The organism is Caballeronia sp. LZ033 (genome assembly GCF_031451265.1).
Classification (GTDB): domain Bacteria; phylum Pseudomonadota; class Gammaproteobacteria; order Burkholderiales; family Burkholderiaceae; genus Caballeronia.
This window is the reverse complement of the sequence record NZ_JARUXQ010000002.1, coordinates 271982-328811: the sequence shown is the minus strand read 5'-3', so window position 1 is coordinate 328811 and position 56830 is coordinate 271982. Positions and strand designations below refer to the sequence as shown.

The window sequence follows — 56830 nt, the reverse complement described above, 5'->3', positions numbered from 1 at the left end:
ATGCCGAGCGCATCGAACTCGTCCTGAGTGAGCGCGGCCAGCGGGAAATCGCTGGCGGTGGCGCGCGGCGGCGTCGCGGCGCAATGCGCGACGAGCCGCGCGACTTCGGCATCGAAGGCTTGCTTCAGCGCTTCCACTTGAGCCTGCGGCAGCACCGCCGGATCGTAGCGCCAGCCGAACGACAGACAGCCATCGACGATCATGCCGTTCAGATCCAGCGGATACACCAGCGCTTCGTCATCGGGTTGCGGATCGCCGGCGTTTTCCGTCGCGAAGCTGAAGGCGCCATCGGCGGCGAGGTTCTGGTCGAACTGGCCGAGATAGTTGAAGCTCACGCCCGGCACGGGCAGGTCCGCGAGCGCGGCGGCGTGGTCGCCGTAGGCGTGCAGCCAGCCCCACGACGCGCCGCCGTCCGGCAGCGTGCGCAGGCGTTCCTTCGTCGCGATGAGCGTGGCCGCATCGTCGGGATGCGCGCGCAGCCAGACCGGATAGCGCGTCGTGAACCAGCCGACCGTGCGGCTCAGGTCCACATCGTCACGCGCGGCGGCATCGCGGCCATGGCCTTCCAGCGCGATCAACGCGCCCGTGCCGCCGAACACCGTCGTCATCGCGCGTGTCAGCGCAGCCAGCAACAGCTCGTCGATACCCAGCCGGTACGCGCGCGGCGCGGCGCGGCGCAAGGCATCGGTGGCGGCGGCGTCGAGGCGCCAGTCGAGCACGCGGCTCGTGGCTGTCGTGCCCTGCGCGGGCGCGAGCGTCCGCCGGGCGTCGCGCATCACGTCGAGCCAGGCGGGCCAGGCCGCTTGCAGCTTCGCGTCGGTGATCGACTCGCGCTGGGTGACGACCCATGCGCTCCACGGCGTCGCCGCTTCCACCGCCGGTTCGCGGTTCGCACGCGCGGCGTCGTAGGCCGTCTCGATGTCGCGCAGCAGGATGCGCCACGACACGCCATCCACGACGAGGTGATGGATCACCAGCAGCAGTCGGCCGCTGTCCGGTGTCCGGAAATACGTGGCCTGCAACACGCGGCCCGCCTGCGGGTCCAGTTGCCGCTGCGCGTGCTGCGCCTGCTCGGTCAGCGCGGCGCGCCAGTCGGACGCGTGATCGCGCAGGTCGTGTTGCTTCAGCAGATGGGCCGGCACTGTCGCGCTCACTTGCTGACGCCAGCCATCGGCATGTGGTTCGAAACGCAGCCGCAATGCGTCGTGACGCGCCACCACCGCTTGCAGCGCGCGTTCGAGCGCGGCCGTGTCGAGTTCGCCGCGCACGTGCAGCAGCACCGACTGGTTCCAGTGCCGTTCGCCCTGCGGATGACGCTCGAAGAACCACGACTGGATCGGCGTGAGCGGCAACGGTTCGACGATCTCCTCCGCCACCGAGTGACTCTCCAGCGGCTGCATCACGGCGGCGAGACGCGCGACGGTCGGATGTTCGAAGACCTGTCGCGGCGTCACCAGCCAGCCCTGCGCGCGCGCCCGCGCGATCAGTTGCAGGCTCAGGATCGAATCGCCGCCGACCGCGAAGAAATCGTCGTCCACGCCGAGATCGTCGCGGCCCAGCACCGCCGCCCACAGCGCGAGCACGATGCGCTCCGCCTCGTTGCGCGGCGCGATGCGCTCGCCCTGCGCGACCAGCGCAACCGGCGGCAGCGCGGCCCGGTCCACCTTGCCGTTCTGCATGACCGGGAGCGCGTCGAGCACGGCGATCGCGGACGGCACCATCGCGGCCGGCAGTTCCTGCGCCAGCGCGCGTCGCAGTGCGGCGTCGTCGAGTTGCTGCTTGCCCACCACGTACGCGACCAGATGCGGCGCACCGGAATCCGTGACCAGCACGACGACCGCACTCGCCACGCCCGGCTGACGGCGCAACGCGGCCTCGATCTCGCCCGGCTCGATACGGATGCCGCGCAGCTTGATCTGCTGATCCAGCCGTCCCAGAAAATCGATCGCGCCATCCGCGCGCATCCGGCACAGATCGCCGGTGCGGTACAGGCGCGCGCCCGGTTCGGACGGATCGGGCACGAAACGCTCGGCCGTCAGCGCGGGCCGGTCGAGATAGCCGCGCGCGAGCGTATGTCCGCCGATGCACAACTCGCCCAGCGCGCCGACCGGCGCTTCGTTGCCATCGCGGTCCAGCACGCGCGCCGTGCGCGATGCGTAAGGCACGCCGATCGACACCACCGCCTGCGTCACGTCGCTGGCCGTGGTCGCGCGGAACATGCAGGCGACGGTGGTTTCGGTCGGGCCGTACAGATTCGCCAGCCCGATGTGTCCGAGCGGCCCGCTGCGCCATTGCGCGAGCGCGTCGCCCGGCAGGCCTTCGCCGCCGACCGTGATCTGCCGCAGCGCCGCGAGCGCCTCGGACGCCGGCGGCGAGCGCAGCCATTGCTGCCAGTACGCCGTGGGCAGGCGCGAGAACGTGACGCGCGCGTCGATCAAATGACGGCTCGTCGTATCGATGTCCCACGCCTGCTGGCCGCGCATTTCCACCTTGCCGCCGCGCAGCAGCGCGGGCAGCAGCTCGTGGAGCGCGACATCGAAGTTGATGGTCGACGATTGCAGCACCGTATCGTCCGCACTGATGGCGTGCGCCGCCATGAAGTCGTCGAGGTGCGACGCAAACGCGCCGTGGCTGATGGCGACGCCCTTCGGCCGTCCCGTCGAGCCGGACGTGTAGATCACGTAGGCGAGTTGCTCCGGATGCGGCGCGATGGCGTTGAAAACCGGCGCGCTCGAAGCGTCAGACGGACGCACGCCCACGTCGAGCGCCACGCGCCCCGCGAACAGCGCGCCGCATTGCGCGAGCGCGACGGCATCGGTCAGCACGATGCGCACGCCTGCATCGTCCATCATCATCGCGAGACGGTCGGCGGGATACGCGGGATCGAGCGGCACGAAGGCGCCCGGCGAACGCAAGGTGCCAAGCAGCGCCGCGACCATCGCGACGGAACGCGTCATGCAGATGCCCACGCGTTCGTCGGCGCGCAGGCCTGCGTCGGCCAGCCGCCGTGCGATGTCCGCCGCCCACGCGTCCAGTTCGCCATAGGTCACGCGCTCGCCTTCGCAATGCACCGCGAGCGCATCCGGCACGCGCGCGACGCTTTGAGCAAAGCGCGCCGACACCGGCTCGAAGGCCTTCTTCGGCGGCAACGCGTTCTGTCCGCGCGTCAGTTCGAACGCACCAAGCGGCCGCGCCGCATCCTCCGCGATCTGTTCGAGCAGACCCACGTAGTGATCGAGCATCTGGCCGATCAGCGCCGGATCGAACAGGTCTTCCGCGTAGACCAGCGCCACTTCCAGACCCTGCGCCCGCTCGCGGGCTTCCAGCACGAGATCGAAGCGTGCGGTATCGGTGGCGATGTCGTGCGTCGCGACGTCGAGGCCCGGCAGGCGCAGGCTGTCGCGCTCCGTGCCGAGGTAGTTGAACATCGCCTGGAACAGCGGCGTGTGGCCGAAGCTGCGCTGCGGCTGCAAGGCTTCGACGAGCTTCGTGAACGGCAGGTCCGCGTGCGCCTGCGCTTCGAGCACGCGATCGCGCACGCGTTCGAGCAGCTGCGCGAAGCTCGCGACGCCCGCGAACTCGGTACGCACGACCAGCGTGTTGACGAAGAAGCCGATCATGTCCGCCACTTCGGGCCGGTCGCGCCCGGCCACCGGCACGCCGACGCGAATATCCGTCTGGCCGCTGTAGCGCGCGAGCAGCAGGTCGTAGGCGGCGAGCAGCGTCATGAAGAGCGTGGCGTCGGCGGTCAGGGAGACGCGTCCGAGCGCTTTTTGCAACGCCGGCGGCACCATCCGCGCGAGCCGCGCGCCCGCACCGCTGCGCATGCCGGCGCGCGTGTGCGCGTGCGGCAGGTCGAGCACCGGATGATCGTTGCCGAGACGCGCGCGCCAGTAATCGAGCTGGCGCGCGAGCGTGTCTTCGTCGAACCATTCACGCTGCCATTGCGCGTAGTCGCCGTATTGGATGCTTGCCTTGTCGGGTTTTTGATGCGGCGTGCCTTCGAGCGCAGTGGCATAGGCCGAGGCCAGTTCGCTCACGAACACTTCCGTCGACAAACCATCCGCCACGATGTGATGCAGCGCGAAGTGCAGAACCTGATCGTCCGGCGCGAGCCTGAACAAACTCGCGCGCAGCAGCGGGCCGCTTTCGAGATCGAACGGCAGCGCCGAACGGCGGGCCAGTTCGGCGTCCAAAGATGCGTTGACGGCAAGGTCCAGCGCTTCCCAGCCGTATTCGCCCGAGCCCGTCTGCTGGAACGGCACGCCGCCCGTCTCGCCAAAGCGCTGGCGCAGGATTTCATGCGCGTCCATCACGCGGTCGAGCGCACGGCGCAGCGCGGTTTCGTCGAGCCTGCCGCGCAGCCGCACCGCGCCCGTCACGTTGTAGGCCGCGCTCGACGGCTCCAGACGCCACAGGAACCACAGACGCTCCTGTGCATGCGACAGCGCGAAGCAGCGCTCGTTGTCGGGGAAACGCGAGATCGGCAGACGTGCGGCGTCGAAACCGCCGGCCTTCAGCCGCTCGCGGAACGCCGCGCGCTTGTCCGCAGGCAACGCGGCATAGGCCGCCGATATCGACAGCATTTCCTTCGACACTTCGCGGGCAATCTCAGTCATGAATAATGTGGGATCCGAAGATGAATGGCCGCGCATGCAGGGCGCCGCCGATGCGACGCCGCGGCACGGCAGCTCAGGCGCTCATCGCGACCAGCACGCGGCGCGGGCCGGCAAACGGCGCGCGGCCGTGCGACATCAGCAGGTTGTCGAGCACGAGCGCATCGCCGGCCTGCCAGGGGAAGGCGAGCATCGTGTCGTGATAGACGGCGCGGATTTCGTCGAGCATGGCGGCGTCGATCGGCGTGCCGTCACCGAAGAAGGTATTGCGCGGCAGACGGTCTTCATCGACGACGTCGAGCAAGGCCTCGCGCACCGGCTCCGGCAAGTTGGACACGTGGAACAGATGCGCCTGGTTGAACCAGACGCTTTCGCCCGTCAGCGGATGACGCAGCTCCGACTGGCAGACCTGGCGCGTGCGCAGCGCTTCGCCGTCATCGAGCCATTCGAAGTCGATGCGATGCGCGCCGCAATAGCGCTCCACCTCCGCGCGGTCCTCGGTGCCGAACACCTGTTCCCACGGCAGATCGAGGCCGTTGCCATAGTTGCGCACGTACATCACGCCGTGCTCGGCGAAGCGCTCGCGCAATGCCGGCGACAGGCGCGCATGCACGAGGCGGCTGTCGGCGACCGGCGTCGCGCCGCCCGACTGCGCGGCGACGGTGCAGTAGAACCAGATCGAGCCGGGCCACTTGAGCGTGTAGGACTGTTCGTTATGCTGGTCGATCCATTGATCGGCGGGATATTCCGTCGACGAGTACACGTCCTTCTCGATCCGGCTGCGCGGCGTCGAGCCGAACTCGTAGGAAAGCAAAGGTTTGCCAAAACTCGCGGCAAACGCGTTGAATTGGGCAGCGTCGAGCGGCGTGAAGCCGCGCAGCAGCGCGCCGCCGTACTGCAGCTTCGCCGCGTCCACGCGCGCGCGCAGCGCGGCCGGATCGGGCGCGGCGGACTCGTCATGCGCGGGACGGATCTCCAGCACACGCGTGCCGTTTTCCTCGATCACGCGCTCGCTGAACGCCGTTTCGATATGACTGGTCATCGCATCCATGCTTCACCTCTTTCGCGCGGCTCGCCGTCCAACGGGCGCGCCCCCGCCTGCGCAAGCGCAGCGGCGACGCATTCCAGCACCGCATCCAATGCTTCATCGAGATAGAAATGGCCGCCCTCGAAGGCGCGCCGCGCGAACGCGCCGCGCGTCTCGTCCCGCCAGCGCAGCACGTCCTGTTCACGCACCGTGGCGGGGTCGTCGCGGCCGGTGAAGACGGTGAGCCGGCAGTTGAGCGGCTCGCGGGCCTTGCCGCCTGCTATGAAAGTTCCGCACAGGTGAAAGTCGGCGCGCAGCGTGGGCAACAGGAACGCGATCAGGTCACGGTCCGCGAGAAAGGCCTCCGGCGTGCCGCCGAGCGCGCGCAGCTTGTCGATCATCCGGTCCACGCCGCACTCGAGCCAGTCCGTTTCGAGCACGCGGCAAGCCGGACCCACCGACGCCGACGCCCCCAGCCACACCGCCTCGCCCAGGCCGCGCCCGCGCAGCGCATGCAACAGCTCCAGTCCGACGAGCGCGCCCATGCTGTGTCCGAACACGGCGAACGGCAACGCGGGATTGCGCGCCGCGCGCCAGTCCGCGCACAGGCCGTCGATCAACGCGGGCCACTGCGTGTGCGCGGGCTGATCGCGGCGCGCGCCGTGCCCCGGCAACTCCAGCGGCACGACCTGGACCTCCGCCGGCAGCCGCTGCGACCAGCGCCGGTACAACGCAGCCGTCCCGCCCGCATGCGCGAGACAGAACAGTTGCACGCGCGGCATGACGCCGGGTGCGGCGGCAAACGCCATGCGTCAGGCGGCCGGATCGGCCTGTGCCGTTGTCGCGCGGGCGGCATCCGCCTCCATCGCGCGGCGCAGGCTCAAGGGGCGCATGTCGGTCCAGACTTCATCGATATAGGCGAGGCACTCGGCCTTCTTGCCCGACTTGCCGGCCTGTCGCCAGCCCGCGGGAATCGCCTTGTAGTCCGGCCAGATGGAATACTGCTCTTCGTCGTTGATGACCACATGAAAATTCGTGTCTTCGTCGCCCCAGCTCATCGATCGCTCCAATGGATCCGCAGCCGAGCGGCTGCCATGCGTGACGGACACAACGAAACTCACTTTTGCGATCAGAAAGATCGCCGGACAATGCAGCGATGACGGGGACGGCGACACTGGACAGCCAGCATTCGCGACGCTCGGCGCATCTAGGCCCGCATCGTCATAAATGAGAATCATTGCTGTTTAGAAGCGCTACTCTGAGCGTTGCGGCGGTCTTTGTCAAGCTGACGCGCGGTTCGTCAAAACGCGCGATTGCCTTGTAAGCGGTCCGTAAAACGTCGGAAGTGAAGGCAAATCTTCACCTTCACCAAATGCGAATCGTTTGCGTTTAGTGTCGAGTTCGGCCATCATGACGGCGGTCCAAACCAGCCCGTACTCGCGATGAATTCGCCTATTCCGAACGCTGCTCTCACCGCAGAACATTCCGATCGCGCGCAGGCCGTGCTTGCTTCGCTGCTGTCGCGCCAGTCGCACTGGCCGCTCGCCGAGCCGGGCCCGGACGATGCCGAGCTCGCACAAATCTTCGATGCCGCATTGCGCGCGCCGGACCATGCGCGCCTGCGTCCGTGGCGCTTCGTGCTGGTGCGGGGCGACGCGCGCGGCGCGCTCGGCGACGTGCTGGTGGACCTCGCCTGCGCCCGCATGCCGGAGGAGCCGCGCTCGGCGCATGCGCACCGGCGGCAGAAGGCGTTTGCGGCGCCGGTGGTGATCGCGCTGGGCGCGGCCATCGACGCAAGCTCGCACGTGCCGGAAATCGAGCAGCTGATGTCGGTCGGCGCGGCGACGATGAACCTGCTGAACGCCATTCACGCGCTCGGCTACGGCGGCTTCTGGGCCACCGGCGACGATACCTACGAACCCGCGATGCACGCGGCGCTGGGCTTCGGCGCGTCGGAACGCTTGCTGGGCTTCCTGTTCGTCGGCACGCCGAAGCGCTCGTCCGAACGGCCGCCGGCGCGTCCCGAACGCGCGGAATTCGTGCGTGAACTGACCGTGCCCGCCGCCGCGTCCTGACACGCTCGAAGTCCTGCAGCGGCAGCTCCTTAAAAGAATCAGTGCCGTGCGGCGTTGCGCCAGCAGAACGCACGCCGCCGGCTCGAAACTGCATCGATGAGACACGCCATCAAAGCCTCCCCACGGGCCCTTGCTCTGCTCGCCGTCGCGCTGCTCGTGCTGCTCACGTTGTGGGCGCTGCTGTTCAGGACGGTCGAGCACGTCGATACCGTCGCGATCTCGCGCGGCGACATCCAGTTGAGCGTCACCGCGCTCGGCACCTTGCAGCCGCACAGTTACGTCGATATCGGCGCGCAGGCTTCCGGCGAAATCCGCCGCATCACGGTGCAGCCGGGCGATACCGTGAAGAAAGGCCAACTGCTGGTCGAGATCGATCCAAGCGTGCAGCAGGCCCGCTACGACGTCGATGCCTCCGCGCTCAAGAGCCTGCGCGCGCGCCTCGAAGGCGAGCAGGCGAAACTTGCGTTCGCGCAGCATCAGTACGAACGCCAGCGCCGCATGATGTCGGAAGGCTCGACGCGCGAGGAAGACCTGCAAAGCGCGCTGTCGGCGTGGCAGAGCGGCCGCTCGACGGTGGCCGACCTGACGGCGGAAATCGACGGCGCGCGCGCCACCTTGCAGGGCGACGAAGCCCAGCTCGGCTACACGAAGATCTACGCGCCGATGTCCGGCACCATCGTCACGCTCGATGCGCGCGAAGGCCAGACGCTCAACGCCACGTACCAGACGCCGATCATCCTGCGCATCGCCGATCTCTCGACGATGACAGTCTGGACGCAAGTCTCCGAAGCCGATGTGCTGAAGGTGAAGCCCGGCATGCCGGTCTGGTTCACGACGCTCGGCGCCGACACGCGCTGGAACGGCACGGTGCGCCAGGTGCTGCCCGCGCCGCCCAACACGGCCCCGCCGAGCGGCGGCGACCAGCAGGCCGCGCCGAACGCCAACGCGATCAACACCGGCAAGGTCGTGTCCTACACGGTGTTGTTCGACGTGAAGAACCAGGACAACCAGTTGCTGCCGCAGATGAGCGCGCAAGTGTTTTTCGTCGCGCAGGAAGCGCATGACGTGCCGCTCGCGCCCTTGTCCGCGCTCACCCCGGTGGCCGGTTCGAGCGACCGCTACCGCGCGCGGGTGCTGGCGGACGGCCGGGTCGTGACGCGTGACGTGCGCGTCGGAGTGCATGACCGGCTCAACGCGGAGATCCGCTCGGGCCTCGCGCCGGGCGAGCGTCTCGTCACCGGCATCCGGCGCGTGCGCGGCGCCGACGGGAAGTTCGAATGGTGACGCCGGCATCCTCGCCGCCGCATGACGCGCCGCTGATCGAACTGCGCGACGTCTGCAAGTCCTATGGCGGCGACGGCACCGAACCGCCGGTGCAGGTGCTGCGCGGTGTGTCGCTGTCGATTGCGGCGGGCGAGTTCGTTGCGATCGTCGGCGCGTCCGGTTCGGGCAAGTCCACGCTGATGCATATCCTCGGCTGCCTCGACCGGCCGTCGTCGGGGAGCTACCGCTTCGCCGGGCGCGATGTCGCGACGCTGTCCGCCGACGAACTCGCCTGGCTGCGCCGCGAGGCCTTCGGCTTCGTATTCCAGGGCTATCACCTGATCGCGACCGAATCCGCGCGCGAGAACGTGGAAGTGCCCGCCGTGTATTCGGGCGTGCGGCCGGAACAGCGCCGCGAGCGCGCCACCGGACTGCTCGCGCGGCTCGGGCTCGAACAGCGGCTCGATCATCGGCCGAACCAGTTGTCGGGCGGACAGCAGCAGCGCGTGTCGATTGGCCGCGCGCTGATGAACGGCGGCCACATCCTGCTCGCCGACGAACCCACCGGCGCGCTCGATTCGAAAAGCGGCACGGAAGTGATGGCGCTGCTCGCGGAACTGTCGGCGGCGGGACACACGATCATCCTCATCACGCATGACCGGCAAGTGGCCGCGCGGGCGCATCGGTCGATCGAGATACGCGACGGCTGCATCGTCGCCGATTCCCTAGACGCCACCGACAACCAGGCCGCGCCGAACCCCGCCGCGCTCGATGGCGCGTCGCTGCTGCGCTCGATGTCGAGCGGTTCCGCGCACACCGCGTCGTTCCTCACCGACGCGCACGAAGCCATGCGCGCCGCGTGGCGCGTCGTGTGGATCAACCGCTTCCGCACGCTGCTGACCTTGCTCGGCATCATCATCGGCGTGGCGTCGGTGATCGTGATGCTGGCGATCGGCACCGGCACGGAGCGCGAAGTGATCGCGAAGATGGCGAGCTTCGGCACCAACCGCATGTACGTGACGCCCGACGGACCGTCCGCGCATGCGCCGGGCGGCACGCTGTCCGTCGCGGACGTCGATCTCGTCTCGCACGTGCCGAACGTCGAATATGCGATGCCCTTCCTCACCGGCGGCGTCACGCTGCGCTACGGCAATGCGGACACGCGCACGTCGCTGTGGGCGGTCGGTCCCGAAGGCTCGCGCGTGCTGAACTGGAAGCCGGCGCGCGGCGTGTTCTTCAACGCGGAAGACGAGCGCCGGCTCGCGACGGTCGCGCTGCTCGGCAAGCGTCTGCGCGAGAAGCTGTTCGGCCCGGCCGATCCGGTCGGCAAGTACGTGCTGGTGAACAACACGCCGTTTCTCGTGATCGGCGAACTGGAAGAGAAAGGCGCGACCTCGGGCGACGCCGATGACGACGACGTGCTCCTCATCCCCTTCTCGACCGGCAGCCGCCGCGTGCTCGGCACGACGCATCTGTCGTGGATCTCGGTGCTGGTCGATCACATCGCGCAGTCGGAGCAGACCGCCACCGACATCGGGCGGGTGCTCGAAGGAGCGCATCATCTGCGCGACTTCCACGTCTACAACCGCGCGGCGTCGGTGAAGGCGCAGTCGGAGACACAGGACACGCTCACGCTGATGCTCGGGCTGATCGCGGGCATCTCATTGCTGGTGGGCGGCATCGGCGTGATGAACATCATGCTGATGACCGTGAAGGAACGCACGCGCGAGATCGGCATCCGCATTGCGACGGGCGCGCGGCAACGCGACATCCTGCGCCAGTTCCTCACCGAAGCGACGCTGGTCTCGGGCATCGGCGGCGCGCTCGGCGTGCTGGCGGGCGTGCTGATCGGCGCGGGCTTGATTGCGGCGAGCGTGCCGGCCATCTTTTCCGTGCGCGCGATCATCGGCGCGTTCGCGTGTGCGCTGCTCACCGGCCTCGTGTTCGGCTTCATGCCCGCGCGCAAGGCCGCGCGGCTCGATCCGGTCGTGGCGCTGGCCAGCGAATGAGGACGCCATGAGACGCTTCCTCTCCTTCGCATCCGTCACTGCCTGCGTGCTGCTGGCCGGCTGCCTGAGCCGGCCGCCCATCCCGCCCGCCGATGTCGCGACGCCCGCGACGTACCGCTATGCCATCGCAGGCGGACCGGAAGACGCCGTCACCGCCGACTGGTGGCGACGCTTCGACAACAACGAACTCGACCGCCTCGTCACGCAGGCGACGGCGCAAAACTTCGATCTGGCCGCCGCCGTCGCGCGGGTGAAACAGGCGCGCGCCAACGCGACCATCGCGGGCGCGGCGCTGCTGCCCGCGGTGAGCGGTTTCGCCGATGCCAGCCGCCAGGGCGGCTTCATGGTGAACAACCAGCTGCCGAGCGGGAGTGCGTTCGACCTGGGGGTGTCGGCGACATACGAGCTGGATTTCTGGGGAAAGAACCAGGCCACGCGCGACGCCGCCGTGGAGCGCGTGCGCGCCTCCGCGTTCGACCAGGCGACCGTCCAGATGACGCTCACCGCCGACGTCGCCGACAGCTGGCTGCAAACCGTCGCGCTGCGCGAGCGCGAGCAGATCGCGCAACGTAATCTGGAAACGGCGCGCGCGATCCTGCGCAATGTCGAGTCGCAATATCGCGCGGGTTATGTGACCGCGCTCGATGCCGCGCAGCAGCGCACGCTGGTGGCGTCGCAGCAGCGTGCGGCGGCCGCGTTGCATCAGCAGGGCAACGACAGCGAAGCGCTGCTCGCCACGCTGCTCGGCGTGCCCGCGACGGGGTTCACCGTGACGACGCGCACGCTGGATGCCGTCAACGCGCCGGGCGTCGATGCGGGCGTGCCCGCGTCCTTGCTGACGCGCCGTCCGGATATCGCGTATGCGGAAGCGCAACTCGCCGCCGCGCACGCCGACGTCGCCGCCGCGCGCGCCGCGATGTTCCCGAGCATCACGCTGAGCGCTTACCTTGGCACGGGCAGCGACCGCGCGCAGCGCATCTTCGACAATCCGCTCTACAGCGTGGCAGCGGGCCTGACCGCGCCGATCTTCGATGCCGGCGCGCTCGCCGCCGGGCGCGATCTCGCGCAGGCGCAGCAGGAGGAATTGCTGGCGGCGTACCGCAAGGCCATCGTGAGCGGGTTCGCGGATGTCGAGCGCGCGCTCAACGCCAGCAGCGGCGCCTATGCACAGACACGCGCGCAGGACGATGAGCTAAGCGAGGCGCGGCATACGCTGGAACTGGCGCAGAGCCGCTATCGCGCGGGCGCCGAAACGGCGCTCACCGTGCTCGATGCCCAGCGCACGCTGTACAGCGCCGAGGATGAACATGTGCAGCTGCATCTCGCGCGACTGCGCGCGGCGGTGGCGACGTATCGGGCGCTGGGCGGCGGGTGGCATTAGCCGGGCTCCGCTTCATCCGTCTGTTGCTCAATGCGATGAAGCAGCGTCGAAAACGTCTTGAGCAGATCGCCCTCGGGCATCCCTTCTTCACCGAACAGCCGCCGCTGCACGTCGATGGCAAGCGGCAGCGCCTTCCGCACCCGCGTCAGTCCTGTACGCGTCAGCTGCACGTTCTTCATGCGCACATCGACGCTGCTCGACGCCCGCTGCACCCAGCCCTTCGCTTCCAGCGTCTTGAGGATCTGCGAGAGCTGCATCTTGTGGATGTCGCTGGTGCGGCTCAGTTCGGCCTGTGACACCTCTTCGCCGTTCCGCGTGGCCCAGGCGATCAGCGTCAGCACCGTGAACTGGAGATGCGTCAGATCCAGCGGCGCCATGGCCCGGTCGATGGCCCGCTGGTAGCGATGAAACATGCGCCACAGCACGAAGCCGATGGCACGCTCGGGCGCGCCCAGCGACACGTTCGCGAACATCTCCTTCAGTTCGGTTCCCTTGATCTTCATCCCGGTCGCGCTCCGTCGTTCCTTGTGAAGAATATCTCACATACGCCAGCACTTGCACATGGTAAATATATTTACTACTCTGTTCCTCAAGCCCATCTCGAAGGAGACGCTTCATGAATCAGATACCGCTCGACATCGCATTCTGGAACTATGACCGCGTTCATGCATTGAGGGATGGCACGGTCGGCATCGAGGGGGTGGAGGCGCGCTATCACACCGAGCGCATCGTCACGCGGATTTTCGAGGGCATGCTTCGTGCGCGGCGCTTCGACGTCGCCGAGCTCGGCGTGACCTATCTTCTGCGCGCGATCGATTCAGGCGAGGACCTGCTCGCGCTTCCGGTGTTCCTGAACCGGTGCTTTCGCCATTCGGCCATCTACGTGAACAAGGCGAGCGGCATTGAGAGCCCGGCGGATCTGGCGGGCAAGCGGATCGGCGAACTGGCGCTCTATGGACACGACGCGGGCGTCATGGCGAAGGGCATGCTGTCCGACGAACATGCCTTCGACCCGGCGCAGTGCCGCTGGCTGATAGGCGGCATCGACTTTCCGATGGACCCCATCGATTTCGTGGAAAGGCCTCATCCGGCGGGTATCGAAGTGGAATGGGCGTCGAAGGAAGTCGATCTGGGGCAACTGCTCGAAGCGGGCGAGATCGACGCGCTGATTTCCGCCGACATCCCCGCATGCGTGCTGCGAGGTTCGCCCAACGTAGGCCGGCTCTTCGAAAACTTCGTGGAGATGGAAAACGACTACTTCGCGCGCACGGGCATCTTTCCGATCATGCATACGGTGGCGCTGCGCCGTTCACTGGTGGAGGAACAGCCGGAGATCGTGAAGGCCATCTATCGCGGGTTCTGCCTTGCAAAAGACGCCGCCCGCGAAGCATTGAGGAAGGGCATGACCTTCAACAACATGGCGACGATGGTGCCCTGGCTCACCGATCTCATGCAAAGCAACCTGAAGCAACTCGGCGACGACTGGTGGCCCTACGGCATCGAGCGCAACCGCAAGGCGCTCGATGCCATCCTGCGTTATCACCACGAGCAGCGGCTCACCCGCCGGCGTCATACGATCGAAGATCTCTTCGTGCCGTACCTTCTGGCGACCTGACTCTTCAGTCGAGCGCCTTGCCGCCCGTCTCCTCGAACATCGAGACGGCGATCAGCGAGATCAGCACGCAGCCGATCATGTACCACGCGGGCGCCATCTTGTTGCCCGTCGCGCGGATCAGCCACGCCGCGACCAGTTGCGCGGTGCCGCCGAACGCCGATACGGCGATCGCATACGCGCTCGACATGTAGCCCGCGCGCAGATGCTTCGGGAAGTTCTCCGGCATCAGCGCATAGGCGGGCGCGGAGCCCATCGTGTAGCACAGCATCAGCACGATCAGCGCGGCGAGCACGACCGGCAGCGACGGAAAATGCGTCATCACCCAGAAGGCCGGATACAGCAGCACGATCAGCGCAACGCGTCCGATCAGCGTCAGCGGCTTGCGCTTGCCCATGCGGTCCGACCACGCGCCGTAGATCGGGCACATCACGAGCGAGATCACGCTGGACGCGACACCCGCGAGCATCGACATCTTCGCCGGCAGTCCGAGGTACTGGATGCAGTACGTGGGCATGTAGTACATCATCACGTACGTCGACACCGACATGCCCATGATCGAGAAGATCGTCAGGAACCAGTTGCGCACGTAGAGGCCGCGCTTCGGATCCTCACGCGTGGCGACCGCCTTCGCGGCAGGCGGCTCTTCCTGGATGTGTCGGCGCAGATAGATGCCGACCGGCGCGATCAGCGTGCCCATCAGGAACGGAATGCGCCAGCCCCAGCTGTGCATGGTTTCGTCGGAGAGCAGGAAGCCGAGGCTCGCCGCGAGACCCGAGCCGAGCAGCGCCGCCGCGCCCTGGCTCGCCAGCTGCCAGCTCGCGCGGAAGCCGCGGCTCGCCGTGCCGCCCATTTCGAGCAGCGTGGCCGTGGCCGCGCCGAATTCACCGCCCTGCGCGAAGCCCTGCACGAGACGCGCGACCACGATCAGCAACGGCGCGGCCAGCCCGATCTGCGCGTACGTCGGCGCGAGGCCGATGGCCACCGAACCGAGCGCCATCAGCAGGATGGTCAGCGTGAGCGCGGGCTTGCGGCCGGCGCGATCGGCATAACGGCCGAGCACGAAGCCGCCGAGCGGACGCATCACGAAGCCGACCGCGAACACCGCGAACGCGAGCAGCGACGACGTCACCGGATCGTTCGACGGAAAGAACTGCCGGCCGATGGTCAGCGCGAAATAGCTGTAGACCGTGAAGTCGAAGAACTCGAGCAGATTGCCGATGACCGCCGCGAAGACGATCTTGCGCTGCTGCGCGGGCGACATCTGCACGTCATGCGCGCCCGCGCTGGAAAGCGATTGCGTCGTGGCGTTCATGCGCGGTCCTGGCTGAGGAAACGTTCGACGAGCCGCGTCCAGAAGGCCGCGCCCACCGTGAGGTTGTCGTCGTTGAAGTCGTAGCGCGCGTTGTGCAGCATCGGCTGGCCTTCGCCGTTGCCGAGCCGCACGAAGCAGCCGGGCACCTTCTGCAGGTAGAACGCGAAGTCCTCGCTGCCTGCGATCGGCGGAAACGGCGAGATGATCTTCTCCGGCCCGACCAGCTCTTCCGCGACCTGACGCGCGAATTCCGTCTCGGACGCGCTGTTGACGAGCACCGGATAGCCGCGGATGAAATCGATCTCGACGGTCGCGCCATACGCCTGCGCCTGCGCTTCCACCAATGCACGAATGCGCTGCTCCAGCGTCGCGCGCACCGTGGGCGAGAACGAGCGCACGCTCATTTCGAGCGTGGCGTCTTCGGGAATCACGTTGGCCGCGAAGCCCGAACGGAACGAGCCGACCGTGACGACCGCCGCCTCGTTCGGATCGACATTGCGCGCGACGATGGTCTGCAAGCCCATCACGATGCTGCTGCCGACCACCACCGGATCCACCGCGAGATGCGGACGCGCCGCATGGCCGCCCCGGCCGACGATGCGCAGCTTGACCGTGTCGCAGGCCGCCATCAGCGGGCCGGCGCGAAAGCCGAAGGTGCCGGTCGCGACGCCCGGATGATTGTGCAGACCGAAAATGGCTTCACAGGGGAAACGCTCGAACAGGCCATCGGCGATCATGCGTTCCGCGCCGCTGTCCGAACCGGCTTCCTCGGCGGGCTGGAAGATCAGGTGGACGGTGCCGTCGAAATTGCGCGTCTTCGCGAGATGCTGCGCCGCGCCCAGCAGGACGGTAGTGTGGCCGTCGTGGCCGCATGCGTGCATCTTGCCGTCGTGGACGCTCGCGTAGGGCAGACCGGTCTGCTCCTTGATCGGCAGCGCGTCCATGTCGGCGCGCACGCCGACCGTGCGCTTGCTCGTGCCGGCCGAAAGCGACGCCACCAGCCCATGTCCGCCCACATTGCGGGTCACCGCATAGCCCCAGGCTTCGAGCTTCTCGGCCACAAATTGGGACGTTGCCGCTTCTTCGTACGACAGCTCGGGATGCTGGTGGATGTGATGACGGATTTCGTCGAGTTGCGGGCGGGCGTCGGCGAGATCGGCGAGTTCGCAGAAATGCTGTTCGTGGGCTTGATTCATGGCGCGGGGCTCCTCCTGTTATGGCTGCGCGGAAGTCATACGGCGAGTATTGCACCGACGAAAAACTCGACCGATGACTGCAACGCGTCCAAAATGTTGCCTTCAAGTCAACAATGGACGGACGAAGTGAGCGATTCGATCGAGGATATCGGCGAGCGTGCACTGCGTTATCTCGCCGAAATCGCCGCGACTGGCGGCGTGCGGATGGCGGCGGAAACGCTGGGCGTGAATCCGTCGGTGATCAGCCGGCAGATTGCGGCGCTGGAGCGGCGGCTGCGCTTCCCGCTGGTGGAGCGGCGCGGACGGCATGTCGTGGTGACGGAAATCGGGCAGGTGCTGATCGAGCATTACCGCGACGGCCAGCGGCGTCAGCGCGACCTCGCCGCGCGGCTGGAGGAATACCGGCACCTGCGGCGCGGCCGGGTGGCGCTGGGCGTCGGCGAAGGGTTCATCGGCAATCTGATTGCGCGCGCGCTGCAACGCTTCTCGATGAAATATCCGGACATTCTGGTGGAGATCCGCTCGGGGCCGACGCCCGCCGTGCTCTCGATGGTGCGCGACGATGCCGTGGACATCGGCCTCTCCGCCCGTTCCGCCGATGATCCCGCCATGCGCATGCATCCGTTCGCCGCGCGCCCGCTGTGCGCGGTGGTGGCGCCGACGCACCGCTTCGCCTCGATGCCGAAGGTGCCGCCCGCCGAACTGGAGGGCGAACGGCTCATTTTCATGACCGAGGCGTTCGGCGTGCAGCAATTCGTGCAGTCCCTGCTCGACGATGTGCGCCTGACGGTGATCCCGGCCTATCGCGTGGATTTGTTCAACACGGCGCAGACGCTCGCGGCGGCGGGACTGGGCGTGGCGTTCATGTCGTCGATCACGGCGCGGCGCGGCATCGACCTGGGCGAACTCGTGGCGGTGCCGATCGATCATCCGATCGCGACGGGCTTCGCCAGCCAGATGATGACGCGCGTCGGGCGTCGGTTGTCGCCTGCGGCGGATCACCTCTGGAAGCAGCTTGCGCAGAGCTTTCTGGAGGAGAAAGTGCGTTAGGGCGTCACCGCGTGACGTGACGCCTGCTCCCGGATCCATCCCTCGAACGCCATCACGGCGTCATCGTCCGCACGCTCGGCGTTCACGACCAGTGTGTAATCCGGCGCGCGCCACACCGGCCCCGCGAGCGGACAGACGAGACGTCCGGCGGCCATGTCGCGTTCGATCAGCGGCAGCGACGCCAGCGTCACGCCGAGCCCTTCCGACGCCGCGCCCAGTTGCAGGAAAACGTGATCGAAGTCGAGATGATGCGCGCCCTGCAGGCCCGGCGCACCCGCCGCGCGCAGCCAGTCGGACCACGCCGTGCGCGTGCTGGTGGAATGCAGCAGCGTGTGGTGGCGCAGATCGGCGACGGTATGAATCGGATGGCTCAGCAGTGTGGACGGACTGCACGCGGGCAGGCGGACATCGGGCATCAGTGTGCTGGAGTGCAGGCCGCTGGCTTCCTCCGGACCCGAGCGCACGCCGATATCGAAGGCATCGCCGACATAGCGCAGCCTGCGCGACGTAGTGGACAGCCGCACGTCGATATCCGGATAACGCGCCAGGAAATCGGCGAGGCGCGGGATCAGCCAGCACAGCGCGAAGCTCGCCAGCGCATTGACGCGCACGACGCCCGTGATCCGGCGAGTGATCGATTCGTGGCGCAGCCGCGTGACCGAACTGCTCAGGCGCGCGAACGCGCCGTTGACGTCATTGAGCAAGGCCGCGCCTTCGTCTGTAGGCACGACGCCGCGCGAACGGCGCTCGAACAGCGGCACGCCGAACCAGTCCTCCAGCAGGCGGATCTGCTTGCCGACCGCCCAGTGCGTGACGTGCAGCTCTTCCGCCGCAGCGGCGAAGCTGCCCAGGCGTGCAACGGCCTCGAAGTGCCGCAAGGCATTCAGCGGCGGTAGCTTGTCGGGGTCTTTCGAGGTGCGTCCGTGCGTGCTCATGAGGTGACTTTTTTTCCCGTCTCACCCGATTTTACGTCAGTTGCCGGGCGTTTCTGGGCCACCTAGACTCGAAGGCTCGGAACCATCACGCTCATCGAAGCATGCGACTCTTTTCTTTCTCTTCCCCGGTCACGCGCGCGGCTGACGAACGCGGCCAGCCGGGCGTCGAAACGCGCAAGCGCGTCCTGTGGCTTTCCTGCGTGGCCCATGCGCTGCACGACGGCTACACCGACATGATCTACGCCCTGCTGCCGGTCTGGCAGGCGGACTTCGGCCTGGGCTATGGCGCGCTGGCCATCCTGCGGGGCGTGTACGCCGGCACCATGGCGACGCTCCAGCTACCCGCCGGACGTCTCGCGCGTACATGGGGCACGCGCGCGACGCTCGCCTGCGGCACGCTGCTGGCCGCGCTGGGTTATGCGGTCGCGGGGCTGTCGGGAACGCTGCCGGGCTTGTGCGTGGCGCTGGCTGTCTCGGGGAGCGGCTCGAGCACGCAACATCCGCTGGCCTCGGGCGCCGTCTCGCGCGCCTATGGACGCCAGGCGCGCGGCCCGCTGAGCGTCTACAACTTCGCCGGCGACCTCGGCAAGTCCGCGCTGCCGGCGGCCATCTCGCTGCTCATCACGGTCATGCCGTGGCGGCACGCACTCTGGGCGATGTCGTGCATCGGCATGCTGGTCGCCGCAGTCATTGCACTTTTTCTCCCGTCGATCCCGCGCAGCGCCGCCGTTGTCGAAGAGCCCGCGCCGCAGGCCGTGCAGGGCGCGCGTTCGGGCTTCTCGCTGCTGCTCACCATCGGCGTGCTCGATACCGCCGTGCGCATGGGCCTGCTGACCTTCCTGCCCTTCCTGCTGAAAGCCAAGGGCATCTCCCCGGCGATGATGGGCACGGCGCTCGCGCTGGTGTTCATCGGCGGAGCGGCGGGGAAGTTCGTGTGCGGCTGGCTCGGTGCGCGCATGGGTCCGATCGGCACCGTGCTGGCCACCGAAGGCGGCACGGCGGCGCTGATTCTCGCCGTGATCTTTCTGCCGCTCGCGCCCGCGCTCGTCGTGTTGCCGCTGCTCGGGCTGATGCTCAACGGCACATCGTCCGTGCTGTATGGAACGGTGCCGGAACTCACGCCGGTGGAACGCACGGAGCGCGCCTTCGCGCTGTTCTATACCGGCACGATCGCGTCGGGCGCGCTCGCGCCGGTGGCTTATGGGCTGCTTGGCGACCGCATCGGCGTGCAGGACGCCACGATCGCGACCGCGCTGACGGCGCTGGTCATCGTGCCGGTCGCGCTGATGCTGGGGCGGCATCTGCGCGAGACGGGCAGCTAAAGGAAGAGACTCAGAGCGACGGCGCGGCGTCGAGCAGCATTCGCACGGGGACATCTGGCCGGACTCGCACGGCCAGCCGCAGCGCTTCGGCCTGACTCGCCGTGACGACGACGAAACAGCCATCGCCGTGCGCAAATTCGATACGCCATCCCGCGCAGGGACGGGGGCGAACGACTGTCTCGGAGATGTCGAAGCCTTCGGTGGTGACCACGGTCGATCGAATCCCGGCGCGTTTCAGTGCTTGTGATTGTGCCATGCATGGCCGTATCTTCTCGACGCTTCAATGAAGCCGGACAAGGCTTTCATCAAAGTTCATGCGCCTTTTTACCGCGACCTTTCGGCAAAAGGTCGACAGAGATCGATTCCGCCGCGGACATCGCTCGCATCGCTCCGAAAAGAACCAGCACTGAAGCGTTCAGGACGCTCATCGTGGGAACAGCCATTGCGGACGGGCACATCCAAGCCATGTCTTCCCATTCATGAGAGATCACGATGACCTGTTGCCGATCATGGCGTTCCCGGCGTAAGTTCAGTGCGCACCTTCCCGTGCTTCCCCAAGGAGACTCCGATGAACGATTTCAAGGTCGACTGGACCGCGGCAGGCTTTGATCAACTTCGCCGTAAAGTCAGGGACGTTTCCCTTCCTGCTCTTCCACAGGAGAATGGCTGGTCTTACGGCTGTGATCCGGCCTACCTGAGATCCTTTCTCGACTTCTGGGCCGACGAGTTCAGCCTCGACGCCTGCGTACGCGAACTGAATCGCTTCCCGCAGATCATGGCGCGGGTCGATGATCTGGATATCCACGCCATCCATGTGATCGGCGAGGCGCGCGGAACCAACCCGCTCCTGCTGCTTCACGGCTGGCCCGGCTCGGTCGTCGAGTTCCGCGATGTCATCGAGCCGCTGGCTTTTCCGTCACGGTTCGGCGGCAGCGCAAGCGACGCATTCGATCTCGTCATTCCATCGCTGCCGGGTTTCGGATTCAGCGCGAAGCCGGCCTCGCCGATCGGCGCGCGGACGACCGCCGGCATCATGAACACACTCATGCAGCAACTCGGCTACGACCGATATCTGGCGCAAGGCGGCGACTGGGGTTCGGGAATCGCCGCGTGGCTGGGGATCGAGCATCGTGCGGCCGTCAAGGGCATCCACTTGAACTACGTGCTCGTCCATCCCGATGCCCAGCCGCAAACCGACGAAGAACGCGAATGGAAAACCAAGGTCGAGCGCACGCAACAGACACTCGGCGCGTACGCGCAGCTTCAGGGGAGCAAGCCCGCGTCGCTGGCCTATGCGATGCATGACAACCCGGCTGCGCAGGCGGCATGGATACTCGAACGGTTCCACGACTGGTCGGATCGGCGGGAAAGAAGCTTTGAAGAGATCTTCCCGAAGGAGCGGCTGCTCGCCAATATCCTCGTCTACCTGATGAACGATGCCTTTGCGTCCTCGACGAACTTCTATCTCGGCAGCTGGATGGAAGGCGTCCGGCAAATGCCGTCGGGGCATACCGTCGATGTCCCGACCGCGGTGACCTGCTACCCGGATCCGCGCATGCCCGCGCCGCCGCAGAGCTGGGTGCGCAAGGGCTACGATCTCAGGCGCTGGAACGTAGCGCCGCAAGGCGGACACTTCGCCGCGATGGAAGCACCTGCGTTCTTTGTCGAGGACTTGCGGGGCTGGTTGAACGATTCACGCCGATAGCGAGTCAGCCAGCGAGCGCCAACGAACGCGCCTTGGAATCGGCGTTCGATACCGACTACCGCATCCCGGCTCCGGTAAAGGTACGCGAATTGGTGAACGAAGTGAAAGCATCTGTTACGGCGCGCATCTGGTTGGAGACCGCTTCTCGTATCGCCCGATGAGCGGTACGAGCTGAGCGCGAAAGCTCATGTTGCAGGTCCGCTCTCCCGCGGCGTGCGTTCATCCCGATTCGGACTGAACACACGCCGTCCAACGATCAGAACCAAGGAGATGGACATGGCAGACAATGCTTCGATCACCGACGTACTCGAGCGGCGCGTCGAACGGCGCGAGAAACGGCGCCAGTTCTTTCGCAGCGCGGGCGGTCTCGGCTTGGGGCTCGTGGGCGGCACCATTCTCGGCGCATGCGGGGGCGGCTCGGGCGATAACGCCAACGCGGCAAGCGGCCCGACCGACGCTGAGATTCTCAACTTCGCGCTGAACCTCGAATATCTCGAAGCGACCTTCTATGCCTATGCGACGACCGGGGCCGGCCTGCCTGCGAATCTCATGAGCGGAACCGGCACGCCCGGCAAGGTGATTCCGGGTCAGCAGGTGTCGTTCTCCGATCCCGTCGTGGCCGCCTATGCACGGGAGATCGCGAAGGATGAACTCGAACACGTGGCCTTCCTGCGCACGGCGCTGGGCACGTCGGCGGTGGCCATGCCCGCGCTCGACGTGGGCGGCACGGATCCCAATGGCGCGTTCTCGCTCGCGGCGCAGGCTGCGGGCCTTGCGCCCGCTGGCACGCCGTTCAACCCCTATCTGAACGACAATAACTTTCTGCTCGGCGCGTTTATCTTCGAAGACGTCGGCGTCACGGCCTATAAAGGCGCTGCGCCGCTCATCACCAACAAGACCTATCTCGAAGCGGCCGCCGGCATTCTGGCGGCGGAGGCTTACCACGCGAGTCTCGTGAGGACCGTGCTGTACTCGAAAGGCATCCAGACGCCGAGTCTCGTGAGTGCAACGCAGGCCATTTCGGATGCACGCGACTCGCTTGATTCATCGAGTGACGTGGACCAGGGCATCGCCGGCGTGAACGCGGATATCTCCAACATCGTGCCGCTCGATAACAACGGCATCGCCTTCAGCAGAAGTTATGACGACGTGCTCAACATCGTCTATCTGAACAAGGGCGCGGTGACGCAAGGAGGGTTCTTTCCTGCCGGCGTCAACGGCACGCTTCACATGAGCAGCGCTTTCGCCTAAAACGAAGTCAATGGCCTGAACGTCCGGTCGCGACGGCTCCAAGTCCTCTCGCGATCGGACATCAAACCTTGGAGGTTCTTCATGCGCGATTTGTCTGCGGGTGCATGGCGTTTCCGCATCCGGCTCGTCCTGGGCGTCTCATTCCTGCTCACGGGTGTGGCGCTGCAATTGCTCCACTCACGGTGATCTCTGCTGCACTGATCGTCTTTCAATCTTCACTTGAATTCATTCATCGGGAGGAACACACGTTTTGATGATCCGTCGATTCGATCGGCCTGTTGTTATCGGTGTGAGCGTGACGGCCCTGGTCGTTGCGCTCGCAGGCGTGTGGCTCAAACACGATGCGCCACGCGTGGACGATCAGATGAACTCTTCACGGCAACGCGGGGCGGTGTCGGCGGGGGCGGTGCGGGAGCAGCCTGTTCCCGCAGCTCCGATTGCGCCAGCGCCGGGCGCGGCCGTTGACGCGCGGGACGAAAGCAAGAGCACACCCGAAGCAGACCGGCCTCCTGCAGAAGCCAAACCGGCTCCGGAGACGAAGAGCGCACGTTCGGATCACGTAGCCAGCACGAAAGCACACGCCAAACGGTCCGCGCAGCTGCGCAATGAAATAGCGCAAGCGCACAAGCCGACCGTCTCCCGGCCTCCCGCTGATCCGCTGCCCGTCAATGAGCCTCCAGCGGCCGAGACAGCAAAGCCTGACGCAGCGCAGAGCGAGCAAGCTGTGTCCGCAACGCCGGCACCGCCTGAACCGGCGCGTTCTGCACCCACAGCCGATACCTCGACAGGTCCCAAAACCCGCAAGCAAGTGGAAGACGAACTGCGCGCCGCGAGGAACAGCGGCGCCCTGCCCCGTTTCGGCAATCCCGATCCGGCTGGACCCGGCGGTTCGCCGGGCAACCTCAGCCGATCATCCGAGTAGGCGAGGTTCTTCCCGCATCCGGCACACCGCTTCGCTCGTATTCAAGTGAAGAACCCAGGCGCTCTTTCACTGCTTTGGGATCGGTCGCAGGAACAACATCAGGAGATCGCCATGAACCATTCAAGCGCTTCCAGCAGGGTCCTTATCATCGGTGCGGGCGCATTGATCGCGCTCGCTTCATCCGTCGCACTTGCGGGAGGCAACGGCAACGGCGGAAACGGCAGCGGCGGCTCGCATGGCGCCGCGACGGCCGGAATGACCTATCACAGCGAGCCCGTGTCGAGCCCATGGAATCGCGTGCCGGGCGACATGAGCATGAGCAGCAGCGCTCGCCAGCGTGACAACGATGCATCGACCACCGCAAGCCGCGACATGCGCCAAGCGCCGAAATCCACCGAGTAAGTGCAGCGCGCTATTTCACCTTCGCCGCAGCGGCCAGCTTCCGCACGCCCTCCTTCGCATCCTCGTTCGAGTTCATGAAGGTGGTCACGACGTCGGTGATCGCGCCCGCCGTCACCGGCGATTGCAGTTCGCCGAACGCAAGCGACGGGAAAAAGCTGCCCGACTTGAGCGTCGCCTGCTCGTCGGCGCGGGACTTCTTCGCGCAACTGTCGAACTTGTCCATCGGCACATCCAGCCTGACCGGAATCGATCCCTTGTTCAGGCTGAACTGTTCCTGGAACCCGGGCGACATGATCGTCCGGGCCATCGCCAGCTGCCCTGGCGTAGCGTCCTTCTTGCCGTTCTGCTGGAAGAACACGAAGGCATCCGCCGTGTACGTGAAGGCCTGCGCCGTGCCCGGCGCGGGCGCGCACACGAAATCGGCATCCGCCTTCTTGTTCGCGTTCAGGAACTCGCCCTTCGCCCAGTCGCCCATGAACTGCATGCCGCCCGAGCCGGAGATCACCATCGCTGTCGCGAGGTTCCAGTCGCGGCCGTGATAGGCCTTGTCGAAGTAGCCGCGGATCTTCTGCACGGTCTCGAAGACCTGCACCATCTGCGGCGAAGTGAGCGTCTTCTGATCCAGATCGATGAGCGCCTTGCGATAAAAGTCCGCGCCCTGCGACAGCACGACCGTCTCCCAGATCGTCATGTCCTGCCACGGCTGGCCGCCGTGCGCGACCGGCGTGATGCCCGCTGCGCGAAACTTGTCGGCCAGCGCGAAGAACTCCGGCCACGTGTTTGGCGGCTGGCCGCCTACCTTGTCGAGGTCGGCCTTGTTGATCCACAGCCAGTTGATCCGATGCACCGAGAACGGCACGGCCACGTAGTGACCGTCCGCTTTCATCCCCTGATCGATGGGCGCGGGCAGATGACTCTTCCAGTCGGAGGCGGCCTGATCGATCGTGACGAGCACGCCCTGGTCGGCCCAGTCCTGAATCAGCGGCCCCTTGATCTGCGCCGCCGATGGCGCGTTGCCCGAGATCACCTGCGTCTTGAGCGCCGTCATCGCGGCCGTGCCGGACCCGCCTGCCACCGCGAAGTCCTTCCACTCGTAGCCCTGCTTGCTCATGTCGTCCTTGAGCACGCGGATCGCCTTCGATTCGCCGCCCGACGTCCACCAGTGCAGCACCGAAAGCGCTTCCGCCGCGTGTCCCGCCTGCATGCCCGCGATGAGCAGTGCGGCTGCCGCCGCCATCGACGTCAAGTGTCGTTTCATTCCAGTCTCCGAAGTATTTTTATGGATGCAACGCAATGCAACGCCATGCAACGCTCAAGCCGCCGGACTACAGGTCGAATCCGAGTTGCGACCGGCCGAGCGGCGTCAGATCGTCTGCCGTGGCACGGCCGATGAAGTCGGTTTCGAAGTGATCGGCGGGAAAGTCGGGCGGGCTCTCGCCCTTCAGGAAGCTCGGCCGCTGACGCCTGAGATACGCGTCGTTCTTCGCGCACGCGGGCGCCGACGCGATGTACATCACGTTGCTGTAGCCCGCGCCCTTGTGCTCGTCCTCGACCGCGTGAATCACGTCGCTGTGCCAGAACACGGTGTCGCCGGCCTCCATCTTCGGGATCGACGACAGCGCCTCGAACAGCGGCGCATGAAACTCTGGCCGGATGGAGAGCGCGCGACCGGGCATCGCGCCGCACAGGTCGTCATCGGCGACATCGTCCTGAAGCGCGCGCAACAGAATGTACGCCATGGCGTTGGCGATGGGCACGAGTTGCAGCGTGCCGTCGCCCGGACCTTGCGGCGTCAGCGCGGTCCAGCCCTGGAAGGTGCGGAACATCGAGCACACGGCCGGCGAAGCAATCTCCTCCACGTCGGTGCGATGCGCGGCGTCGAAGGCATCGTAGGCGCGCCAGTTGCCCGCGAACACGTGCCGATAGACCTTGCGGAAATTGCCTTCGATCCAGCGTTCGACGGAGCCGCCGTCGCAATGCGCCGAGAGCCCAAGCGATGCCGAACCCGGCGGCCTGCGCCGCAAGCGGTCGGCGTAGACAGGCACGCGCGAAGGATCGAAATGCACGCGCCCTTCGCTCTCGTGACGCCATAACCCGTTGAGAAAGGTGCGCGCTTCGGTCAGCGCTTCCGACTGGCGCGCCAGCACTTGCGGCTTTGACCAGTACACGCCATAGATCTGCGGCTTGCTGGATGCCAGTTGACCGAAGTACTTGTCTTCGGCGCGGTGTTCGAGACGCTGGTCGAGATGATTGCGCTCCACGTACGCCGCGATGTCGTCGTCCCAGCCCTGCACCAGCGCCCGCGGAAAGACGCCGCGGATCACGCACGCGCCGCGCGCTTTCACGAGCGCGATGTGCGCATCGGAGACGCGTTTCGCGGCGATGTCGGCGTACTGGATTTCGGGGATGACGTTCTCGCCGCGACCGCGCTGTGCAGCGATCCTCCGTGCTTCCTCGCTGATGGCTTCCTCGACTTCCGCGAACACCTCGCGATAGTTCGGCAAGGCCGCGCGTAACTCCTTTTTGGCCTGACGGATCGCGCCCGGCAAGTCGTCGATATGCAGCGCCATGATCGTCTCCGTGTGAATAGCCTGAGCGCAAGCATATGACGCACGCCAAAACCTCGGTGATACTATTCAGGCAATCTCTTCGCGTATCCGGTCATGAAACCAGCCTACGAACACGTGGAGTTCGGCGAGGATTGTTCGGTGCGGGTATACCATCGGCGGCTGCCGCGCATACCGTTCGAATGGCACCATCATCCCGAGTACGAGCTCACGCTCACCATGAACAGTCACGGCAAGCGTTATATCGGCGATGCCGTCGATGACTACGCCGCGCAGGATCTCGTGCTCGTGCCGCCGGACTTGCCGCATACGTGGTCGTCGAACAAGTCCGTCGAGCCTTCCGCGCCGCAGGTGGCCATCGTCATCTGGTTCGACGGCGACTGGGCGCGGCGCATGGCGGATTGCTGCCGCGAATACGAGCCGCTGCGCAGGCTGTTGCGCCGCGCCGCCTGCGGACTGGCCTTCGAGCCGCCTGCGGGCGAATGGATGCGCGGCCGCCTGGAACCGTTGTTGTCGCACGTGGCGCGCGAACGCCTGAGCGCCGCACTCGACATTCTGTGCACCCTCGCCGATGCTCCCGGCCGGCCGCTCGCCTCGCCAAGCGCCTTCAATCAGACCGATACCGGCCCGTCCGGCCATGAGCCCGAGCGCATCAACCGGGTGCTGTCTCTCATCGACGCACGCTTCGCCGAGCCCTTGCGGCTCGCCGACCTGTGCGCGGCGGCGAGCCTCTCCGAACGCACGCTCACGCGCTACTTCGTGCAACACATCGGCGAGAGCGTCGGGCGGTATATCGCGCGGGTGCGCATCGGTCATGCATGCCGGATGCTCGGCGACACATCCCTGCCCATTTCCGTGATCGCCACCCGTTCGGGATTCGCGAACGTGGCCAACTTCAACCGGCAGTTCAAGGCCGCGAAGCTGACGACGCCGGCTGAGTATCGGCGGCGTTTTGCGACTGAACGTGCTGCAACGCAGGATGAAGAGGCTCGTCTGATGGAACGGTCGCCGTCGCTGCAACGCACGTCGAAGCAACGGCGCGAGCGCGCATGAAGCCACGCATGAGCTTTATGCAGCGATGCCGTCGGATGCCGTTCCGTCGATCACGCCCTTGCCCTGGCTGCGCCGCCAACTCGCGGGCGGCATGCCGAACTGGCGCTTGAACGCCCGGTTGAACGCCGCCTCCGAGTCGTAGCCGACACGCTCGGCCACCGCCGCGATCGAGTGCGGTCCGGACAGCAGGTCTTGTGCTGCGACTTGCAAGCGCCAACTGCCGAGATACTGCATGGGCGCCTGCCCGAGCAGTTGCGTGAAGCGTTGCGCAAACGCGGAGCGGGACAGGCCGACGCGGCGCGCGAGTTCATCGACGGTCCAGTCATGGCCGGGCTGTGCGTGCAGCGCGGCCAGCGCCTTGCCGACGAAGCGGTCGCCGACACCCGCGAGCCAGCCGCGCCGGTCGGCGGGCATCGCGGTGATGCAGCGCCGCACGGCCTCGACGAACAGCAGTTCCGACAGCCGCGCCAGCACCGTTGCACTGCCGGGCCGCCATTCGGCCGCCTCCGCCGCGGCAAACTTCAACGACGATTCGAGCCACGCCGAGTGCGGATCGTTGCGCATGTCGACCTTGAACAGACGCGGCAACGACGACAGCACCGGATTGGCGAGCATGTCGTCGCATGCGAGAAAGCCGCAGATGATGCGCGTGGCCTCTGCTGCCTGCGTCACATTCGCTCGATCCGGCTGGTCCGGGCCATAGCTCAGACGCATCACTTCGCCGGGCGAGGTTTCCAGATATCTCGCCACCATCACATCCGCCGACACCGGCGCGAGTTCGAGCGAACTGCCCATCAGATGCGCTTCGCCTTGCGGAACCACGAGCAGTTCGCCCGCATCGACACGCATGGCCGTGGCAGGGTCATCGGTCAGGGAGGCCCAGCAACTTCCCTCCACGATCAGGTGATACGACACGACGCGCTCGGCACGCGGCAGGAAGGTCGCGCACAGCGCCGGCGACACGTGACCGATCACGCACCACGGCGCAGTGAATTCGGCATTCAGGTATACCGCGCCGCTGAGACGCAGCAGCCGGAGAACATCGGAAAGCGCATCCATGAGCAGTCCAGGATCCGGCGTCCTGCGCAAGACATCTGGACGCACGGTCATTCATAAAATTCGCCCGCGCGCCAATACTTCTCTTCACGCGATGCCTCTTCGACAAGAGGTTAAGCGCACCGGACCGAAACGCCAACCCGCAACTGCGGGGGATGCCCGCAAACGGTCGCCGCTTGCGGCGAAAGCAGGCGGCGCGGTCCGTCGACGATGAAGGAAGTGCCGAAGACAAAGCACCGTGGGCATGCGCATCGCCCGCAGGTTCGAGTCGTCGGGCGGCCTTCGCTCAACTCATTCATCAGGAGTCACGACATGTCCGCAGTCGCTTCCGCTATCTCGTCCGTCACCGATCTCTCCGCGGTCAAGAGCCGTCAACAAGCCGCCTGGTCGACGGGCAACTACGCCGTCGTCGGCACGACGTTGCAGATCGTCGGCGAAGCATTGTGCGAGGCGCTCGACTTGCGCGCGGGCAGCCGCGTGCTGGACGTCGCGGCGGGCAACGGCAACGCGACCCTCGCCGCCGCGCGACGCTGGTGCGAGGTCACGTCCACCGACTACGTCGCGTCCCTGCTCGATGCAGGCCGCGCGCGGGCGCAGGCCGAAGGACTCGACGTGCATTTCGAGCAGGCCGATGCCGAAGCGCTGCCGTTCGATGACGCCTCGTTCGATGTCGTGATGTCCACCTTCGGCGTGATGTTCACGCCCGACCAGGAACGCGCTGCGAGCGAACTGATGCGCGTGTGCAGGTCGGGTGGAAAGATCGGGCTGGCGAACTGGACGCCCGACAGTTTCATCGGACAGGTGTTCAGGACGATCGGGAAGTACATCGCGCCGCCTGCGGGCGTGAAGTCGCCCGCGCTATGGGGCACCGAGGCACGCCTTGCGGAACTGTTCGGCGGCCATGAGGCCCGCATCTCGGCGATGAGCCGGCAGTTCGTGTTCCGCTATCGCTCGGTGGCGCATTTCATCGATGTGTTCCGCACGTACTACGGTCCGATGAACAAGGCGTTCGCCGCGCTGGAAGGGGAACGGCAAGCCGCGTTTCTGCGCGACCTGACGGCGCTGATCGACAGCCGCAACTGCTCCGGCGACCGGACGCTCGTGTTGCCCAGTGAATATCTCGAAGTGGTGGTGGAACGAACATGATCCTGCTCAAACGTCATCTGTTCGCGGCGCCGGCCGTCTGCACGCAACTGGCTTCGCTCGTGTTCCTCGCGAGGCTTCGCTATGGCTCTGTGCTGGTCGCGCTGCCGCTGTGCTCGTCGATGTGCTTCTTCGCGTTTCGCTTCGTGCTGTCGGTGTATGGCGTAGCGGTCTGACGATGCGCGCCTTGCCTGACTAGGCACTCCGGCAAGGCGCGCAGCGACATCATCGTTCGGAGGAACGCGTGATCTTCTATCTCTACCTGCTGTTTGAAAAAGCGCTCGATCTCGCCGAGCACGGGCGCCGCGATTCGTATCTGCGCGACGCCGTCGATATCGCCGAACTCGAACGCCGCATGCGCTCGTTCGATGACTAAACGACGCGCGCAGAGGTTGACGTCTTACTCGGGATCGAAGTCCGCCGATAGGCTCAGCTCGCGCAGGCCTTCGATGTCCTGCACGACCTGATGCAGCCGCCCGACCACCGCGTCATGGCCCCATGCGCCCAGCACGAGGTGGCGCGGCGCCTCGGCGTTGTTGGCGATCGAGATCATCGCCTCGCCGGCGCGCACCGGATCGCCGGCCTGGGTGCCGCTCGTCGCGCGAGTGCCTGCCTGGCGCTTGCCGGCGGTGTCCGCGTAGTCGTCGATCCGCGTCACGGTCTGACGCAGCGAACGGCCCGCCCAGTCGGTGCGGAACGGGCCCGGCTCCACGCAGGTCACGCCGATGCCGAGCGGCGCCACTTCGGCGCGCAGCGAATCCGACCAGCCCTCGACCGCATGCTTGGACGCCGCATAGTAGCCAGAGCCCGGAAAGCCGATAAACCCCGCCACCGAACTGATGTTGATGACGTTGCCGCTGCGCTGCGCGCGCATGACCGGCAGGACGGCGCGCGTCATCGCGAACAGGCCGAAGACATTGGTATCGAACTGCTCGCGGATCTCGGCTTCGACGCCTTCCTCGGCCGTGGCCTGATAGCCGTAGCCGGCGTTGTTCACGAGCACGTCGATGCGGCCGAACTTCGCGCGGGCCGCCGCCACGGCCGCTTCGATGTCCGCTGAGCGGGTGACGTCGAGCGCCAGGGCCAGCACGCGGTCTTCCGCGCCGCGCGCGAGTTCGGCGAGGCTCGACGCATCGCGCGCCGTCGCCACGACGCGCCAGCCTCGCGCGGCGATCAGGCCGGCGAGTGCGCGGCCAAAGCCGGTCGAGCAGCCGGTGATGAACCAGACAGGAGTTTGGGAGGTTGACATGAGGTGTTCCGGGTAGGATCCCGCCGCGGCAGGATGTGGACAGAGCCCGCCGGGACGCAGGAGCGCTACGGCACGGCTTCAGACCGATAGCTTATGAAGCTCGCCGGCCGGCAAAAAGAGCCCCGTCCTGGATACACCTGTCAGCGAAACGGGCTAATAGACGCGCCGCACCGCGCCACGTCAGCAAAGAGAAAGGGATTGAAAGCAAAAACCGAAAGCCGCTTGTCAGCGAGCGCGCTCCGCCGACCCCATCACCAGGCATTGCGCCCTGAACGCTTCCCCCTGGCTGCTGGCGGCCGCATGGCTCAAGCCCTTGCCGAGCGCGTCGAATTCGACCTGCGAGGCGTGGCGGACACAAGATGCGCTATCGACGTCACGGCCCTGCGCGTGCAGCGCGGTGCGATCGGCGACCAGATAGGCAACGAGCGCAAATACAGCAATGTTGAATGCTTTTTTCATGCGTGTCTCCTTGGCTCTAGGCTAAGGGCCAGACTTGGAGAGGCAAATCAGGGCAAGCCCGGAGACGCCATGCGCCCCGTGCAGCAAACGATTGCGCCGCCTCATGCCGACCTCGTACCCGATGTCAACGCCATGCCGCGCAATGAACTTGATACGCGGCAAATTCCACGAAATTATTTCTTTTGAGTTATCCTCGTTAACCCTAGGCAACAGGCTTTCATTTTCATTTCATACGCGCGCGAGGCCTTTCCTTACGCGCAACTTTCCCGCCCGTCGTCCATCAAGCCGCCGCGCAGTCCGTCGCGAGCCCGCCTCACCGCGTGCCCGCCGCGTTTTTTTGCCCGATCCAAAGCAACCCGATCTAAAGCAACCGTATGCATCTGCCGTCCGTTCTCAGCTTTCTAATCTGGATCCCCGTGGTGTCCGGCATCTTCGTGCTGACCTTCAGCGCGTCGGCCACGCTGTCGCGAGCCGTCGCCCTGTTCGGCGCGGTGCTCGGCATCCTGCCGCTGGTCCCGCTGCTCGCCCACTTCGATGCCTCCTCCAGCGCCATGCAGTTCGTCGAGCAGATCGACTGGCTGCCGCAGTTCGGCATCTCGTACCATCTCGGCGTGGACGGCATCTCGCTCTGGTTCACGGTGCTCACCGCCGTCACCACGCTCATCATCTTCATCGCGTCGTGGCAATCGGTGACGAAGCAGGTGGCGCAGTACTACGGCGCGTTCCTGGTGCTGTCCGGCTGCATGCAGGGCGTGTTCGCTTCGCTCGACGGCATGCTGTTCTTCGTCTTCTTCGAAGCCTCGCTGATCCCGCTGTATCTGCTGATCGGCACCTGGGGCGGCGGCGAGCGGCGCGTCTATGCAGCGCTGCGCTACTTCCTGATCTCGCTGGTCGGCTCGCTCGCGATGCTCGCCGCGCTCGTCTACCTGTGGACGCAGGCGCACAGCTTCGACATCGAGGCCTGGCGCGCGCTCAAGCTCGACTTCACGCCGCAGGTCGTGATCTTCCTGTGCTTCGTCGCGGCCTTCTCGGTCAAGGTGCCGATGTGGCCGGTGCATACCTGGCTGCCCGACGTCAACGCGGAAGGCCCCACGGGCGCGGCCGTGCTGCTCGGCATGCTCAAGGTGGGCGGCTATGGCCTGATGCGCTTGGTGCTGCCCATCGTGCCCGACGCGTCGCACTTCTTCGCCCCCGCGATGATCACGCTGGCGCTGGTCGCCGTGATCTACGGCAGTCTCGTGGCGCTCGCGCAGACGGACATGCGCAAGCTGCTCGCGTATTCGTCGGTGGCGCACATGGGTCTCGTGACGCTCGGCCTCTTCACCTTCGACCGCCTCGGCACCGAAGGCGCGGTCGTGCAGATGCTGTCGTACGGCGTGGTCTCGGGCGCGATGCTGCTGTGTACCGGCGTGCTGGTCGACCGCACCCGCAACGGCTCCATTGACGCTTACGGCGGCGTCGTCAACACCATGCCGAAGTTCGCGACCTACGCCGTGCTGTTCTCGATGGCCAATGTCGGCCTGCCGGGCACGTCCGGTTTCGTCGGCGAGTTTCTGGTGCTGATGGGCGCGATCCGCCTGAACTTCTGGATCGGGGCGATTGCCGCGACCACCTTGATTCTGAGCGCGGCCTACACGCTGTGGATGGTCAAGCGCGTGATGTTCGGCGCGGTCCGCAACGAGCGCGTGGCCTCGCTGCGCGACCTGGGCAAGCGCGAGTTCGTGCTGTTCGGCGCGATGGCGGTGCTGGTGCTGGGCATCGGCGTGCATCCGAAGACCTTCACGGACGCGATCGGTCCTTCGGTCGAGCATTTCCTCTCGGCGGCTCAAGGCTCGTCCCTTCCGGACGATGCCGGCGCGGCCTCGTACAACGCGCACAGCGTGGCCGAAACCGAGCGCCAGCCCGGCTAAGCTTTCCGACGCGCGGGCGCCCTGCCCGCGCGCGCCTCGTCAGCGGCCGGCCGCCACCGCGCGCCGCGCCCGCCGTGGCGGCGGCTCCACCACATCCTCCAGCAGTTCCTCGTGCAGTTCGCGCAGCACGTCCACGAACGCCGACGCAAGCCGTTCGCGCGGCCGATGCGGCGGAAACAGCAAATACGTGGGAAAACGCGTGTCCGGCAGGAACGGACGAATCGCGATCTCCGGCCCCCGGTAGTCCCGCGCGACGATCGGATGCGCGAGCGTCACGCCCATCCCATGCCGCACCATTTCGCAGCACATGGCCGTGTACTGCGCCTCGATGGCCAGCACGCGCTTGACGCCCGCGCGCTGGAACACTTCGTCCATGAGCGCGCGCGTGCCGTCGCCGTGACACAGCGAGATGAAGGACTCGCCTTCCAGGTCCTCCGGCCGGATCACGCGCTTGCTCGCGAGCCTGTGCTGCGCGGGCATCACGCACACGGCCGAAACGCTCGATAACTGCTCCACTTCACAGTCCGACGCCTCGCTCACATACACGGCCACGCCGAGATCGCAGAACTGCGACGCCGTCCAGTGGTTCACCGTGCCCGACGTGTTCACGTGCAGCGAGACGGTCACTTCCGGAAAGCGCTCGACGAAGCGCTTGATCGCATGCGGCACGAGCGTGATGCCCGCCGAGGGCATCGCCGCGATGCGCAGACGGCCGCTGCCGAGATTGCGGATTTGCGCGGCCGCGTTGGCGAGTCCCTGCAAGCCGACGAACGCCCGCTCCACTTCACGGAAGAACGCGGTGTCCTCGCTGGTCGGGATCAGCCGCACGCCGCTGCGCTGGAACAATTGCAGGCCGGTTTCGCGTTCCAGTTGCGAGATCAGGCGGCTCACATTCGGTTGCGACGTGAACAGCGCCTTGGCTGCCGCGGTCATCGAACCGGACACCATGACCGCCCGGAATGCCTCGATGTGCTTCAGGTTCATCGTGGGTTTCTCCCCGTGTTTTCCCTGTTCTCGTTAAGCCGAGTCCATATCATTCTTGCATGGATAGCTATTTTATTCGTATTGGACGATATGGTTTGACGGCGCGACACTGATTTTCAGCGACGGGCGCAACAGCCCGCTCCCCCACATACCGGATCTGGAGATCGTCGTCATGAGAAGCGCGCTGCATCGCCGTCTGTCCGTCCTGTCCCGCACCGCTTTCGCGGGCGTCTCGATCACCGGCGCGCTGGCTGCGCCGCTCCTTGCCCACGCCGAAACCACGCTCTATGTCGCCAATGTCGGCGGCTCGAACGAGCAGCTCTACCGGCAGAAAATCATTCCGCCCTTCGAGAAGGCGCACAACGTCAAGATCGTCTACGTCGCGGGCAATTCCAGCGACACGCTCGCCAAACTCCAGGCGCAGAAGGGTCATCAGCAGATCAACGTCGCCGTGATGGACGACGGCCCCATGTATCAGGCCATGCAGATGAACCTGTGCGCGAAGCTCGATGACGCGCCGATCATGCAGGACGTGTATCCGCTCGCGAAGCTCGGCCCGACGGCGGTGGGCGTCGGCATGGTGGCGACGGGCATCGGCTACAACGAGGAAGCCTTCAAGAAGGCCGGCCTGCCGCCGCCGGATTCGTGGAAGGTGCTCACCGACAAGCGCATCAAGGGCAAGCTCGGCGTCCCGCCGATCACCAACACCTACGGCCTGCATACGCTCGTGATGCTGGCGCGCCTGTCGGGCGGCGGCGAGAAGAACATCGATCCCGGCTTCACCGAGATGACGAAGCAGGTCGCGCCGAATGTCCTCTCGTGGGCGCCGACGCCCGGCGAGATGGACGGCCAGATGCAGTCCGGCGACGTGATCCTGGCGCCGTATGGCAGCGGCCGCGCCGTCGCGTTGCAGAACACCGGCTTCCCGCTCAAGTTCATCTACCCGAAGGAAGGCGCGGTGGCCTTGCAGGTGGCCGCGTGCGCCATTGCGGAGAACGCCCAGCCGCAGCTGTCGCAGCAGTTCGTGCAATACCTGCTGACGCCCGAAGTCCAGATGCTCCAGGCGCAGAACATCGGCCTGGGTCCGGTCAACAAGACGGTGAAGCTCACGCCTGAAGTCGCCGCGCGCGTGCCCTACGGTCCCGATCAGATCGCGAAGCTGACCGCGATGGACTGGACCACGATCAACCAGCATCGCACCGAATGGACCGAGCGCTGGAACCGTTCGGTCGAGCGCTGAGCCGCACACGCGATCCGTTGACGTGACGAAGGAGCGAGGCACATGGCCTTTCTGACACTGCAAGGCATTTCGAAACGCTACGGCGATTTCACGGCGATCGAACAGCTCGATCTCTCGGTCGAGCGTGGCGAACTGCTGTCCCTGCTCGGCCCGTCGGGCTGCGGCAAGACCACGACGTTGCAAATGGTGGCCGGCTTCGTCACGCCGACCACCGGCCGCATCCTGCTCGATGGCCGCGACATCACCCACGAACGCCCGGAGAAACGCGGCCTCGGCGTGGTGTTTCAAAGCTATGCGCTGTTTCCGCACATGACGGTGGCCGGCAATGTCGGCTTCGGTCTGGAGATGCGCAAGGTGAAGCGCAAGGAACGCGATGAACGCGTGGCCGAAGCGCTCGCGCTGGTGCGTCTGAACGGCCTCGGGCATCGCTATCCGAAGGAGCTCTCGGGCGGACAGCGGCAGCGCGTGGCGATTGCGCGCGCCATCGCGATGCAGCCTCAACTGCTCCTGCTCGACGAACCGATGTCCAACCTCGACGCCAAGCTGCGCGAAGAGATGCACATCGAACTGCGGGCGATCCAGAAGCGTCTAGGCATCACGACCATTCTCGTCACGCACGATCAGGTCGAGGCCATGACGATGAGCGACCGCATCGCGGTGATGCATCGCGGGACGATTGCGCAGCTGTCCACGCCTTACGACGCCTACGAGCGGCCCGCTACGCCGTTCGCGTCCACGTTCCTCGGCCGCACCAACGCATTCGCAGGCGAAGTGCTGCAACGCAATCCGCGTTGCGCGATCGTCGATGTCGCGGGCACGACGCTGCACGTGCCGCACGAAGGCCGCGCCGTCGATGGCGCGGTGAACGTCTATATCCGTCCGGAGAAGGTCCATCTCGCCAACGGCAGCAACGGCGAAGCACGCTTGCGCGGCCGCATTGCGACGCGCGTGTTCGTCGGCAACCAGTGGCTGCTGGAAGTGGAGACCGGGCTCGGCAAGCTGCGTGTCGCGCAGCCGAACCATGGCGCGCCGCCGCCCGAGGAAGGCGACGAAGTCGGCCTCGACTGGACCGACGACGACCTGCGCGTGCTCACGCAGGAACTGCGGGAGAACGCGCATGGCCACGCTTGAAGACGCCCGCCCCGGCGCGGCGCCGTGGCTGCTGTCCGGGCCCGCGCTGCTGCTGTTCACCGGCCTGCTGCTGGTGCCGCTGCTGCTCACGTTGCTGCTGTCGTTCCGCGTCTTCAGCGATACGGCCGGCGTCACGCCCGCCTACACGCTCGGCAACTACTGGGAAGTGGTCAGCGACCCGTACTACGGCACCATCTTCCTGCGCACGGCCGGCCTCGCGTTCGCGGTGACGCTGTTGTCCATCGTGCTGGGCGTGCCGGAAACCATCGTGCTGGCGCGCATGAAGCGGCCCTGGCAATCCGTCTGCCTGCTGATCGTGCTCGGGCCGCTGCTGATCTCGGTGGTCGTGCGCACGCTCGGCTGGCAGATCCTGCTCGGCAACAACGGCGTGCTGAACAACGTGCTCCAGGCGCTGCACATCACCGACGAGCCCATTCGCCTCGTCTTCACGATGACCGGCGTCATCATCGCGCTCACGCATGTGCTGGTGCCGTTCATGGTGATGTCGGTCTGGGCCACGATGCAGAAGCTCGATCCGCAAGTGGAGTGGGCCGGCCGCTCGCTCGGCGGCTCGCCGTTCAAGGTGTTCCGCCGCGTGGTGCTGCCGCAGATCATGCCCGGCGTGCTGTCCGGGTCGATCATCGTGTTCGCGCTGTCGGCCTCGGCGTTCGCCACGCCTGCGCTGATCGGCGGACGGCGTCTGAAAGTGGTCGCGACCGCCGCCTACGACGAGTTCCTCGGCACGCTCAACTGGCCGCTCGGCGCGAGCATCGCGGTGCTGCTGCTGATCGCCAACGTGGCGATCGTGATGGGTTGCAGCCGGCTCGCGGAACGCCGCTTCAAGCACATCTTCGACTGAGCGGAGGACTCCCGTCATGAAAGAAAACGGCTGGCTCGGCCTCACCTTCAACGCGCTGTTCCTGACCTTCATCGCCGCCCCGCTCGTCGTGGTGATGCTCGTCGCGTTCACCGACAAGGGCTTCATCTCGATGCCCTTCGACGGCGCCTCGCTGCGCTGGTTCCGCGCGATCATCGAGAACGGCGACATCGTCTCGGCGTTCTGGCTCTCGGTGCGGCTCGCGTTCGCGGCGGCCAGCATCGGCGTGCTGCTGGCGGTGCCCGCGGCGCTGGCCATCGCGCGTTATCGCTTTCCGGGGCGCGCGGCGCTCACGAGCTTCTTCCTCTCGCCGATGATGATCCCGGCCGTCGTGCTCGGCATCGCGTTCCTGCGCTTCCTGTCGCTGCTGCATCTGTCGGGATCGTTCTGGTCGCTGGTCGCGGCGCACGTGATCATCGTGCTGCCGTATGCGCTGCGGCTGGCGCTGTCCGCGGCCGTCGGCCTCGACCGCGACGCGGAACGCGCCGCCTTGTCCTGTGGCGCAAGCCGCTTCACCGCGTTCCGGCGCGTCGTGCTGCCGATGATCCGCACCGGCGTCGCGGGCGGCTGGGTGCTGTCGTTCATCCAGAGTTTCGACGAGCTGACCATGACCATCTTCGTCGCGACGCCCGGCACCACGACGCTGCCCGTCGCCATGTACAACCAGATCGCGCAGACCATCGATCCGCTGGTGGCCTCCGTGTCGGCGGTGCTGATCGTCGGCACGGTCCTGCTGATGATCCTGCTCGACCGCATGGTCGGACTGGACCGAATCCTGATCGGAGAAGCCCGATGACTCTTTCTTCCACCGCCAGCCCCGACGTCCTGGTTCTCGGCGGCGGGCTGGTCGGCTCAGCCGTGGCCTACGGACTCGCCCGCGAAGGCGCGCGCGTCACCGTGCTCGACGAAGACGACGGCGGCCTGCGGGCGTCGCGCGGCAACTTCGGCCTCGTGTGGATCCAGGGCAAGGGCTACGGACTGTCGCCATACGCGCGCTGGTCGCGCAGTTCGGCGCTGCGCTGGCCGGACTTCGCCGCGGCGCTGCGGGCGGAAACCGGCGTGGATGTCGCGCTGCGCCAGCCCGGCGGCTTCCACTTCTGTTTCGACGACGCCGAACTCGCCGAACGCGAGAAGCGTCTCTCGACGCTGCAAGCCGAACTCGGCGACTACCCGTACCAGATGCTCGACGCCGCCGAGGTGCGCGCGCGCATTCCGCAGATCGGCCCGGCGGTGATCGGCGCGAGCTATACGCCGATGGACGGCCACGTGAACCCGCTCAAGCTGTTGCGCGGCCTGCACGGAGCGATGCAGGCGCGCGGCGTGCAGCTCGTTTCCGGCGAGCGCGTGGAGCGCATCGTGCCGGAGCGCGGCGGCTTCACCGTGCAGGGCCGGCGCGGGACTCATCGCGCGGCGCGCGTGGTGCTCGCGGCCGGGCTTGGCAACCGGACGCTTGCGCCGTTCGTCGGGCTGAATGCGCCGGTCGCGCCGAATCGCGGCCAGGTGCTGGTGAGCGAACGCGTCGCGCCGTTCCTCGACTATCCGACGCTCAACGTGCGCCAGACCGACGAAGGCAGCGTGCAGTTCGGCGATTCGATGGAGGAAGTCGGCTTCAACGACTTCACGACGACGTCCGTGCTGTCGGACATCGCCCGTCGCGGCGTGCGCGCATTCCCGATGCTGCAGCACGTGCGGCTCGTGCGCATGTGGGCCGCGCTGCGCGTCTACAGCCCCGACGGCTTTCCGGTGTACGACCAGTCGGAGGCGCATCCGGGCGCGTTCGTCGTCACCTGCCATAGCGGCGTGACGCTGGCCGCCGCGCATGCGATGCGCGTCGCGCCGTGGATCACCGGCGCGCCGATCCCGGATGAACTGCCCACCTTCTCCGCGCGCCGCTTCGAGCATGCACAAGAACTGACTCCCGCACATTGAGTTCGACATGACAGTCCACACGCATCCCCCGCTCTTCAAGCCTCTCGATGGCGAGGCCGGCGCCACGCTCGACATCTCCTTCAACGATCAGCCGCTCACCGTGCCCGCCGGTTGTTCGGTCGCGGCGGCGCTGCTCGCGGCGGGCGTCTCGCGGTTCCGGGCCACGCCGGTTTCCGGCGCGCCGCGTGCGCCGTTCTGCATGATGGGCGCGTGCTTCGAATGCCTCGTCGAGATCGACGGCGTGCCGAGCCGCCAGAGCTGCATGGTGGAAGTGCGCGCCGGCATGCGGGTGCGCTCGCAGGAAGGCGCGCGCGATCTGCCGCCTGCCGTTGCGCTCGATACTTCGCTGGAGAACGTCCATGGCCGCTGATTTCACTTCCGAAGCCGTCGATGTCGTCGTGATCGGCGCCGGTCCTGCCGGCATGAGCGCCGCGACACGCGCCGCACGGGCTGGCTTGTCGACCGTGCTGATCGACGAGCAGGACGCCGTGGGCGGACAGATCTATCGCGCGATCGGGAAGGCCGATGCGCGCCGCAAGCAGATCCTCGGCCCCGACTACGCGGCAGGAACGGCGATCGCGCAGGCGTTCGCCGCGTCCGGCGCGCGGCACGTGACGCAAGCCAGCGTCTGGCAGGTCACGCGCGAGCACGGCGTCCATTATCTGAAGGACGGCAAGATCGGCTCGTTCGAGGCGCAGCGCGTGGTCCTCGCGAGCGGCGCGCTGGAGCGTCCGTTTCCGATTCCCGGCTGGACGCTGCCCGGCGTGCTGAGCGCGGGCGCCGCGCAGATCCTGCTGAAGAGCGCGGGCGAAGTGCCCGCCGCGCCGCCGGTGCTGGCGGGCTGCGGGCCGCTCCTGTATCTGCTCGGCTGGCAATACGTGCGCGCCGGCGTGCCGATCCGCGCGCTGGTCGACACGACGCGCCACGAAGACCGCTGGCGCGCGAAGAAGCACATGTTGTCGGCGCTGCGCGCGTGGCCTTTCCTGTCGAAGGGATTGCAGCTGATCCGCACGCTGCGCGAAGCAGGCGTGCCGATCTTCGAAGCCGCCGACGACTTGCGTGTCGAATCCGCCGTCGGTGCGGACGGGGTCGAACGCGCGGCTGCGCTGCGCTTCACGACGCAGGGCGTTGCGCATCGCATCGAGGCGGACGTGATCCTGCTGCATCAGGGCGTCGTGCCGAACACGCAGTTCACGCATGCACTGCGCGCGACCCATCGCTGGGACGATGCGCAACTGTGCTTCACGCCGAAGACCGATGCGTGGGGCGAGCTGGATGTGCCCGGCATCTTCATCGCAGGCGATGGCGCGGGCATCGGCGGCGCGCAGGCGGCGGCCTTGCAGGGCACGCTGGCGGCGCTCGGCGCGGCCGCGCAGCTTGGCGCGCTCGATGTCGTCCGGCGCGATGCGGAAGCCGCCCCGCTGCGCCGCGCGCTCGCGGGCGTGATGCGCATCCGGCCGTTCCTCGACAGCCTCTATCGTCCGCGCGACATCAACCGCATCCCGCGCGACGAAACCGTCGTTTGCCGCTGCGAGGAAGTCACGGCGGGCCAGCTGCGCGAGTTCGTCGAACTGGGCTGCGTCGGACCGAATCAGGCGAAGTCATTCGGACGCTGCGGCATGGGGCCGTGCCAAGGCCGCATGTGCGGGCTCACCGTGACGGAAGTCATCGCGGATGCGCGCCGCGTGTCGCCCGCCGAAGTCGGCTATTACCGCATCCGTCCGCCGATCAAGCCGCTCACGCTCGGGGAACTCGCCGGTGAATGACGCCAACGCGATGACGGAAGCCGATGTGCTGGTCATCGGCGGCGGGCTGCACGGCACGAGCAGCGCGTTCCACATGGCCCGGCGCGGCGCGAAGGTCATCGTGCTCGAAGCCGATTACGTCGCGCGCCATTCGTCGGGCGTCAATGCCGGCGGCGTGCGCACGCTCGGGCGGCCGCTGCCGGAGATTCCGCTCGCGCTGATGTCGCGCGAGATATGGCACGGCATGACGGATCTGATCGGCGAGAACGGCGGCTTCGTGGCATCGGGCCAGTTGAAGATCGCCGAATCCGAGGACGATCTCGAAGCCTGCCGTCAGCGCGTCGCGCTGCTCGAAGCGCAGGGCTTCACGCACGAGAAACTCGTGGACCGCAAGACCGTGCTCGAACTCGAACCGGCGATCGCGCCGCATGTGACCGGCGGCATCTGGGCCGAGCGCGACGGCTATGCGCTGCCCTTCCGCACGACCAACGCTTTCCGGCGCGCCGCACAGCGGCTCGGTACGCGCTTTCTGGAAGGCATGCCGGTGAAGCGCATCGAACAGCGTGGCAACCGCTGGATCGCGCAGACGCCGCGAGGCGTGTTCAGCGCGGAGAAGCTGCTCGTGAGCGCAGGCGCGTGGTCCGGAGAACTCGCGCAGCAAGTCGGCGAAACGGTGCCGGTGCGGCCCGAAGGCTTGATGCTGATGGTGACGCAGCGCGTCGCGCCGTTCTGCCGTTCGACGCTGCTCGGCACCGGCCGGCCGCTGTCGTTCAAGCAGTTCGATAACGGCACGGTGGTGATCGGCGGCAAGCTGATCGGCATTGCGGATCTGCCGAACCGGCATGGCGAAGTGGACTTCGTGCGGCTCGTGAAGAGCGCCCGCACCGTCACCGACCTGTTTCCGCATCTGAAGCATCTGGGCGTCAATCGCGCGTGGGCCGGCGTCGAAGCCTTCATCCAGGACGACTTGCCCGTGATCTCCGCGAGCCGCACGGCCACCAACCTCTACTACTCGTTCGGCTACTGCGGCAGCGGCTTCCAGCTCGGGCCCGGCTGCGGCAAGCTCGTGTCCGAACTGATGCTCGACGGCGCGCCTTCGCTGTCGCTCGATGCGTTCGCCATCGACCGCTTCGGACGCGGCGCCTCGGTTCACTGATCGGCCTTTCCTGTGCCACGCGCCCGCGATGTTGCGCGGGCGGCGGCTTCGTTTCACTCATCCCATTGGAGAACAACACATGAGCGATATCGTTCGCATCGACACCAATCAGCGCATGAGCCGCGTCGTGAAGGCGGCGGGTCTCGTGTTCGTCGGCGGCCAGACATCCGCCGATCCCACGCCCGACATCAAGCTGCAAACAGCGAAAGTGCTCGAGAAGATCGACGGCTTCCTGGAAAAGGCCGGCATCGACAAGACGCGGCTCGTGTCGGCGCAAATCTGGCTCTCGGACATCGCGCGCGACTTCGCCGGCATGAACGAAGTGTGGGACGCATGGGTGCCGGAAGGCTGCGCGCCCGCCCGCGCGACGGTGCAGGCGCAACTCGCGTCGCCGACCTTGCTGGTTGAAATCGCCGTGATCGCATTGGGCTGACGCTGCCCCCGCCCGCGCGGCTTTTCTGGCCGCCGGGCGCCTTCCTCTCGTCGCCGTTCGCGCGACACGCCGCACCTCTCCCTCCTCGTCAGACCGACTCCCCATACGCGGGAAACCCCTAGCTTTCCATTCTGAAAAGATCATTGACATTCCACTCAGCATTTTTGATACTGATCGGAATGTAAAAATTCACAAGCGGATTTCTGACGAAATCAACCGGCGGCGCCGACGACAGGGAGGCAGCACATGCACGTGGGAATGACGACGATCTTTCAGAATCTCGGCGTCGGGCATACGGACGAGGAGATCTACCAGCACGAGCTCTCGATGGCGGATCTCGCCGAGCCGCTGGGTTTCGATTCCATCTGGGCCGCCGAGCATCACTTCAACGGCTACACGATGTGCCCCAACGTCACGCAGTTCCTGACCTACATGGCGGGCCGCACGAAGCGCGTGAAGCTCGGCTCGATGGTCAACGTGCTGCCGTGGCACGATCCCATCCGCGTCGCGGAAGAGGTCGCGGTGCTGGAGCACATGTCGAACGGGCGCGCCATCCTGGGCGTCGGGCGCGGTCTCGGGCGCATCGAGTTCGAAGGCTTCCGCGTGCCGATGGGCGAATCGCGCGACCGCTTCGTCGCCTATGCGGACGCCATCCTGAACAGCCTTGAATCCGGCTATCTGGAAAGCGACTCGCCCGCCTACCAGCAACCGCGCGTGCAGATCCGCCCCGCGCCGCTGCGCAGCTTCCGGGGCCGCACCTATGCGGCGGCGGTATCGCCGGAGTCGGCGCGCATCATGGCGAAGCTGGGCATCGGGCTGCTCGTGATCGCGCAGAAGCCGTGGGAGAAGACCGTCGCGGAGCTGGAGATGTATCGCGAGATCTATCGCGAAATCAACAACTGCGAGCCGCCCAAGCCGATCATCGCGTGCTGGATTGCCTGCCATGAAGACGAGGCGATGGCCAACGAGATGTATCAGAAGTACGTGTTGCGCTACAGCCGCTCGGCGCTCGAACACTACGAGTTCCACAACGAAGGCCTCGCCGACATCAAGGGCTACGAGTACTACGCCGCGCTCGCGAACAACATCAACAAGCACGGCATCGACAAGTTCGTGGAATTCCTCGCCAATCTGCAAGTGCGCGGCACGCCGGACCAGGTGCACGACAAGCTGATGGAGTATGTCGACATGGTCGACGCCGATGCCGTCCTCGGCATCTTCAGCTACGGCGGCATGCCCTTCGACCTGGCGAAGAACAACATGCGCACGTTCGCGGAGCATGTGTTGCCGCGCCTGAAGAAGCAACGGGCGCTGGCCGAAGCGTAGAGGGAGACATCATGGCCGTCAGCGAAGCACATTATCGCCAGGGCATGCGGCAACTCGCGGCCGCCGTCACGGTCATCACGGCGACGCACGAAGGCGCGCGCAACGGACTGACGGCGACCGCCGCGATGTCGGTCTGCGCGGAACCGCCGCGTCTTGCCATCGCCGTGAACCAGAGCGCGAGCGCGCTGTCCTTCATCCTCGGCGCAGGAGCGTTCGCGGTGAACGTGCTGCGCTACGACCAGGACGCCATCGCGAGCCGCTTCGCGAGCAGCAAGACGCGCGGCGAAGCGCGCTTCGAACACGGCGACTGGGGCGTGCTCGACACCGGTGCACCGGTCCTGCACGACGCCGCCGCCTCGTTCGACTGCGTGATCGAATCAGCGGTGGAAATCGGCACGCACCTGCTGCTGATCGGCGACGTGCGCGCGCTGCGGGTCAATCCGGGCGACCATCCGCTGCTGTTCCTCGACGGCGAATGGGCCAGCCTGATCCAGGCCAACAGCGCGGCCATCGAGCAATATGGTGCGACCGTCGCCCAATCCATCCGCACGGTGGATCAGGCGGCCGCCCACGCGGGCTCGCCCACGGACAAACTGCGCATGTTCGTGAAAGGCTTCACCTCGCTGAACCTCGCGCACTCGCCCGTCACGCGCAGTTTCTTTCACCACGAGCCTTATTTGCCTTCGGCGAAGCTGGCGGAGATCAATGCCGCCAAGAACCAGTTCGACCAGGGCTTGCGCGCGCTGCTGGAAGAAGGCATGCACAGCGGCGACTTCGATATCGACGATGCCAGCGTCACCGCATTGGCGATAACCGGAATGGTCAGCTGGACGCATCGATGGTATTCCGAAGAGGGCCGTGACACGCCCGAACAGATCGGCGAAAAGCTCGCCGCCATGGCGATGGCGATGGTTCATGCGCGCAGCGTCGAACCCGTCTCACGCTGATCACAACCACCCGAACACCCGAACGAGGAGCACCACCCGACACCACCACCGCTGTGCAAGGAAACCGCAGTCGATCACGACCTTCAACCCATATCGAAGGACTGAAGAATGAGGAGCAGGAGACACTTCCTGGCCGTGGTGCTCGCCACGGCCCTGTACAGCGCTGCGCCCGCGATGGCGCAGGAGAGCATCCCGCTCGGCGTGAACGTCGAGCGCACCGGCGTCGCGACCGGCTACGGCACGCACATGCTGATTGCGGCGCAGATCGCCATCGATGAAATCAACCGCGCAGGCGGCGTGAACGGCGCGCCGCTCAAGCTGGTGATCGAGGACAACCGCAGCAGCCCGGAACAGGCGGTGATCGTCACGCGCACTTTGGAGCGCGAGAAGGTCGTCGCCATGCTCGGGCCGATCCAGACCTCGCAATGCCGCACCGCGTTCCCGGCGGCCAACCGCGCGGCGCTGCCGACCATCTCGCCGGGATCGAGCGCGCCCGGACTCACCGCGCAGAACCGCCCGTGGACCTTCCGCATCTCCGCGATCGATTCGGTGACGATGACCAACGTCGTCGAGAAAATGCGCAAGGCGCATCCGAACGCGAAGACGGTCGCGATCGTCGTGGATCCGCGTGACGCGTATTCGCAGTTCCTCGCCAACACGGTGATTCCGCCGATTGCCGAGAAGAACGGCCTCACGCTGATCAACAAGGGCGCGAATATCGACGTGCCCGCCGACACCAGCGACTTCAGCGTCTACGTCACGCGCGTGAAGAGCCTGAATCCGGATCTCGTGCTGATCCAGATGAACCAGGAGCCGAGCCAGGGCTTCCTGCGCGAGGCGAACCGCCAGAAACTCGCCGCGCCGATGTTCGCGGGCCAGGGCTTCATCACCACGTCGACGGCGACCGCCGCGGCGGGCGTCGATCTGTGGGCGGGCCAGCCGTTCGATCCGGAGATCAAGGACCCGAAGGTGGTCGCGTTCGTGAACGAGTTCAAGTCGCGCGTCGAGAAACAGTTGCCGGGCCAGTACACCTCGCCGACCTATATCGATGCCAGCGCATATGAAAGCATCTATGTGCTCGCCGACGGCCTGCGCTCGCTGAAGGCCACGCCCGCTTCCGATCCGAAGCACGTGCGCGAGGGCTTGCGCAACTATCTGAGCGCGGTGAAGGACTACAAGGGCCTCGGCAACACGATCACCATGGGTCCGGAAGGCGATGCGCTGAAGGACACGATGGTTTATCGCACGCACAACGGCAAGTGGGAACGGCAGTAAGCCCGGCCGCCGCGCCGCAGTCATCACGAGGAACCGCCCGATGCTCGCGCAACAGATCGTCAACGGGCTGATGCTGGGCAGCGTGTACACGCTGATCGGCATTGGCTACACGCTGGTGTTCGGCGTGCTCAGGATGCTCAATCTCGCGCACGCCTATGTATTCATGGCCGCGCCGTTCATCGTGCTCGGCGCGGTCGAGGCGGGCGTGCCGCCGTTCGTCGCGCTCGCGCTGGGGCTGATCGGCGCCGCGCTGCTCGGGCTCGTGCTGTATCTGCTGGTGTTCCGGCCGATCCCGCGCGAGCACGCGCTCGGCGGCTTTGTCGCGAGCCTGTCGTTCGGCATCGTGCTGCAGGTGATCGCGGTGAATCGCTGGGGCGGGCTCTCGAAGCCGTTTCCCGCGAAGCTCGCGCTGCCCGACTGGTCCATCGGCAACGTCATCCTGTCGGGGATGCAACTCGCGAGTCTCGGCATCGCCGCCGTGCTGATGCTCGCGCTGCTCTACGTGATCCGCCGCACGCGCTTCGGCCGCAACATCCGCGCGATCGCGTTGAATCCCACGGCGGCGGCGCTGCTCGGCGTCGGCGTGCAGCGCGCGGTGATCCTCGTGTTCCTGCTGTCGTCGGGGCTGGCGGGTCTCGCGGGCCTGCTGGTCGCGATGCGCTTCGAATCGATCACGCCCTTCATGGGCGATACCTACGCGATCAAGGCGCTGGCGATCATCATCATCGGCGGCCTGGGCGACGTGCGCGGCGCGATGCTCGCGGGTCTGCTGCTCGGCGTCTGCGAAGTGCTGTTCGCCGCGTATGGCTCGCCGGGATGGTCGGAGGCGTTCATCTGGCTGTTCCTGATCGCCGTGTTCCTGATCAAGCCGTCCGGCATCTTCGGGGCGCGCGTCGAATCGAGGGAGATCTAATTGGACGTTCTTCTTTCCGAGCCGGTGCAGGCGCTGATCTCGATCAACGTGCTCCTCACGCTCAGCCTGCTTTTCCCGTTCGCGGCGGGCGTCTGGTCGCTCGGCCTGCCGGGCTTCATGGCGGTCGGCGCCTACACCGCGTCGTGGCTGACGGTGTCGCACGGGTGGCCCGTGGCCGCCGCCCTCCCGATGGGCGCGCTCGCCGGCGCGCTCGTCACGCTGCCCTTCGCGCTGCTCACGCTGCGCATCCGCGGCATCTATCTCGCCATCGCCACACTCGCGGCGGCCGAGCTGATCCAGTTGTTCTTCTCGCACTACGAGGCCACCGGCGGCGTGATGGGCCTCGCGGGCATCCCGTATCTCGGCGCCGTGCCGATCCTCGCGCTGGCCGTGGCCGCGGCGCTGGTGTCGGGGCTGCTGTTCGCGTCGCGCTTCGGCAAGGCGCTGGTCGCGGTCGGCTCGGACCCGACGGTGGCCGCGTGTCACGGTCTGAACGTGCCCGCGCTGCAATTCACCGCGCTGGCGCTGGGCGGCGCGCTCGCCGGCCTGGCGGGCGGCTGCTTCGCGCATTTCTACAGCTTCATCTCGCCGGCCAACTTCGGCTTCCTGCGCAGCACCGACGTGCTGATGTTCCTGATCGTCGGCGGGCTGACGCCGGCGGGCGCGGTGCTCGGCGCGGCCGTGCTGAGCGCGATCCCGCAGGTCGTGACCTCGCTGGAGAAATGGGCGCCCGCGCTGTATGGCGTGATCGTCATGCTGATGACCATCTACATGCCGCAAGGCCTGCTGCCGCGCCACCGGCTGGGCCGCTGGTTCAAGCCGCGCCGTAACGTGACGCCGCGCCGCGCCGCGAAACGCCTGCCCGTGCCCGTCACCGGACAAGGAGCCGACGATGCTTGAAGTCCAGGCCGTATCGAAGGCATTTCGCGGCATCCATGCGATCGAGGACGTGAGCTTCCGCATCGAGCCGAATTCGATCACCTCGCTGATCGGCCCGAACGGCGCCGGCAAGACGACGATGATCAACGTCATCACCGGCGTGCTCGCGCCGACACGCGGCGCGCTGCTGTTCGCCGGCCAGCCGATTGCCGGACGCCGGCCGCATCAGGTCGCGAGCCTCGGCATCCGGCGCACGTTCCAGACTGTGCGGCTGTTCGACAAGCTGACCGTGCGCGAGAACCTGACGGTCGGCGGCTACCGGCAGTTGTCGGGGCGGCGCTGGCTGCACCGCTTTCTGCCGATGAACCTCGGCGACGCCGCCGGCCGCCGCCGCGCCGACGAAGTCCTCGCGATGTTCGACCTCACCGCGCTCGCCGACGAGATCGCCACCGACCTGCCCTACGGCACGCAACGCCGCGTGGAGCTGGCGCGCGCCTTGATGGGCCGGCCGCGTTTCGCGCTGCTCGACGAACCGGCCGCCGGCATGAACGAAAAGGAAACGGCGCAGCTCGTGCGCGACGTGCGGCGCATCCGCGACGAAGGCGTGACGGTGCTGCTGGTCGAGCACGACATGTCGATGGTGATGAGCGTGTCCGACAAGGTCGTCGTGCTGAACTTCGGCCGGAAGATCGCCGAGGGCACGCCCGCCGAGGTGCAGCGCAATCCGGACGTGATCGCGTCCTATCTCGGGAGCGACGACGAATGAACATACGGGATACCGCCGTCGAGCGCACCCCGCCGTCCGTCGCGCCGGCGCTTCATGTGGAGAACCTGAGCGTGGGTTATGGCCGCTCGCTCGTGCTCGACCAGTTCAGCTTCAGCGTGAATCCGGGCGAGGTGCTGGCGGTCGTGGGACCGAACGGCGCGGGCAAGTCCACGCTGCTCAAGGCCATTTCCGGCTGCCTGCGGCCGCGTTCGGGCCGCGTGCGGTTCGGCGTGGACGAACTGACCGGGCTTTCGCCCGACCGCATTGCGCGCCTCGGCGTGCTGCACGTGCCGGAGACGCGCGACATCTTCGGCGGCATGACGGTGTTCGAGAACCTGCAAGTGGCCTTCGACAATCTCAACGAGCCGTCGAATTCACGGCATGCCTTCGACGAAGTGTTCGACCTGTTTCCGCTGCTCGCCACGCGCCGCGACGAAGCCGCCGGCAATCTCTCGGGCGGACAGCAGCAGATGCTGGCGATCGCCCGCGCGCTGCTCGGCCGGCCGCGTTTGCTGATGCTCGACGAGCCTTCTCTCGGGCTGGCGCGCATCGTGTTCCGCGAGATCTACGCGACGCTCGAACGGCTGCGCCGCACGGGCTTGAGCGTGCTGCTGGTGGAACAGAACGCATCGATGGCGGTGAAGTTCGCGGATTCGGCGATCGTGCTGGTGAACGGCGAGATCGCGCTGCGCGGCCGCCGCGATGAACTCATGCAGAACGAAGCGCTCGTGCAGCACTATCTGGGCGGCCGCCCCGACATCCACGCGACAGCAGGAGACGACTAGACCATGGACTGGACCACGTTCACGCTCGGCGAGGCGCTGGCGCGCCATGCGAGCGACCGCCCGGACGCGCTTGCCGTCATCGACGGTGCGGAACGCCTGAGCTACGCCGAGCTGCACCGCCGCGCCGACGCCATTGCGCACGGCCTGCGCGACCTCGGCATTGCACGCGGCGATCATGTCGCGGTGTGGCTCACGAACTGCGCGGAATGGATTGCGTGCTGGGTGGCGTGCGCGCGCATCGGCGCGGTCGTGGTGCCGATCAACACGCGCTTCAAGACCGACGAAGTGCGCTACATCCTGAAGCAGTCCGACGCCCGCGCGCTGGTGCTGATGGACCATTACTGGAACATCGACTTTCTCGGCATGGCGCGCGAGATCGTGCCGGGTCTGAGCGGCATGACGCCCGGCCGGCTGCATGACGAAGACCTGCCGATGCTGCACTCGCTGATCGTCTGGAAAGATGCCGAGGCGCCCGGCTGCTTCACGCTCGACCGGCTCGCGGCGCACGGCGCAGCGCTTCAGGCAGCGGGCGCGGCGCTGCCCGAAGTGCATCCGGAAGACCCCATCGTGATCGTCTATACGTCGGGCACGACGGGGCATCCGAAAGGCGCGATGCACTCGCACATCCTGCTGCGCAACGCCAACAATCAGGCGCGCTGCATGCGGATCGGCCAGGACGATATCCTGCTCGGCCACATGCCCTTCTATCACGTGGCCGGCTGCGTGGCGCAAGTGGCGCTGACGCTGGTGACGGGCAACGCCATCGTGCCGGTGCCGCACTGGGTCGCCGATGACGTGCTCGACCTCATCGAGCGCGAGCGCGTGACCATCTTCGGCGGCATCCCCACGCACTTCATCGACTGCCTCGATGCCTTGCGCAAGAAGCCTCGCGACCTGCGCTCGCTGAAGTCTGCGTGGATCGGCGGCGCGCCGGTCACGCCGGAGATTGCGCTCGCCGCACGCGAGGCGCTGACGATCGAAGGATTGCAGTGCACCTATGGCATGACCGAGACCACCGCGTGCACCGCGCTCAGCGAGTGGGATGCGCCGCTGGAGGTCCTATGCGACAATAAAGGCAAGCCCATCGGCGACTTCGAACTATCCATCCGCGACCCGCAAGGCCGCGAAATGCCGGTGAATCGTGAAGGCGAACTCTGGGTGCGCGGCCATATCGTCATGCTCGGTTACTACCGCAATCCCCAGGCAACCGCCGAAGTCATGACGCCCGACGGCTGGTTCCGCACCGGCGACCTCGGCCTGTTCGACGAAGAGGGTTACCTCAAGATCACGGGCCGGCTCAAGGAAATGTTTATCGTCGGCGGTTCGAACGCGTATCCGGCAGAGATCGAGCGCATGTTGCAGAGCCATCCGAAGGTCAAGCAGGTTGTCGTGGTCGGCGTGCCCGATCAGCGGCTCGGCGAAGTCGGCTTTGCGTTCGTGCAGTTGCACGAAGCGCTGGGCCATGACGAAGACGAGGCGCAGCAAGCGCTCATCGAGTATTGCCGCTCGCACATGGCTGACTACAAGGTGCCGCGCCGTATCTGTTTCGTCGATGAATTTCCGCGCACGCCTACCGGCAAGATCCAGCGCTTCCTGCTGGCCCGCGAGGCACGCGCGCCTGCCCAGGTTCAGTCCTAGCCGCATCATTACCTTCCATGCTGACATCGTCCGATACGCCACCCACCGGCTCGCAGAACATGCGCGAGCAATTGCGCAGCTTCAAGAAGGAACGCATTCTCGAAGTGGCGCGGCAGCTCTTCTTCGAGCGCGGCTTCAAGGGCACGAGCCTCGAAGCCATCGCCGACGCCATGGAAGTCACCAAGCCCTTCGTCTACGGGATCTACGACAAGAAGACCGACATCCTCTTCGACATCGTGCTGCGCAACATCACGCTCGCGCTCGATGCCGTGAACGAATCGCTGCATGGCGAAGGCAGCGCGAGCGAACGTCTGGCGCAGGTCGCGCGCAAGCTCACGCTGATCTGTATCGAACATCGGGAGTCGGTGACCATCTTCTTCCGCGAAGAAAGCTCGCTCGACCCCGAGCACCTGCAAGTGATGAACGAGCGCAAGGGCGCGTTCGACGACGCGCTGGCGTCGCTGCTCGACATCGGCGTGAAGAGCGGCGAATTCCAACTCGACGACACGCGCACCGCCACGCTGGCGATCGGCGGCATGCTGAGCTGGACCTATAGCTGGTATCGGCCGACGGGACGACTGAGCGTCGAGGAACTGACCGATCACATGGCCCGCTATGCCCTGCGCATCGCGGGCGCGCAACCGGAGCCGCCTGCACGATGAGCATCGAGGTCACGCGTCCAGAAGCCGGCATTGCACTCGTCACCATCGGCAACGAAGCGCGCCGCAATGCGCTCGCGCCGGACGACTTCATCGCGCTGGGCGAGACCTGGCCGCGCCTGGCCGATGACCCCGAAGTGCGCTGCGCGGTCGTCACCGGCCGCGGCACACAGGCGTTCTGTTCCGGCGCGCAGCTGGGCGCGGACTTCTCGGGCATCGCCGAGGTGGACGACATGGTGTGCCGCGCGCTGCTGAAGACCGTGTTCTTCCCGAAGCCGCTGGTGGCGGCCGTCAACGGTCATTGTGTGGCGGGCGGCTTCGAACTGATGATGGCGAGCGATATCCGCATCGCCAGCGAAGACGCCCGGCTCGGCCTGCCGGAAGTGCACTGGGGCATCGTGCCTTCGGGGGGCGGCGCGATGAAGCTGATCGAACAGATCGGCCATGCGCGCGCGATGGAACTGCTGCTGACCGCCGAACTCATCTCCGCGGAGCAGGCGCGGGAATACGGCATCGTCAATCGCGTGGTGCCCGCTAATGCCGTGCTGGAGACCGCGCTCGCGCTGGCCCGGCGGATCGCGGGCAACAGCCCGATGGCCGTGCGCTTCACCAAGGAATCCGCGCAGCTGCGGCGCGCCTCCGACTGGCAGACGCTCGAAGCAGCGGAACGCCGTCGGGTTGCCGACATGCGGTCGAGCGCCGACGCGCGCATCGGCGTTGACGCGTTTCTCGCCAAACAGACGCCGGTGTATTGAACACCGGACGCTCTCCTCTCCGTTTCCGCACAGCGACTCTGACGGCCCGTTTCCGGGTCTGAAAGAACGAACGTCGCAGTTTCTGAAAAGCAGGACCAATTCACACAAAACACTCTTGTGCCGCTTCTCGCCGCGCGTGTCCTTCGCTACGATAAATCAAGCGCTGGAACCCGGTTCCAAAAAACGGAACCACAATAAGGAGAGCGAGCCACATGAGCATCCTGGACACAGCCACGACCGTCATGCGCTTCATGGCGCGGCATCAGCGGGAAGTCTGGATGATCGACCTCGTCGATCACCTCGACATGCCGAAGAGTTCGGCATCGCGCGTGCTCAAGCAGATGACCGACTGCGGTCTGCTCGAACGCGACAAGCATTCGCTGGCCTACCGGCCGTCCATGCTGCTGCTCGAACTGAGCCATCTCGTGCGCTCGGCGAGTCCGCTCATCGTCATGTGCGCGCAGGCACTCGAAACGCTCAGCGCACGCTATGGCCACACCGGCTACATCTCGGTGCTGGAAGGCAATGACGTCGTGGTATTGCGCGTGCAGCCCGGCTCGCTGGCCTTCCGCGCAACGACGCATCCGGGTCATCGTTCGGCATCGTGGGCGACGTCCACGGGCCGCGCGCTGCTGGCCCGGGAATCCGACCACGCCATCCGCGCGCGTTTTGCGGCCGGACTGCGGCCCGGCAACACGCCGCCCGCTGCCGGCCTTGCCAACATCCGCGCCGCGGTGGACGACGCGTACGCCCCGGCGCACGGCCCCGCCACGCTCGACGCGTTGCTCGAGGAGATCGCCGTGACCCGCACGCGTGGCTATGCGCTCGCGGAGAACGAAGCGCTGTACGGCGTGTGCTCGCTGGGCTGCGCGGTCGCGGATCCATCGAGCGGCGAATGCCTCGCGTTCTGCCTGAGCTTCCCGGCGGGAACACGGGACTACGCCGCGCTCGCTGAACTCGGCCAGGCGCTGCTCGAACAGGCGCGCACCATCGGCCGATCGCTCGGCGATCCGTTCTGGGTCGACGCCGAAAGATAAACGCACCTCCACGCGCACCGCAAACACGAACACGTCATGCATGGATCCCAATTACCCGAACACCGTCCGCCCAGCACAACGGCATCCTTCATCCAGACCGCGCCCTGCGCGTCGCAGAGGCATCCCTCGGCGCTAAACCCGTCCACGCTGCTGTTGCTCGCGGTGCTGGGCGTGATCGGCGCGATCATCGGGATCGAGTTGCTGGTGCGGGTGGGCGTGACGCCGAATACGTCCATCGTCGGCGCGCTGGCCGCGATGATCTGCGCGCGCGTGCCCCTGCGCTGGTTTCGCGCGTATCGCTCGGTGCATGTGCAGAATCTCGCGCAGAGCGCCATCTCCGCCGCCACGTTCGGGGCGGCCAACAGCCTGCTGCTGCCCATTGCCATTCCGTTCCTGTTCGGCCGGGAAGATCTCATCGTGCCGATGTTCGCGGGTGTCGCCCTCGGCATGCTGCTCGACGGGTACATGCTGTACCGGCTCTTCAACACCAGCGTGTTTCCCGCGTCCGGCGCGTGGCCGCATGGCGTCGCGGCGGCGGAAGCCATCAAGGCCGGCGACCAGGGCGGCAGGCAGGCGCGTCTGCTCGGCGCCGGCATCGTGATGGGGCTGACCGGCTCTTGGCTCGGCATTCCGATGTCCGCGTTCGGCACGGCGTTCATCGGCAATGTGTGGGCGCTCGGCATGCTGGGCATCGGTCTCCTGCTTCGCGGCTATGCGACGCCGCTGTTTCACTTCGACATCAGCAAGGCCCTCATTCCGCACGGCATGATGATCGGCGCGGGGCTCGTCGCGCTGATCCAGGTCGGCGTGCTCGTGCTGCGCGACCGGAATCCTCCGGCCCGCGCGACGCGCACACCGGCGATTGCGAGTTCGCTGCGCTTCGGCGGGATCGCCTACCTCGGGCTCGCGGCGCTCGTCGCGCTATTGAGCGGACTGTGGGGCGAGATGTCGCCGGGCATGCTGGCGGCGTTCGTGCTGTATGCGGCAGCGGCCGCGTTTGCGCATGAACTGATCGTCGGCATCGCGGCCATGCACTCGGGCTGGTTCCCGGCCTTCGCCGTGGCGCTCATCACGCTGTTGATCGGCATGCTGATCGGTTTTCCGGCGGTGTCGCTGGTGATGTTGTGCGGGTTTTCCGCCGCGACCGGGCCGGCCTTCGCCGACATGGGCTACGACCTGAAGGCAGGCTTCATCCTGCGCGGCCACGGCCAGGATCCGGCGTTCGAACTCGCCGGGCGACGCCAGCAATTGATCGCCGCGATGCTCGCGTTCGTCATCGCGATTCCGGTCGTGCTGCTCGCGTATCGCGGACTCTTTGCGAAAGGGCTGATTCCGCCTGTGGCGCGCGTGTATGTCTCGACCATTCAGGCGGGCGTCGCGCCCGGCATCCTCCATGCGCTGCTCGTGTGGGCGGTGGCCGGTGCGGCGCTCCAGTGGGCCGGCGGACCGAAGCGCCAGCTTGGCGTGCTGTTCGCGACAGGCCTGCTGATCGCGAGTCCATTCGCGGGCTGGGCGTTGATGGTGGGGATCGGCATGCGCCTCGTGATCGGACGCCTCAGACCCGGCGCGAAGAGCCGCATGGAAGTGTTCGCGGCGGGCGTGATCGCGGCGGACGCGCTGACCGGTTTCTGCGGCTCGCTCATCAAGTCGCGCTGATTCATTCAGCTTTTTGGTTGCATTGCCGACACGGAGAAATCCTCTATGAGCCTCGCGCAGACCCTGCAGGTTTTTGAAGCCTTCGACAGCCGTTACGCTAGCGGCCAGACCGTGATTGACATGCTCGCGCCGTTCGCAGATGTCGGCGTGAGTGTGGAGGTGCTCGAACTGAACAGCCCGAAAGGCACGACCGACTTCGTGCGGATCGGCATTCCCGGCGAGCGCGGCAAGCATAGCGGCGGCCTGGCGAAGACGCTTGGCGTCGTCGGGCGACTGGGCGGGATTGGGGCGCGGCCGTCGCGCATCGGCATGGTGTCGGACGCTGATGGCGCCATCGCGACTGTCGCTACCGCGCTCAAGCTCGCGCAGATGCGCCGCAACGGCGACCCGCTGCCGGGCGACGTCGTGCTGACGACGCATGTCTGCCCGACCGCGCCCACACGGCCGCACGATCCGGTCGAATTCATGGACACTCCCGTGGAAACCGATCGCCTTCTGGCGCATGAAGTCCGGGGCGAAATGGACGCCGTGCTGTCGCTCGATACGACCAAGGGCAACCGCGTCATCAATCACAGCGGCTATGCCCTCTCGCCGACGGTGAAGGAAGGCTATATCCTGCGTGTCTCGGAAGACCTGCTGCGCATCATGGAGACGACGAGCGGTAAACCTGCAATCACCTTTCCCGTGACGACGCAGGACATCACGCCCTACGATAACGGCGTGCATCATATAAACAGCATCATGCAGCCATCCACTGCGACAAGTGCGCCGGTTGTCGGCGTCGCGCTCACGACGCAAGTTGCCGTGCCCGGCTGTGGTACGGGAGCGAGCCACGAAACGGATATTGCGCTGGTGGTGAAGTTCGCGGTGGAGGTTGCCAAGGAGTTCGGGAAAGGCACGTGTTCGTTCTACGATGAAGTGGACTATGCGCGTCTGCTTGAACTTTATGGGTCGCTCGTGCATCTCACGGGGCGGCGCGGGTGATGGCTCTTTCATGCGCTGATTGCGCGACTTGTTCCGGATCCGGAGACTTTTGATGAACGCGCTTTTGCTGAGTAATTCCAGAAGTCCCGATGGCGCTTATCTCGTTCATGCGCTGGACGCGATTCGCGCACTTACGCCGAGCCAGGCGCAGACCACGACGCAGGCTCTGTTTGTGCCGTTCGCAGGGGTGACGATGA

Annotated in this window: 54 protein-coding genes (2 of these 54 cut by a window edge); 39 read left to right on the top strand and 15 right to left on the bottom strand. The window is 66.4% G+C overall.

Annotated elements, in window-relative coordinates; genetic code table 11:
• The 4 genes from QCE62_RS17100 to QCE62_RS17085 all read right to left on the bottom strand — a co-directional run.
• On the bottom strand, nt 1-4619 hold the 5' end (the start) of the coding sequence (locus QCE62_RS17100) for a non-ribosomal peptide synthetase (protein ID WP_309920726.1). It extends 6319 nt beyond the left edge of the window; the window shows 4619 of its 10938 coding nt (coding positions 1-4619); it begins with the start codon at nt 4617-4619; the stop codon falls past the left edge of the window.
• A gap of 73 nt (nt 4620-4692) precedes the next feature.
• Complete coding sequence (locus tag QCE62_RS17095; protein WP_309920723.1) at nt 4693-5667, bottom strand: TauD/TfdA family dioxygenase; 975 nt, start codon at nt 5665-5667, stop codon at nt 4693-4695.
• Entirely contained in the window at nt 5655-6452 is a 798-nt protein-coding gene (locus tag QCE62_RS17090) for an alpha/beta fold hydrolase (RefSeq protein ID WP_309920721.1), read from the bottom strand. Before QCE62_RS17090 ends, QCE62_RS17095 begins: the two co-directional genes overlap by 13 nt.
• Nucleotides 6453-6455: 3 nt before the next feature.
• Nucleotides 6456-6701, bottom strand: coding sequence for an MbtH family NRPS accessory protein (locus tag QCE62_RS17085; RefSeq protein ID WP_309812671.1), 246 nt, complete (start codon nt 6699-6701; stop codon nt 6456-6458).
• Between the two features lie 384 nt (nt 6702-7085).
• On the opposite strand from QCE62_RS17085, the gene QCE62_RS17080 reads away from it, so the two are divergent.
• From QCE62_RS17080 to QCE62_RS17065, 4 genes are all read left to right on the top strand, one after another.
• Nucleotides 7086-7718, top strand: coding sequence for a nitroreductase (locus tag QCE62_RS17080; protein WP_309920718.1), 633 nt, complete (start codon nt 7086-7088; stop codon nt 7716-7718).
• A 96-nt stretch (nt 7719-7814) separates the two neighbouring features.
• Nucleotides 7815-9002: an efflux RND transporter periplasmic adaptor subunit gene (locus QCE62_RS17075; RefSeq protein ID WP_309920715.1), complete on the top strand. Its 1188-nt coding sequence runs from the start codon at nt 7815-7817 to the stop codon at nt 9000-9002.
• A complete protein-coding gene (locus QCE62_RS17070; protein ID WP_309920713.1) occupies nt 8996-10990 on the top strand; it encodes a MacB family efflux pump subunit in 1995 nt (664 codons plus the stop codon). The genes QCE62_RS17075 and QCE62_RS17070 overlap by 7 nt, the downstream gene beginning before the upstream one ends.
• Before the next feature lie 7 nt (nt 10991-10997).
• Nucleotides 10998-12371, top strand: coding sequence for an efflux transporter outer membrane subunit (locus tag QCE62_RS17065; protein WP_309920711.1), 1374 nt, complete (start codon nt 10998-11000; stop codon nt 12369-12371).
• Here QCE62_RS17065 and QCE62_RS17060 read toward each other — a convergent pair.
• The gene (locus tag QCE62_RS17060; RefSeq protein ID WP_309920710.1) at nt 12368-12874 is read right to left on the bottom strand and encodes a MarR family winged helix-turn-helix transcriptional regulator; all 507 of its coding nucleotides are present in this window, start codon (nt 12872-12874) and stop codon (nt 12368-12370) included. The two genes, QCE62_RS17065 and QCE62_RS17060, sit on opposite strands and share 4 nt — an antisense overlap.
• Before the next feature lie 113 nt (nt 12875-12987).
• Between QCE62_RS17060 and QCE62_RS17055 the strand changes: the two genes are divergently transcribed.
• A complete protein-coding gene (locus tag QCE62_RS17055; protein WP_309920709.1) occupies nt 12988-13986 on the top strand; it encodes an ABC transporter substrate-binding protein in 999 nt (332 codons plus the stop codon).
• Between the two features lie 4 nt (nt 13987-13990).
• On the opposite strand, the gene QCE62_RS17050 is transcribed toward QCE62_RS17055, so the two are convergent.
• A complete protein-coding gene (locus tag QCE62_RS17050; protein ID WP_409017865.1) occupies nt 13991-15298 on the bottom strand; it encodes an MFS transporter in 1308 nt (435 codons plus the stop codon).
• A complete protein-coding gene (locus QCE62_RS17045; RefSeq protein WP_309920707.1) occupies nt 15295-16494 on the bottom strand; it encodes a M20 aminoacylase family protein in 1200 nt (399 codons plus the stop codon). Before QCE62_RS17045 ends, QCE62_RS17050 begins: the two co-directional genes overlap by 4 nt.
• A 126-nt stretch (nt 16495-16620) precedes the next feature.
• Between QCE62_RS17045 and QCE62_RS17040 the strand changes: the two genes are divergently transcribed.
• Nucleotides 16621-17544: a LysR family transcriptional regulator gene (locus tag QCE62_RS17040; protein WP_309920704.1), complete on the top strand. Its 924-nt coding sequence runs from the start codon at nt 16621-16623 to the stop codon at nt 17542-17544.
• Here QCE62_RS17040 and QCE62_RS17035 read toward each other — a convergent pair.
• Entirely contained in the window at nt 17541-18479 is a 939-nt protein-coding gene (locus QCE62_RS17035; protein ID WP_309920701.1) for a LysR substrate-binding domain-containing protein, read from the bottom strand. The genes QCE62_RS17040 and QCE62_RS17035 overlap by 4 nt on opposite strands.
• A 101-nt stretch (nt 18480-18580) precedes the next feature.
• On the opposite strand from QCE62_RS17035, the gene QCE62_RS17030 reads away from it, so the two are divergent.
• Nucleotides 18581-19801 carry an MFS transporter gene (locus tag QCE62_RS17030; protein WP_309920698.1) on the top strand — a complete coding sequence of 407 codons (1221 nt, stop codon included), beginning with the start codon at nt 18581-18583 and terminating at the stop codon, nt 19799-19801.
• Nucleotides 19802-19811: 10 nt separating this feature from the next.
• Here the strand turns inward: QCE62_RS17030 and QCE62_RS17025 are convergent, their stop codons facing one another.
• Nucleotides 19812-20012 carry a hypothetical protein gene (locus QCE62_RS17025; RefSeq protein ID WP_309920696.1) on the bottom strand — a complete coding sequence of 67 codons (201 nt, stop codon included), beginning with the start codon at nt 20010-20012 and terminating at the stop codon, nt 19812-19814.
• Between the two features lie 357 nt (nt 20013-20369).
• On the opposite strand from QCE62_RS17025, the gene QCE62_RS17020 reads away from it, so the two are divergent.
• The 4 genes from QCE62_RS17020 to QCE62_RS17005 all read left to right on the top strand — a co-directional run bounded on the left by QCE62_RS17020 (nt 20370) and on the right by QCE62_RS17005 (nt 24081).
• Nucleotides 20370-21506, top strand: coding sequence for an epoxide hydrolase (locus QCE62_RS17020; protein ID WP_309920693.1), 1137 nt, complete (start codon nt 20370-20372; stop codon nt 21504-21506).
• A 276-nt stretch (nt 21507-21782) separates the two neighbouring features.
• Nucleotides 21783-22757 carry a ferritin-like domain-containing protein gene (locus QCE62_RS17015; protein ID WP_309920690.1) on the top strand — a complete coding sequence of 325 codons (975 nt, stop codon included), beginning with the start codon at nt 21783-21785 and terminating at the stop codon, nt 22755-22757.
• A gap of 253 nt (nt 22758-23010) precedes the next feature.
• Complete coding sequence (locus tag QCE62_RS17010; protein WP_309920688.1) at nt 23011-23679, top strand: hypothetical protein; 669 nt, start codon at nt 23011-23013, stop codon at nt 23677-23679.
• A 45-nt stretch (nt 23680-23724) separates the two neighbouring features.
• A complete protein-coding gene (locus QCE62_RS17005; protein WP_309920685.1) occupies nt 23725-24081 on the top strand; it encodes a hypothetical protein in 357 nt (118 codons plus the stop codon).
• Nucleotides 24082-24091: 10 nt separating this feature from the next.
• Here QCE62_RS17005 and QCE62_RS17000 read toward each other — a convergent pair whose 3' ends face one another.
• Nucleotides 24092-25339 (bottom strand): ABC transporter substrate-binding protein, encoded by a 1248-nt coding sequence (locus QCE62_RS17000; RefSeq protein WP_404987398.1) that lies wholly within the window; start codon nt 25337-25339, stop codon nt 24092-24094.
• Between the two features lie 67 nt (nt 25340-25406).
• Nucleotides 25407-26651: a DUF1479 domain-containing protein gene (locus QCE62_RS16995; protein WP_309920682.1), complete on the bottom strand. Its 1245-nt coding sequence runs from the start codon at nt 26649-26651 to the stop codon at nt 25407-25409.
• 93 nt (nt 26652-26744) lie between these two features.
• On the opposite strand from QCE62_RS16995, the gene QCE62_RS16990 reads away from it, so the two are divergent.
• Nucleotides 26745-27701, top strand: a complete 957-nt coding sequence (locus QCE62_RS16990; RefSeq protein WP_309920678.1) for a helix-turn-helix domain-containing protein — start codon at nt 26745-26747, stop codon at nt 27699-27701.
• 15 nt (nt 27702-27716) lie between these two features.
• Here QCE62_RS16990 and QCE62_RS16985 read toward each other — a convergent pair whose 3' ends face one another.
• Nucleotides 27717-28760: an AraC family transcriptional regulator gene (locus QCE62_RS16985; RefSeq protein WP_309920676.1), complete on the bottom strand. Its 1044-nt coding sequence runs from the start codon at nt 28758-28760 to the stop codon at nt 27717-27719.
• 309 nt (nt 28761-29069) lie between these two features.
• On the opposite strand from QCE62_RS16985, the gene QCE62_RS16980 reads away from it, so the two are divergent.
• The 3 genes from QCE62_RS16980 to QCE62_RS16970 all read left to right on the top strand — a co-directional run bounded on the left by QCE62_RS16980 (nt 29070) and on the right by QCE62_RS16970 (nt 30276).
• Nucleotides 29070-29903 (top strand): class I SAM-dependent methyltransferase, encoded by an 834-nt coding sequence (locus QCE62_RS16980; RefSeq protein WP_309920673.1) that lies wholly within the window; start codon nt 29070-29072, stop codon nt 29901-29903.
• Nucleotides 29900-30076, top strand: coding sequence for a hypothetical protein (locus QCE62_RS16975; RefSeq protein ID WP_309920671.1), 177 nt, complete (start codon nt 29900-29902; stop codon nt 30074-30076). Before QCE62_RS16980 ends, QCE62_RS16975 begins: the two co-directional genes overlap by 4 nt.
• Before the next feature lie 68 nt (nt 30077-30144).
• A complete protein-coding gene (locus QCE62_RS16970) occupies nt 30145-30276 on the top strand; it encodes a DUF3563 family protein (RefSeq protein WP_309920669.1) in 132 nt (43 codons plus the stop codon).
• Nucleotides 30277-30300: 24 nt separating this feature from the next.
• Here the strand turns inward: QCE62_RS16970 and QCE62_RS16965 are convergent, their stop codons facing one another.
• Complete coding sequence (locus QCE62_RS16965) at nt 30301-31149, bottom strand: oxidoreductase (protein ID WP_309920665.1); 849 nt, start codon at nt 31147-31149, stop codon at nt 30301-30303.
• A gap of 225 nt (nt 31150-31374) precedes the next feature.
• Nucleotides 31375-31608 carry an adhesin gene (locus QCE62_RS16960; RefSeq protein ID WP_309812610.1) on the bottom strand — a complete coding sequence of 78 codons (234 nt, stop codon included), beginning with the start codon at nt 31606-31608 and terminating at the stop codon, nt 31375-31377.
• Nucleotides 31609-31982: 374 nt separating this feature from the next.
• On the opposite strand from QCE62_RS16960, the gene QCE62_RS16955 reads away from it, so the two are divergent.
• Nucleotides 31983-33518 carry an NADH-quinone oxidoreductase subunit M gene (locus tag QCE62_RS16955; protein WP_309920662.1) on the top strand — a complete coding sequence of 512 codons (1536 nt, stop codon included), beginning with the start codon at nt 31983-31985 and terminating at the stop codon, nt 33516-33518.
• 39 nt (nt 33519-33557) lie between these two features.
• Here QCE62_RS16955 and QCE62_RS16950 read toward each other — a convergent pair whose 3' ends face one another.
• A complete protein-coding gene (locus QCE62_RS16950; protein WP_309920660.1) occupies nt 33558-34502 on the bottom strand; it encodes a LysR substrate-binding domain-containing protein in 945 nt (314 codons plus the stop codon).
• Between the two features lie 172 nt (nt 34503-34674).
• Between QCE62_RS16950 and QCE62_RS16945 the strand changes: the two genes are divergently transcribed.
• The 23 genes from QCE62_RS16945 to pepE all read left to right on the top strand — a co-directional run.
• Complete coding sequence (locus QCE62_RS16945) at nt 34675-35742, top strand: ABC transporter substrate-binding protein (RefSeq protein WP_309920657.1); 1068 nt, start codon at nt 34675-34677, stop codon at nt 35740-35742.
• Between the two features lie 42 nt (nt 35743-35784).
• The gene (locus QCE62_RS16940; RefSeq protein WP_309920654.1) at nt 35785-36873 is read left to right on the top strand and encodes an ABC transporter ATP-binding protein; all 1089 of its coding nucleotides are present in this window, start codon (nt 35785-35787) and stop codon (nt 36871-36873) included.
• A complete protein-coding gene (locus tag QCE62_RS16935; RefSeq protein WP_309812592.1) occupies nt 36860-37732 on the top strand; it encodes an ABC transporter permease in 873 nt (290 codons plus the stop codon). The genes QCE62_RS16940 and QCE62_RS16935 overlap by 14 nt, the downstream gene beginning before the upstream one ends.
• A gap of 16 nt (nt 37733-37748) precedes the next feature.
• A complete protein-coding gene (locus QCE62_RS16930; protein ID WP_309834186.1) occupies nt 37749-38546 on the top strand; it encodes an ABC transporter permease in 798 nt (265 codons plus the stop codon).
• Nucleotides 38543-39679 (top strand): FAD-dependent oxidoreductase, encoded by a 1137-nt coding sequence (locus tag QCE62_RS16925; protein ID WP_309920650.1) that lies wholly within the window; start codon nt 38543-38545, stop codon nt 39677-39679. The genes QCE62_RS16930 and QCE62_RS16925 overlap by 4 nt, the downstream gene beginning before the upstream one ends.
• A 7-nt stretch (nt 39680-39686) precedes the next feature.
• Nucleotides 39687-40049: a (2Fe-2S)-binding protein gene (locus QCE62_RS16920; protein ID WP_309920647.1), complete on the top strand. Its 363-nt coding sequence runs from the start codon at nt 39687-39689 to the stop codon at nt 40047-40049.
• Nucleotides 40039-41445: an FAD-dependent oxidoreductase gene (locus tag QCE62_RS16915; RefSeq protein WP_309920644.1), complete on the top strand. Its 1407-nt coding sequence runs from the start codon at nt 40039-40041 to the stop codon at nt 41443-41445. Before QCE62_RS16920 ends, QCE62_RS16915 begins: the two co-directional genes overlap by 11 nt.
• Nucleotides 41446-41455: 10 nt before the next feature.
• Nucleotides 41456-42580, top strand: coding sequence for an FAD-binding oxidoreductase (locus QCE62_RS16910; protein ID WP_309922852.1), 1125 nt, complete (start codon nt 41456-41458; stop codon nt 42578-42580).
• 79 nt (nt 42581-42659) lie between these two features.
• Nucleotides 42660-43013: a RidA family protein gene (locus QCE62_RS16905; RefSeq protein ID WP_309812575.1), complete on the top strand. Its 354-nt coding sequence runs from the start codon at nt 42660-42662 to the stop codon at nt 43011-43013.
• Nucleotides 43014-43271: 258 nt separating this feature from the next.
• On the top strand, nt 43272-44339 hold the full coding sequence (locus tag QCE62_RS16900; RefSeq protein ID WP_309920641.1) for an LLM class flavin-dependent oxidoreductase: 1068 nt from the start codon (nt 43272-43274) through the stop codon (nt 44337-44339).
• A gap of 11 nt (nt 44340-44350) precedes the next feature.
• A complete protein-coding gene (locus tag QCE62_RS16895) occupies nt 44351-45286 on the top strand; it encodes a flavin reductase (protein ID WP_309920638.1) in 936 nt (311 codons plus the stop codon).
• A gap of 108 nt (nt 45287-45394) precedes the next feature.
• On the top strand, nt 45395-46561 hold the full coding sequence (locus tag QCE62_RS16890; protein WP_309920635.1) for an ABC transporter substrate-binding protein: 1167 nt from the start codon (nt 45395-45397) through the stop codon (nt 46559-46561).
• A 40-nt stretch (nt 46562-46601) separates the two neighbouring features.
• Nucleotides 46602-47474, top strand: coding sequence for a branched-chain amino acid ABC transporter permease (locus tag QCE62_RS16885; RefSeq protein ID WP_309904147.1), 873 nt, complete (start codon nt 46602-46604; stop codon nt 47472-47474).
• Nucleotides 47475-48374 carry a branched-chain amino acid ABC transporter permease gene (locus QCE62_RS16880; RefSeq protein ID WP_309920632.1) on the top strand — a complete coding sequence of 300 codons (900 nt, stop codon included), beginning with the start codon at nt 47475-47477 and terminating at the stop codon, nt 48372-48374.
• Nucleotides 48367-49119 carry an ABC transporter ATP-binding protein gene (locus QCE62_RS16875; RefSeq protein WP_309920631.1) on the top strand — a complete coding sequence of 251 codons (753 nt, stop codon included), beginning with the start codon at nt 48367-48369 and terminating at the stop codon, nt 49117-49119. Before QCE62_RS16880 ends, QCE62_RS16875 begins: the two co-directional genes overlap by 8 nt.
• Nucleotides 49116-49904, top strand: a complete 789-nt coding sequence (locus QCE62_RS16870) for an ABC transporter ATP-binding protein (protein WP_309920628.1) — start codon at nt 49116-49118, stop codon at nt 49902-49904. The genes QCE62_RS16875 and QCE62_RS16870 overlap by 4 nt, the downstream gene beginning before the upstream one ends.
• Before the next feature lie 3 nt (nt 49905-49907).
• Nucleotides 49908-51542, top strand: a complete 1635-nt coding sequence (locus tag QCE62_RS16865) for an AMP-binding protein (protein ID WP_309920626.1) — start codon at nt 49908-49910, stop codon at nt 51540-51542.
• Nucleotides 51543-51559: 17 nt separating this feature from the next.
• Complete coding sequence (locus QCE62_RS16860; protein ID WP_309920624.1) at nt 51560-52204, top strand: TetR/AcrR family transcriptional regulator; 645 nt, start codon at nt 51560-51562, stop codon at nt 52202-52204.
• Nucleotides 52201-52956 (top strand): enoyl-CoA hydratase/isomerase family protein, encoded by a 756-nt coding sequence (locus tag QCE62_RS16855; protein ID WP_309920621.1) that lies wholly within the window; start codon nt 52201-52203, stop codon nt 52954-52956. Before QCE62_RS16860 ends, QCE62_RS16855 begins: the two co-directional genes overlap by 4 nt.
• A 212-nt stretch (nt 52957-53168) precedes the next feature.
• A complete protein-coding gene (locus tag QCE62_RS16850) occupies nt 53169-53993 on the top strand; it encodes an IclR family transcriptional regulator C-terminal domain-containing protein (RefSeq protein WP_309920618.1) in 825 nt (274 codons plus the stop codon).
• Between the two features lie 36 nt (nt 53994-54029).
• The gene (locus QCE62_RS16845) at nt 54030-55649 is read left to right on the top strand and encodes an OPT/YSL family transporter (RefSeq protein ID WP_309920615.1); all 1620 of its coding nucleotides are present in this window, start codon (nt 54030-54032) and stop codon (nt 55647-55649) included.
• 45 nt (nt 55650-55694) lie between these two features.
• Nucleotides 55695-56633, top strand: coding sequence for a DUF1177 domain-containing protein (locus QCE62_RS16840; RefSeq protein WP_309920611.1), 939 nt, complete (start codon nt 55695-55697; stop codon nt 56631-56633).
• A gap of 52 nt (nt 56634-56685) precedes the next feature.
• Nucleotides 56686-56830 carry the 5' portion of a dipeptidase PepE gene (pepE, locus tag QCE62_RS16835; RefSeq protein ID WP_309920608.1) on the top strand. Its footprint extends 572 nt past the window's final position, so the window shows 145 of its 717 coding nt (coding positions 1-145); the start codon lies at nt 56686-56688; its stop codon lies beyond the right edge, outside the window.

Bases quoted from the DNA above. Each gene is read 5' to 3' on its own strand.
- QCE62_RS17095 (WP_309920723.1), bottom strand. From the start codon at position 5,667: ATGGATGCGATGACCAGTCATATCGAAACGGCGTTCAGCGAGCGCGTG.
- QCE62_RS17090 (WP_309920721.1), bottom strand. From the start codon at position 6,452: ATGGCGTTTGCCGCCGCACCCGGCGTCATGCCGCGCGTGCAACTGTTC.
- QCE62_RS17085 (WP_309812671.1), bottom strand. From the start codon at position 6,701: ATGAGCTGGGGCGACGAAGACACGAATTTTCATGTGGTCATCAACGAC.
- QCE62_RS17080 (WP_309920718.1), top strand. From the start codon at position 7,086: ATGAATTCGCCTATTCCGAACGCTGCTCTCACCGCAGAACATTCCGAT.
- QCE62_RS17075 (WP_309920715.1), top strand. From the start codon at position 7,815: ATGAGACACGCCATCAAAGCCTCCCCACGGGCCCTTGCTCTGCTCGCC.
- QCE62_RS17070 (WP_309920713.1), top strand. From the start codon at position 8,996: ATGGTGACGCCGGCATCCTCGCCGCCGCATGACGCGCCGCTGATCGAA.
- QCE62_RS17065 (WP_309920711.1), top strand. From the start codon at position 10,998: ATGAGACGCTTCCTCTCCTTCGCATCCGTCACTGCCTGCGTGCTGCTG.
- QCE62_RS17060 (WP_309920710.1), bottom strand. From the start codon at position 12,874: ATGAAGATCAAGGGAACCGAACTGAAGGAGATGTTCGCGAACGTGTCG.
- QCE62_RS17055 (WP_309920709.1), top strand. From the start codon at position 12,988: ATGAATCAGATACCGCTCGACATCGCATTCTGGAACTATGACCGCGTT.
- QCE62_RS17050 (WP_409017865.1), bottom strand. From the start codon at position 15,298: ATGAACGCCACGACGCAATCGCTTTCCAGCGCGGGCGCGCATGACGTG.
- QCE62_RS17045 (WP_309920707.1), bottom strand. From the start codon at position 16,494: ATGAATCAAGCCCACGAACAGCATTTCTGCGAACTCGCCGATCTCGCC.
- QCE62_RS17035 (WP_309920701.1), bottom strand. From the start codon at position 18,479: ATGAGCACGCACGGACGCACCTCGAAAGACCCCGACAAGCTACCGCCG.
- QCE62_RS17030 (WP_309920698.1), top strand. From the start codon at position 18,581: ATGCGACTCTTTTCTTTCTCTTCCCCGGTCACGCGCGCGGCTGACGAA.
- QCE62_RS17020 (WP_309920693.1), top strand. From the start codon at position 20,370: ATGAACGATTTCAAGGTCGACTGGACCGCGGCAGGCTTTGATCAACTT.
- QCE62_RS17015 (WP_309920690.1), top strand. From the start codon at position 21,783: ATGGCAGACAATGCTTCGATCACCGACGTACTCGAGCGGCGCGTCGAA.
- QCE62_RS17010 (WP_309920688.1), top strand. From the start codon at position 23,011: ATGATCCGTCGATTCGATCGGCCTGTTGTTATCGGTGTGAGCGTGACG.
- QCE62_RS17000 (WP_404987398.1), bottom strand. From the start codon at position 25,339: ATGAAACGACACTTGACGTCGATGGCGGCGGCAGCCGCACTGCTCATC.
- QCE62_RS16995 (WP_309920682.1), bottom strand. From the start codon at position 26,651: ATGGCGCTGCATATCGACGACTTGCCGGGCGCGATCCGTCAGGCCAAA.
- QCE62_RS16990 (WP_309920678.1), top strand. From the start codon at position 26,745: ATGAAACCAGCCTACGAACACGTGGAGTTCGGCGAGGATTGTTCGGTG.
- QCE62_RS16985 (WP_309920676.1), bottom strand. From the start codon at position 28,760: ATGGATGCGCTTTCCGATGTTCTCCGGCTGCTGCGTCTCAGCGGCGCG.
- QCE62_RS16980 (WP_309920673.1), top strand. From the start codon at position 29,070: ATGTCCGCAGTCGCTTCCGCTATCTCGTCCGTCACCGATCTCTCCGCG.
- QCE62_RS16975 (WP_309920671.1), top strand. From the start codon at position 29,900: ATGATCCTGCTCAAACGTCATCTGTTCGCGGCGCCGGCCGTCTGCACG.
- QCE62_RS16965 (WP_309920665.1), bottom strand. From the start codon at position 31,149: ATGTCAACCTCCCAAACTCCTGTCTGGTTCATCACCGGCTGCTCGACC.
- QCE62_RS16960 (WP_309812610.1), bottom strand. From the start codon at position 31,608: ATGAAAAAAGCATTCAACATTGCTGTATTTGCGCTCGTTGCCTATCTG.
- QCE62_RS16955 (WP_309920662.1), top strand. From the start codon at position 31,983: ATGCATCTGCCGTCCGTTCTCAGCTTTCTAATCTGGATCCCCGTGGTG.
- QCE62_RS16950 (WP_309920660.1), bottom strand. From the start codon at position 34,502: ATGAACCTGAAGCACATCGAGGCATTCCGGGCGGTCATGGTGTCCGGT.
- QCE62_RS16945 (WP_309920657.1), top strand. From the start codon at position 34,675: ATGAGAAGCGCGCTGCATCGCCGTCTGTCCGTCCTGTCCCGCACCGCT.
- QCE62_RS16940 (WP_309920654.1), top strand. From the start codon at position 35,785: ATGGCCTTTCTGACACTGCAAGGCATTTCGAAACGCTACGGCGATTTC.
- QCE62_RS16935 (WP_309812592.1), top strand. From the start codon at position 36,860: ATGGCCACGCTTGAAGACGCCCGCCCCGGCGCGGCGCCGTGGCTGCTG.
- QCE62_RS16930 (WP_309834186.1), top strand. From the start codon at position 37,749: ATGAAAGAAAACGGCTGGCTCGGCCTCACCTTCAACGCGCTGTTCCTG.
- QCE62_RS16925 (WP_309920650.1), top strand. From the start codon at position 38,543: ATGACTCTTTCTTCCACCGCCAGCCCCGACGTCCTGGTTCTCGGCGGC.
- QCE62_RS16920 (WP_309920647.1), top strand. From the start codon at position 39,687: ATGACAGTCCACACGCATCCCCCGCTCTTCAAGCCTCTCGATGGCGAG.
- QCE62_RS16915 (WP_309920644.1), top strand. From the start codon at position 40,039: ATGGCCGCTGATTTCACTTCCGAAGCCGTCGATGTCGTCGTGATCGGC.
- QCE62_RS16910 (WP_309922852.1), top strand. From the start codon at position 41,456: ATGACGGAAGCCGATGTGCTGGTCATCGGCGGCGGGCTGCACGGCACG.
- QCE62_RS16905 (WP_309812575.1), top strand. From the start codon at position 42,660: ATGAGCGATATCGTTCGCATCGACACCAATCAGCGCATGAGCCGCGTC.
- QCE62_RS16900 (WP_309920641.1), top strand. From the start codon at position 43,272: ATGACGACGATCTTTCAGAATCTCGGCGTCGGGCATACGGACGAGGAG.
- QCE62_RS16895 (WP_309920638.1), top strand. From the start codon at position 44,351: ATGGCCGTCAGCGAAGCACATTATCGCCAGGGCATGCGGCAACTCGCG.
- QCE62_RS16890 (WP_309920635.1), top strand. From the start codon at position 45,395: ATGAGGAGCAGGAGACACTTCCTGGCCGTGGTGCTCGCCACGGCCCTG.
- QCE62_RS16885 (WP_309904147.1), top strand. From the start codon at position 46,602: ATGCTCGCGCAACAGATCGTCAACGGGCTGATGCTGGGCAGCGTGTAC.
- QCE62_RS16875 (WP_309920631.1), top strand. From the start codon at position 48,367: ATGCTTGAAGTCCAGGCCGTATCGAAGGCATTTCGCGGCATCCATGCG.
- QCE62_RS16870 (WP_309920628.1), top strand. From the start codon at position 49,116: ATGAACATACGGGATACCGCCGTCGAGCGCACCCCGCCGTCCGTCGCG.
- QCE62_RS16865 (WP_309920626.1), top strand. From the start codon at position 49,908: ATGGACTGGACCACGTTCACGCTCGGCGAGGCGCTGGCGCGCCATGCG.
- QCE62_RS16860 (WP_309920624.1), top strand. From the start codon at position 51,560: ATGCTGACATCGTCCGATACGCCACCCACCGGCTCGCAGAACATGCGC.
- QCE62_RS16855 (WP_309920621.1), top strand. From the start codon at position 52,201: ATGAGCATCGAGGTCACGCGTCCAGAAGCCGGCATTGCACTCGTCACC.
- QCE62_RS16850 (WP_309920618.1), top strand. From the start codon at position 53,169: ATGAGCATCCTGGACACAGCCACGACCGTCATGCGCTTCATGGCGCGG.
- QCE62_RS16845 (WP_309920615.1), top strand. From the start codon at position 54,030: ATGCATGGATCCCAATTACCCGAACACCGTCCGCCCAGCACAACGGCA.
- QCE62_RS16840 (WP_309920611.1), top strand. From the start codon at position 55,695: ATGAGCCTCGCGCAGACCCTGCAGGTTTTTGAAGCCTTCGACAGCCGT.